The organism is Burkholderia arboris (genome assembly GCF_038723655.1).
GTDB lineage: Bacteria > Pseudomonadota > Gammaproteobacteria > Burkholderiales > Burkholderiaceae > Burkholderia > Burkholderia arboris.
Map to the genome: position 1 here is coordinate 2,725,736 of NZ_CP109821.1, position 54,955 is coordinate 2,780,690.

At 66.6% G+C, this 54,955-nt stretch carries 57 protein-coding genes and 2 tRNA genes (2 of these 59 cut by a window edge); 31 read left to right on the forward strand and 28 right to left on the reverse strand.

The genetic code is table 11. The features are described 5' to 3' along the window. Positions 1-1,271, forward strand: the 3' portion of a protein-coding gene (locus tag OHZ10_RS12770; protein ID WP_256085114.1) for a polyhydroxyalkanoate depolymerase. Its footprint begins 211 nt before the window's first position; the window shows 1,271 of its 1,482 coding nt (coding positions 212-1,482); its start codon lies off the left edge, out of view; the stop codon is at positions 1,269-1,271. Positions 1,272-1,352: 81 nt separating this feature from the next. On the opposite strand, the gene OHZ10_RS12775 is transcribed toward OHZ10_RS12770, so the two are convergent. Next, positions 1,353-1,985, reverse strand: a complete 633-nt coding sequence (locus OHZ10_RS12775; protein WP_059233539.1) for a TetR family transcriptional regulator — start codon at positions 1,983-1,985, stop codon at positions 1,353-1,355. Positions 1,986-2,141: 156 nt separating this feature from the next. Here OHZ10_RS12775 and rsxB point away from each other — a divergent pair, with 156 nt between their 5' ends. Then, complete coding sequence (gene rsxB, locus OHZ10_RS12780; RefSeq protein WP_342704408.1) at positions 2,142-3,146, forward strand: electron transport complex subunit RsxB; 1,005 nt, start codon at positions 2,142-2,144, stop codon at positions 3,144-3,146. Beyond that, complete coding sequence (nth, locus tag OHZ10_RS12785) at positions 3,143-3,787, forward strand: endonuclease III (protein ID WP_342702668.1); 645 nt, start codon at positions 3,143-3,145, stop codon at positions 3,785-3,787. Before rsxB ends, nth begins: the two co-directional genes overlap by 4 nt. 102 nt (positions 3,788-3,889) lie before the next feature. Here nth and OHZ10_RS12790 read toward each other — a convergent pair whose 3' ends face one another. Next, positions 3,890-4,819, reverse strand: coding sequence for a DMT family transporter (locus OHZ10_RS12790; protein ID WP_059233537.1), 930 nt, complete (start codon positions 4,817-4,819; stop codon positions 3,890-3,892). 185 nt (positions 4,820-5,004) lie between these two features. Here OHZ10_RS12790 and OHZ10_RS12795 point away from each other — a divergent pair, with 185 nt between their 5' ends. After that, a complete protein-coding gene (locus tag OHZ10_RS12795) occupies positions 5,005-5,472 on the forward strand; it encodes a DUF1841 family protein (protein WP_404823584.1) in 468 nt (155 codons plus the stop codon). 108 nt (positions 5,473-5,580) lie between these two features. Here OHZ10_RS12795 and OHZ10_RS12800 read toward each other — a convergent pair whose 3' ends face one another. Together OHZ10_RS12800 and OHZ10_RS12805 are read right to left on the reverse strand one after the other, a co-directional pair. Then, entirely contained in the window at positions 5,581-5,940 is a 360-nt protein-coding gene (locus tag OHZ10_RS12800) for a c-type cytochrome (protein WP_059233535.1), read from the reverse strand. 40 nt (positions 5,941-5,980) lie between these two features. After that, complete coding sequence (locus tag OHZ10_RS12805; RefSeq protein WP_059233534.1) at positions 5,981-6,340, reverse strand: c-type cytochrome; 360 nt, start codon at positions 6,338-6,340, stop codon at positions 5,981-5,983. A gap of 245 nt (positions 6,341-6,585) precedes the next feature. Here OHZ10_RS12805 and OHZ10_RS12810 point away from each other — a divergent pair, with 245 nt between their 5' ends. From OHZ10_RS12810 to OHZ10_RS12830, 5 genes are all read left to right on the forward strand, one after another. After that, positions 6,586-7,428 (forward strand): AAA family ATPase, encoded by an 843-nt coding sequence (locus OHZ10_RS12810; protein WP_059236665.1) that lies wholly within the window; start codon positions 6,586-6,588, stop codon positions 7,426-7,428. Positions 7,429-7,455: 27 nt separating this feature from the next. After that, entirely contained in the window at positions 7,456-8,631 is a 1,176-nt protein-coding gene (locus OHZ10_RS12815; protein WP_059233533.1) for a vWA domain-containing protein, read from the forward strand. Positions 8,632-8,685: 54 nt separating this feature from the next. Next, a complete protein-coding gene (locus tag OHZ10_RS12820; RefSeq protein ID WP_059233532.1) occupies positions 8,686-9,897 on the forward strand; it encodes a benzoate/H(+) symporter BenE family transporter in 1,212 nt (403 codons plus the stop codon). A 168-nt stretch (positions 9,898-10,065) separates the two neighbouring features. After that, on the forward strand, positions 10,066-11,019 hold the full coding sequence (tal, locus tag OHZ10_RS12825) for a transaldolase (RefSeq protein ID WP_342702672.1): 954 nt from the start codon (positions 10,066-10,068) through the stop codon (positions 11,017-11,019). Positions 11,020-11,260: 241 nt separating this feature from the next. Continuing rightward, a complete protein-coding gene (locus OHZ10_RS12830) occupies positions 11,261-11,716 on the forward strand; it encodes a VOC family protein (RefSeq protein WP_059233531.1) in 456 nt (151 codons plus the stop codon). 54 nt (positions 11,717-11,770) lie between these two features. Here OHZ10_RS12830 and OHZ10_RS12835 read toward each other — a convergent pair whose 3' ends face one another. The 4 genes from OHZ10_RS12835 to OHZ10_RS12850 form a co-directional block, all read right to left on the reverse strand. After that, positions 11,771-12,292, reverse strand: coding sequence for a hypothetical protein (locus tag OHZ10_RS12835; RefSeq protein WP_342702674.1), 522 nt, complete (start codon positions 12,290-12,292; stop codon positions 11,771-11,773). A 431-nt stretch (positions 12,293-12,723) separates the two neighbouring features. Beyond that, positions 12,724-14,274, reverse strand: coding sequence for a monocarboxylate uptake permease MctP (gene mctP, locus OHZ10_RS12840; protein ID WP_256085118.1), 1,551 nt, complete (start codon positions 14,272-14,274; stop codon positions 12,724-12,726). Beyond that, on the reverse strand, positions 14,271-14,513 hold the full coding sequence (locus tag OHZ10_RS12845) for a DUF3311 domain-containing protein (RefSeq protein ID WP_059233528.1): 243 nt from the start codon (positions 14,511-14,513) through the stop codon (positions 14,271-14,273). The genes mctP and OHZ10_RS12845 overlap by 4 nt, the downstream gene beginning before the upstream one ends. 199 nt (positions 14,514-14,712) lie before the next feature. Continuing rightward, entirely contained in the window at positions 14,713-15,630 is a 918-nt protein-coding gene (locus OHZ10_RS12850; RefSeq protein ID WP_059233527.1) for a hypothetical protein, read from the reverse strand. Positions 15,631-15,772: 142 nt separating this feature from the next. On the opposite strand from OHZ10_RS12850, the gene OHZ10_RS12855 reads away from it, so the two are divergent. Beyond that, on the forward strand, positions 15,773-16,027 hold the full coding sequence (locus OHZ10_RS12855; RefSeq protein WP_059233526.1) for a hypothetical protein: 255 nt from the start codon (positions 15,773-15,775) through the stop codon (positions 16,025-16,027). A gap of 46 nt (positions 16,028-16,073) precedes the next feature. On the opposite strand, the gene OHZ10_RS12860 is transcribed toward OHZ10_RS12855, so the two are convergent. The 4 genes from OHZ10_RS12860 to OHZ10_RS12875 form a co-directional block, all read right to left on the reverse strand. Beyond that, positions 16,074-16,550: a DNA-deoxyinosine glycosylase gene (locus tag OHZ10_RS12860; RefSeq protein WP_174992923.1), complete on the reverse strand. Its 477-nt coding sequence runs from the start codon at positions 16,548-16,550 to the stop codon at positions 16,074-16,076. Then, entirely contained in the window at positions 16,550-17,146 is a 597-nt protein-coding gene (locus OHZ10_RS12865) for a chorismate--pyruvate lyase family protein (RefSeq protein ID WP_174992924.1), read from the reverse strand. Before OHZ10_RS12865 ends, OHZ10_RS12860 begins: the two co-directional genes overlap by 1 nt. An 8-nt stretch (positions 17,147-17,154) precedes the next feature. Further along, positions 17,155-19,053: a molecular chaperone HtpG gene (gene htpG / locus OHZ10_RS12870; protein ID WP_174992925.1), complete on the reverse strand. Its 1,899-nt coding sequence runs from the start codon at positions 19,051-19,053 to the stop codon at positions 17,155-17,157. A gap of 161 nt (positions 19,054-19,214) precedes the next feature. Next, entirely contained in the window at positions 19,215-20,675 is a 1,461-nt protein-coding gene (locus OHZ10_RS12875; protein WP_124452912.1) for a PLP-dependent aminotransferase family protein, read from the reverse strand. 230 nt (positions 20,676-20,905) lie between these two features. Between OHZ10_RS12875 and OHZ10_RS12880 the strand changes: the two genes are divergently transcribed. From OHZ10_RS12880 to OHZ10_RS12910, 7 genes are all read left to right on the forward strand, one after another. Continuing rightward, positions 20,906-21,598 (forward strand): VOC family protein, encoded by a 693-nt coding sequence (locus OHZ10_RS12880; RefSeq protein ID WP_342702680.1) that lies wholly within the window; start codon positions 20,906-20,908, stop codon positions 21,596-21,598. A 55-nt stretch (positions 21,599-21,653) separates the two neighbouring features. Continuing rightward, entirely contained in the window at positions 21,654-22,562 is a 909-nt protein-coding gene (locus OHZ10_RS12885) for a DMT family transporter (RefSeq protein WP_059233522.1), read from the forward strand. Positions 22,563-22,714: 152 nt separating this feature from the next. Further along, positions 22,715-23,896, forward strand: a complete 1,182-nt coding sequence (locus tag OHZ10_RS12890; RefSeq protein WP_059233521.1) for a PLP-dependent aminotransferase family protein — start codon at positions 22,715-22,717, stop codon at positions 23,894-23,896. Between the two features lie 42 nt (positions 23,897-23,938). After that, the gene (locus tag OHZ10_RS12895; protein ID WP_006478174.1) at positions 23,939-24,397 is read left to right on the forward strand and encodes a RidA family protein; all 459 of its coding nucleotides are present in this window, start codon (positions 23,939-23,941) and stop codon (positions 24,395-24,397) included. 13 nt (positions 24,398-24,410) lie between these two features. Then, positions 24,411-25,295 carry a PhzF family phenazine biosynthesis protein gene (locus tag OHZ10_RS12900; RefSeq protein WP_059233520.1) on the forward strand — a complete coding sequence of 295 codons (885 nt, stop codon included), beginning with the start codon at positions 24,411-24,413 and terminating at the stop codon, positions 25,293-25,295. Between the two features lie 217 nt (positions 25,296-25,512). Further along, positions 25,513-27,852 carry a bifunctional diguanylate cyclase/phosphodiesterase gene (locus OHZ10_RS12905; protein ID WP_059233519.1) on the forward strand — a complete coding sequence of 780 codons (2,340 nt, stop codon included), beginning with the start codon at positions 25,513-25,515 and terminating at the stop codon, positions 27,850-27,852. A gap of 204 nt (positions 27,853-28,056) precedes the next feature. After that, positions 28,057-29,265 (forward strand): chromate transporter, encoded by a 1,209-nt coding sequence (locus tag OHZ10_RS12910; RefSeq protein WP_059233518.1) that lies wholly within the window; start codon positions 28,057-28,059, stop codon positions 29,263-29,265. A gap of 49 nt (positions 29,266-29,314) precedes the next feature. Here OHZ10_RS12910 and OHZ10_RS12915 read toward each other — a convergent pair whose 3' ends face one another. After that, on the reverse strand, positions 29,315-29,761 hold the full coding sequence (locus OHZ10_RS12915; RefSeq protein ID WP_059233517.1) for a multidrug/biocide efflux PACE transporter: 447 nt from the start codon (positions 29,759-29,761) through the stop codon (positions 29,315-29,317). A 112-nt stretch (positions 29,762-29,873) separates the two neighbouring features. On the opposite strand from OHZ10_RS12915, the gene OHZ10_RS12920 reads away from it, so the two are divergent. After that, positions 29,874-30,758 carry a LysR family transcriptional regulator gene (locus OHZ10_RS12920; protein WP_059233516.1) on the forward strand — a complete coding sequence of 295 codons (885 nt, stop codon included), beginning with the start codon at positions 29,874-29,876 and terminating at the stop codon, positions 30,756-30,758. Between the two features lie 38 nt (positions 30,759-30,796). On the opposite strand, the gene OHZ10_RS12925 is transcribed toward OHZ10_RS12920, so the two are convergent. The 5 genes from OHZ10_RS12925 to OHZ10_RS12945 form a co-directional block, all read right to left on the reverse strand. Further along, positions 30,797-31,255: a CopD family protein gene (locus OHZ10_RS12925; protein ID WP_059233515.1), complete on the reverse strand. Its 459-nt coding sequence runs from the start codon at positions 31,253-31,255 to the stop codon at positions 30,797-30,799. Positions 31,256-31,511: 256 nt separating this feature from the next. After that, complete coding sequence (gene parC / locus OHZ10_RS12930) at positions 31,512-33,833, reverse strand: DNA topoisomerase IV subunit A (RefSeq protein ID WP_342702689.1); 2,322 nt, start codon at positions 33,831-33,833, stop codon at positions 31,512-31,514. A 69-nt stretch (positions 33,834-33,902) separates the two neighbouring features. Next, positions 33,903-35,885: a DNA topoisomerase IV subunit B gene (locus tag OHZ10_RS12935; protein ID WP_059233513.1), complete on the reverse strand. Its 1,983-nt coding sequence runs from the start codon at positions 35,883-35,885 to the stop codon at positions 33,903-33,905. Between the two features lie 220 nt (positions 35,886-36,105). After that, positions 36,106-38,055, reverse strand: coding sequence for an ATP-binding cassette domain-containing protein (locus OHZ10_RS12940; RefSeq protein WP_059233512.1), 1,950 nt, complete (start codon positions 38,053-38,055; stop codon positions 36,106-36,108). 202 nt (positions 38,056-38,257) lie between these two features. Continuing rightward, positions 38,258-38,662 carry a DUF4399 domain-containing protein gene (locus tag OHZ10_RS12945; RefSeq protein ID WP_059233511.1) on the reverse strand — a complete coding sequence of 135 codons (405 nt, stop codon included), beginning with the start codon at positions 38,660-38,662 and terminating at the stop codon, positions 38,258-38,260. A 199-nt stretch (positions 38,663-38,861) separates the two neighbouring features. Here OHZ10_RS12945 and OHZ10_RS12950 point away from each other — a divergent pair, with 199 nt between their 5' ends. The 7 genes from OHZ10_RS12950 to OHZ10_RS12980 all read left to right on the forward strand — a co-directional run bounded on the left by OHZ10_RS12950 (position 38,862) and on the right by OHZ10_RS12980 (position 42,923). After that, positions 38,862-39,044, forward strand: coding sequence for a rubredoxin (locus tag OHZ10_RS12950; protein ID WP_034190709.1), 183 nt, complete (start codon positions 38,862-38,864; stop codon positions 39,042-39,044). 147 nt (positions 39,045-39,191) lie between these two features. Then, positions 39,192-39,266: transfer RNA gene (locus tag OHZ10_RS12955), tRNA-Arg, on the forward strand. 312 nt (positions 39,267-39,578) lie between these two features. Next, positions 39,579-40,106 carry a PAAR domain-containing protein gene (locus OHZ10_RS12960; RefSeq protein ID WP_059233510.1) on the forward strand — a complete coding sequence of 176 codons (528 nt, stop codon included), beginning with the start codon at positions 39,579-39,581 and terminating at the stop codon, positions 40,104-40,106. Beyond that, on the forward strand, positions 40,103-40,855 hold the full coding sequence (locus tag OHZ10_RS38635; RefSeq protein ID WP_425394773.1) for a VRR-NUC domain-containing protein: 753 nt from the start codon (positions 40,103-40,105) through the stop codon (positions 40,853-40,855). Before OHZ10_RS12960 ends, OHZ10_RS38635 begins: the two co-directional genes overlap by 4 nt. Before the next feature lie 4 nt (positions 40,856-40,859). Next, positions 40,860-41,975: a DUF3396 domain-containing protein gene (locus OHZ10_RS12970; RefSeq protein WP_340624360.1), complete on the forward strand. Its 1,116-nt coding sequence runs from the start codon at positions 40,860-40,862 to the stop codon at positions 41,973-41,975. 320 nt (positions 41,976-42,295) lie between these two features. Continuing rightward, positions 42,296-42,372 (forward strand) — tRNA-Met (locus tag OHZ10_RS12975). Positions 42,373-42,590: 218 nt separating this feature from the next. Then, complete coding sequence (locus OHZ10_RS12980) at positions 42,591-42,923, forward strand: hypothetical protein (protein WP_059233508.1); 333 nt, start codon at positions 42,591-42,593, stop codon at positions 42,921-42,923. Between the two features lie 57 nt (positions 42,924-42,980). Here OHZ10_RS12980 and OHZ10_RS12985 read toward each other — a convergent pair whose 3' ends face one another. Continuing rightward, positions 42,981-43,721, reverse strand: a complete 741-nt coding sequence (locus OHZ10_RS12985) for an SDR family NAD(P)-dependent oxidoreductase (protein WP_342702698.1) — start codon at positions 43,719-43,721, stop codon at positions 42,981-42,983. 115 nt (positions 43,722-43,836) lie between these two features. Between OHZ10_RS12985 and OHZ10_RS12990 the strand changes: the two genes are divergently transcribed. Then, entirely contained in the window at positions 43,837-44,460 is a 624-nt protein-coding gene (locus OHZ10_RS12990; RefSeq protein WP_342702700.1) for a TetR/AcrR family transcriptional regulator, read from the forward strand. Between the two features lie 36 nt (positions 44,461-44,496). On the opposite strand, the gene eco is transcribed toward OHZ10_RS12990, so the two are convergent. Further along, positions 44,497-44,997: a serine protease inhibitor ecotin gene (gene eco / locus OHZ10_RS12995; RefSeq protein ID WP_059233505.1), complete on the reverse strand. Its 501-nt coding sequence runs from the start codon at positions 44,995-44,997 to the stop codon at positions 44,497-44,499. 143 nt (positions 44,998-45,140) lie between these two features. On the opposite strand from eco, the gene OHZ10_RS13000 reads away from it, so the two are divergent. Continuing rightward, positions 45,141-45,455 carry a hypothetical protein gene (locus OHZ10_RS13000; RefSeq protein WP_034190701.1) on the forward strand — a complete coding sequence of 105 codons (315 nt, stop codon included), beginning with the start codon at positions 45,141-45,143 and terminating at the stop codon, positions 45,453-45,455. Between the two features lie 196 nt (positions 45,456-45,651). Here OHZ10_RS13000 and OHZ10_RS13005 read toward each other — a convergent pair whose 3' ends face one another. Then, positions 45,652-46,053, reverse strand: a complete 402-nt coding sequence (locus tag OHZ10_RS13005; RefSeq protein ID WP_342702703.1) for a hypothetical protein — start codon at positions 46,051-46,053, stop codon at positions 45,652-45,654. A 117-nt stretch (positions 46,054-46,170) separates the two neighbouring features. On the opposite strand from OHZ10_RS13005, the gene OHZ10_RS13010 reads away from it, so the two are divergent. Next, complete coding sequence (locus OHZ10_RS13010) at positions 46,171-46,551, forward strand: DUF5594 family protein (protein WP_059233503.1); 381 nt, start codon at positions 46,171-46,173, stop codon at positions 46,549-46,551. A gap of 185 nt (positions 46,552-46,736) precedes the next feature. Continuing rightward, entirely contained in the window at positions 46,737-48,104 is a 1,368-nt protein-coding gene (locus tag OHZ10_RS13015) for an MFS transporter (RefSeq protein ID WP_342702705.1), read from the forward strand. A gap of 21 nt (positions 48,105-48,125) precedes the next feature. Here OHZ10_RS13015 and OHZ10_RS13020 read toward each other — a convergent pair whose 3' ends face one another. From OHZ10_RS13020 to OHZ10_RS13030, 3 genes are all read right to left on the reverse strand, one after another. Then, positions 48,126-48,719, reverse strand: coding sequence for an AAA family ATPase (locus OHZ10_RS13020; RefSeq protein ID WP_342702706.1), 594 nt, complete (start codon positions 48,717-48,719; stop codon positions 48,126-48,128). Further along, the gene (otsA, locus tag OHZ10_RS13025) at positions 48,712-50,133 is read right to left on the reverse strand and encodes an alpha,alpha-trehalose-phosphate synthase (UDP-forming) (protein WP_174992932.1); all 1,422 of its coding nucleotides are present in this window, start codon (positions 50,131-50,133) and stop codon (positions 48,712-48,714) included. The genes OHZ10_RS13020 and otsA overlap by 8 nt, the downstream gene beginning before the upstream one ends. A 138-nt stretch (positions 50,134-50,271) precedes the next feature. Beyond that, positions 50,272-50,469 (reverse strand): hypothetical protein, encoded by a 198-nt coding sequence (locus OHZ10_RS13030; RefSeq protein WP_081051800.1) that lies wholly within the window; start codon positions 50,467-50,469, stop codon positions 50,272-50,274. 288 nt (positions 50,470-50,757) lie between these two features. Between OHZ10_RS13030 and OHZ10_RS13035 the strand changes: the two genes are divergently transcribed. Together OHZ10_RS13035 and OHZ10_RS13040 are read left to right on the forward strand one after the other, a co-directional pair. Further along, positions 50,758-51,309, forward strand: a complete 552-nt coding sequence (locus tag OHZ10_RS13035; RefSeq protein WP_059233499.1) for a hypothetical protein — start codon at positions 50,758-50,760, stop codon at positions 51,307-51,309. Then, positions 51,306-51,800 carry a hypothetical protein gene (locus tag OHZ10_RS13040; RefSeq protein ID WP_059233498.1) on the forward strand — a complete coding sequence of 165 codons (495 nt, stop codon included), beginning with the start codon at positions 51,306-51,308 and terminating at the stop codon, positions 51,798-51,800. The genes OHZ10_RS13035 and OHZ10_RS13040 overlap by 4 nt, the downstream gene beginning before the upstream one ends. A gap of 237 nt (positions 51,801-52,037) precedes the next feature. On the opposite strand, the gene OHZ10_RS13045 is transcribed toward OHZ10_RS13040, so the two are convergent. From OHZ10_RS13045 to OHZ10_RS13060, 4 genes are all read right to left on the reverse strand, one after another. Further along, on the reverse strand, positions 52,038-52,724 hold the full coding sequence (locus tag OHZ10_RS13045; RefSeq protein ID WP_342702709.1) for a hypothetical protein: 687 nt from the start codon (positions 52,722-52,724) through the stop codon (positions 52,038-52,040). 75 nt (positions 52,725-52,799) lie between these two features. Next, the gene (locus OHZ10_RS13050) at positions 52,800-53,282 is read right to left on the reverse strand and encodes a tetratricopeptide repeat protein (RefSeq protein ID WP_059233496.1); all 483 of its coding nucleotides are present in this window, start codon (positions 53,280-53,282) and stop codon (positions 52,800-52,802) included. 64 nt (positions 53,283-53,346) lie between these two features. Then, positions 53,347-53,817 (reverse strand): hypothetical protein, encoded by a 471-nt coding sequence (locus OHZ10_RS13055; protein ID WP_342702710.1) that lies wholly within the window; start codon positions 53,815-53,817, stop codon positions 53,347-53,349. 11 nt (positions 53,818-53,828) lie between these two features. Further along, positions 53,829-54,955: the 3' portion of a PAAR domain-containing protein gene (locus tag OHZ10_RS13060; protein WP_196486591.1), read on the reverse strand. It continues 220 nt past the right edge of the window; only the last 1,127 of its 1,347 coding nucleotides appear in the window; its start codon lies off the right edge, out of view; the stop codon is at positions 53,829-53,831.

Consider the following 54,955-nt stretch of genomic DNA (forward strand, 5'->3'; position numbering starts at 1 on the left):
GCCACAACATCCCGATCGTCGAGCAGACGATCGTCGAAAAGCCGTTCTGCCGGCTGCTGCGTTTCAAGCGCTACTCGGACGACGCCGAGGCGGTCACGCAACTGAAGGACGAGCCGGTCGTGCTGGTCTGCGCGCCGCTGTCGGGCCACCACTCGACGCTGCTGCGCGACACGGTGCGCACGCTGCTGCAGGATCACAAGGTCTACATCACCGACTGGATCGACGCACGGATGGTGCCGGTCGAGACGGGCCCGTTCCACCTGCACGACTACATCGCGTACATCCAGGAATTCATCCGCCACATCGGCGCGCGCAACCTGCACGTGATCTCGGTATGCCAGCCCACGGTGCCGGTGCTCGCGGCGATCTCGCTGATGGCGAGCCGCGGCGAGGATACGCCGCTCACGATGACGATGATGGGCGGCCCGATCGACGCGCGCCGCAGCCCGACGTCGGTGAACTCGCTCGCGACGCAGCACTCGACCGCGTGGTTCGAGAACAACGTGATCCACACGGTGCCCGCGAACTATCCGGGCGAAGGCCGCCAGGTGTATCCGGGCTTCCTGCAGCACACGGGCTTCGTCGCGATGAACCCGGAACGGCACGCGCAATCGCATTGGGATTTCTACCAGAGCCTGCTGCGCGGCGACGAGGAAGACGCCGAAGCGCACCGCCAGTTCTACGACGAGTACAACGCGGTGCTCGACATGGCCGCCGAGTATTACCTCGAGACGATCCGCGTCGTGTTCCAGGAATTCCGGCTCGCGGAGGGCACGTGGGATGTCGAAGGCGAGCGTGTGCGGCCGCAGGACATCAAGCACACCGCGCTGATGACGATCGAGGGCGAACTCGACGACATCTCGGGCAGCGGCCAGACGCACGTCGCGCACGAGCTGTGCACGGGCATCCCGCAAGACGATCGCCGCAGCCTGACCGCCGAGAAGTGCGGCCACTACGGGATCTTCTCGGGCCGCCGCTGGCGCACGATCATCTACCCGCAGCTGCGCGATTTCATCCGCGAGCATGCGCCGGAGCCGAAGCACGGCGCGACGAAGGATCACCCGGACGCGCCGGCGGCCACGACGCTCGCAGCCGTGCCGGCCGCCAACGCACCGACCGAAGCGACGCGCGCCACGGTAGCGAAGCGCACGCGCGCGAAGGCGCCGGCCAAGGCCGCCGCAGCCGTCGCCCCCGCCAAGGCCGCGCCGGCCGCGAAGCGTGCAGCCAGCACCCCGCGCGCAAAAACCGTTCGCGCGCGCAAGGCGGCCTGACGCACCGCGTTCCGACGAAAAAACGCCGCCGTTGCCTGTGCACGGCGGCGTTTCCACATCCGGCGGCCACTCGGCGGCGCGTCAGCGCCGCAGCAGATACGCGAGCAGTACCTCGGTGTTCATCCGGACCATCTCCGCGCGCTCGTCGGTGTCGGTGAAGTCGCGGCCGAGCGTCGCGGCAAGCGTGAAGCGGTTCGACACGATGTAGTAGCCGAGCCCCGACAGCGTCACGTAGAAGCGCAGCGGATCGACGTCGCTGCGGAACAGCCCGGCCTTCTGGCCGCGCGTCAGCACGTTGCCGAGCTTCGCGACGATCGGCGACATCATCTCGCGGATCCGCGTCGACTTGTGCAGGTAGCGCGCTTCGTGCAGGTTCTCGTTGTTGATGAGCCTGAGCAGCTCCGGATGGTCGCGGTAGTAGTCCCAAACGAAATGCGCGAGCCGCGTGACGGCTTCGACCGGCGCGACGCCGTCGAGCTCGAGCACGCGCTCGGCCTCGGTCAGCGCGGAAAACGCATGTTCGAGCACGGCCGTAAAGAGCTGCTCCTTGCTGCCGAAGTAGTAATAGAGCATGCGCTCGTTCGTTTCGGCCCGGCGCGCGATCTGGTCGACGCGTGCGCCGAACAGCCCTCCACTCGCGAACTCTTCGGCTGCCGCCATCAGGATGCGACGGCGCGTACCTTCAGGATCTCTTTTGATTTTTGGCTGATTCATGGTGGCGTTTTGCTATGTGAGCCGCTTGATCCGGACCGGCACCCCCACCGCCTTGGCGCCGGCCGCCCTGGAACGGGCGCGCCGCGTGCGGCCGCCCTCCTGCTGAGCCCCTGCAAAAAAGCGGTTCGATTATGCGCACAGACGGCGTCCAGCGCAATGCGGGAAATCGGTGATAATCGAGCTTTGGCAAACCTTTCCGGCTGCGCCCGACGCGGCCGAGAGCCATTCGGCGCCGCTGCGCCCGTTGTTACCGTGACCGACTCCAAAACACTCGCGGATCGCATCGAAGATCTGCTTCCCCAGACGCAATGCACGAAGTGCGGCTATAACGGCTGCCGTCCGTACGCCGAGGCGATCGCCGCCGGCGACGCGAACTACAACCAGTGCCCGCCCGGCGGCGCCGAAGGCATCGCGCGCCTCGCGGGCCTGCTCGGCAAGCCGGTGATTCCGCTGAATCCCGTCAACGGCAGCGAGCATCCGCGCGCGGTCGCCTTCATCGACGAAAGCCTGTGCATCGGCTGCACGCTGTGCCTGCAGGCATGCCCGGTCGACGCGATCGTCGGCGCGCCGAAGCAGATGCACACGATCATCGAAGCGCAGTGCACGGGCTGCGACCTGTGCGTGCCACCCTGCCCGGTCGACTGTATCGCGATGCTGCCGGTGACCGGCGATCGCACGGGCTGGGATGCGTGGTCGCAGGAACAGGCCGATGCCGCGCGCGAGCACCATGACCTGCGGCTCGCCCGCCAGCGCCGCGAACGCGATGCCGCCGAAGCGCGCGCCGCCGCACGACGCGCGGCCAGCGCCGCAAAGCCGGCCGCGGAACAACCTGCGGCGCAGCCTGACGCCCCCTCCGCCGCACCCGCCGCTGACGACGCCGACGCGAAGAAACGCGCGATCATCGCCGCCGCGCTCGAGCGCGCGCGCAAGAAGAAGGAAGAGTTGTCCGGACAAGGCGCCGGGCCGAAGAACACCGAAGGCGTGAGCGCGGCCGTCCAGGCACAGATCGACGCGGCGGAGGGCCGCCGCAAGCGGCTCGCCGAACAGCAGGCGCAGCGCGACGCCGAAGCCGCCGATGCAGGCGGCAGCGATCAAGCGAACGACGCAGGCAACGACGACCCCGGCGGCCCGTCCGCGCCGCCCGACCAGAACGCTCCATGAACGCCAGCAAACGACGCGCGATCTACGAAACGCTGCAGAGCCTCAATCCGCATCCGACCACCGAGCTCGAGTACTCGACGCCGTTCGAGTTGCTGATCGCCGTGATGCTGTCCGCGCAGGCGACCGACGTGTCGGTCAACAAGGCGATGCGGAAGATGTTCCCGGTCGCGAACACCCCGCGGCAAATCGTCGCGCTTGGCGAGGAAGGCGTCACCGAGTACATCAAGACGATCGGCCTCTACCGCACCAAGGCGAAGAACGTGGTCGCCACCTGCGGGATCCTGCTCGACCGTTACAACGGCGAGGTGCCGGCCGATCGCGAAGCGCTCGAAGGCTTGCCGGGCGTCGGCCGCAAAACCGCGAACGTCGTGCTGAACACCGCGTTCGGCCAGCCGACGATCGCGGTCGACACGCATATCTTCCGCGTCGCGAACCGCACGGGGCTCGCACCGGGCAAGGACGTGCGGGCCGTCGAGGCCGCGCTCGAGAAGTTCACGCCGAAGGAATTCCTGCAGGACGCGCATCACTGGCTGATCCTGCACGGGCGCTACGTGTGCAAGGCCCGCAAGCCCGAATGCTGGCATTGCGCGATCGAGCCGCTGTGCGAATTCCGGCCGAAGACGCCGCCGCCCAACGAGTAAGCGTCAGGCGCGAGCACACGCGCCGTGCCGGCCGATCGAACCGCGTCCGCACGGCCGGATCCGTAGGCGCGGTCGCGGCGCGTGCGGCTTGCCCCTCTCCGACTACGCGTTGGACGTCGCCGTCGCATCGTCGGCCGCCGCGCCACCCGCCCGCACGAGCGCCAGCACGGCCGCCAGAATCGCAACACCGCCCGCCCACTGCAGCGGCGACAGCGCCTCCCCGAACAGCAGCGCCGCGAGCGCAACCGTCACGACCGGTTCGAGTGTCGACAGCATCGACGTGCGCGCGGCCCCGAGCCGCTCTAGCCCTGCGAAGAACGCAAGCATCGCCGCGACCGTCGACACCAGCGCGATCGCGAGCATCGACGCCCAGCCGCCGCCGGTCGCCGGCCAGCGCGGCGGCGCGCCGAACGCCGCGGTCCGCACGACGGCGATCGCCACGAGCGTCGCGGTGGCCGACAGGCAGATGATCGCGGTCGTCGCGAGCGGATCGACGCCGCGCGTCGCCTTCGTGCCGCCGACGATGTACAGCGAGTAGATCACCGCGGCCGCCAGCGCCAGCGCGATCCCGAGCGGTTCGCCGTGGCCGCCGCCGACCATCAGCGCCGACCCCGCGACGCACAGCACCAGCGCGACGGCCTTCGCGTGCGTCAGGCGCTCCCCGAGCCACCACGCGGCCAGCAGCGTGACGAACGCCGGATACAGGTACAGCAGCAACGCGACAAGGCTCGCCTGCGCGTGCTGCAGCGCGCTGAAATAGCAGAACGACTGTCCGACGTAGCCGACCGCGCCCATCGCGACGAGCGGCACCAGCGCGCGGCCGCGCGGCCACGCGACGCGGCGGTGCCGCGCGATCGCCGCGAGCACCGCGCCGCCGATCGCGAAGCGCACGATCAGCAGCCCGAGCACGTCGACGCCGGCCGCATACGCGTAGCGGCCGAAGATCGCCATCGCGCCGAACGCGGCGGCGGACAACGCGACGTAGAGCGTGCCCTGCAGGGCGGCGGACGATGGGCGAACGGTGGCGGTCATGATGAAGCGGGCGGGCAAGGCGCCGTGACGGGAATCGTCGGAGTGTAGCGGCGCGGCGGCGCCGAGCCTAGCCCGCGCTTACCCGTTGCGCCGCCCTGCCCGGGGCAGTCGCGACCGGCCTGCGCGGCGCGCCTGCCCCGCCGCCAGCGGCGTCCGCCGACCCGGCGTACAATGCCCGACGCGGCATGAGGCCGCCCGAATCACGACGTTTCCCCACCATGTTCAATCCAAGCCGCGACGAAGTGCGTCGCTTTTTCACCGAGACCTGGCGCAAGCAGCGCGCGGGCGAGATCCTGACGCCGCTGGAAGCAATGGCCGCCGACTGGATCATCGAGCACCCCGAATACCACGACGAACTCGCCGATGCCGACGGCGCGGCCGCGCGCAGCTACACGCCCGAGGAAGGCCGGACGAATCCGTTCCTGCACCTGTCGATGCATCTCGCGATCAGCGAGCAGCTGTCGATCGACCAGCCGCCCGGCATCCGTGCCGCGCACGACAAGCTGGCCGCGAAGCTCGACTCGACCCACGATGCACAGCACGCGATCATGGAATGCCTCGGCGAGACGATCTGGGAGGCGCAGCGCACGAACACGCCGCCCGATACCGACGCGTACCTGCAGCGCATCCTGCGCCGCGCGTCGCGCGACTGAGCGCACGGCGCCGGCACGTCCGCCCCGGGTTCCGCCCTGGCGCGGGCAAAAAAATACCCCGCCGTGGCGGGGTATTTTTGTTGCGAGCGCCCGTGAGGCCCGTCGCGCTTACTTCTTGAACACGAGGTCGGTTTCCTTCAGCGACTCGATGTAGGACGCGATGTCCTTCATGTCGCTGACCGACAGGTTCTGCACCTGCGCCTGCATGATCGCGTTGTTGCGACCGAGCAGCGGGTTCGTCAGCCCCATCTGGTACTGGCGCATCGCCCACACGAGATAGTCGGCGTGCTGGCCGGCAAGGCGCGGGTATTCGGCGTTGATCGGCTTGTTCAGCTGCGCGCCGTGGCAGGCCGCGCAGTTGTGCGACTCGACCAGTTCCTTGCCCTTCGTGGTGTCCGCTGCGTGCGCGGTACCGATCGCGAGGCCGGCCGCCAGTGCCACCGCCGCCGTCTTGAATGCGTTGTTCATGAATGCTCCTGTCCCGCCGGAGAGATCGGCGGCGCGCGCTTTACTTGTAGGGATTGTCCTTCGAGTCGGCCTTCTGGGCGGCGTAGTAGGCCGCCAGATCCGCGATGTCCTGGTCCGTCAGCGAACCGGCGATCGCATTCATCGACGGGAAGTGACGATCCTTCTTGCGGTAGGCCTTCAGCGCGTTCTCGAGGTATTGCTGGTTCTGGCCGCCAATGACAGGCACCCGGTAGACCTCCGGGTACGCCGCGCGGTAGTCCTGGATGCCGTGGCAACCGATGCACATGGCGGCCTTGCTCGCCCCGTCCTTCGGGTTGCCGACCACACCGGCCGCCTGCGCGCTGCCCGCGAGCGCCACGAGCGCTGCGACAACGACGTGTTTGCCGACGAATTTGTTCATAGCTCTTGTAACCTAGCTTGAGGGGAAACTGGCGCCAAAGCGGCAACGGCCCGCGCCGTTGTGCTTATCGGATCGCCACGCAGGCCAAAAAAAACGGCCAGATTGTACCGCGTCGGCGGGGAACGCGTCCATACGGCGCCCCCGTTCGCCCCGCCACAGCCCCGCAACGATACGCGGGCGCAGCCCAACCGGACAGCCCTTCTGACTTATACTGGGTTTTTTTCCCGATGAAGAAGAGCGCCGCCATGCGTTTCGAAGGGTCCTCGCAGTACGTCGCCACCGACGATCTGAAGCTCGCGGTCAACGCCGCACTGACGCTGCAACGCCCGCTGCTGATCAAGGGCGAGCCCGGCACCGGCAAGACCATGCTCGCCGAGGAAGTGGCCGCCGCGCTCGACATGCCGCTGCTGCAGTGGCACATCAAGTCGACCACCAAGGCGCAGCAGGGCCTGTACGAATACGACGCGGTATCGCGGCTGCGCGACTCGCAGCTCGGCGACGAGCGCGTGAAGGACATCTCGAACTACATCGTCAAGGGCGTGCTGTGGCAGGCGTTCGACGCCGAGCAGCCGAGCGTGCTGCTGATCGACGAGATCGACAAGGCCGACATCGAATTCCCGAACGACCTGCTGCGCGAGCTCGACCGGATGGAATTCCACGTGTACGAGACGCGCGAGACGGTCCGCGCGAAGCACCGCCCGCTCGTGATCATCACGTCGAACAACGAGAAGGAGCTGCCCGACGCGTTCCTGCGCCGCTGCTTCTTCCACTACATCCAGTTTCCCGACCCGTCGACGATGCAGAAGATCGTCGCCGTGCACTTCCCCGACATCCGCGAGGAGCTGCTGCGCGCGGCGCTCGAGAGTTTCTTCGAATTGCGCGGCGTGTCGGGCCTGAAGAAGAAACCGTCGACGTCCGAGCTGCTCGACTGGCTGAAGCTGCTGCTCGCCGAAAACATCCCGGCCGACGCGCTGCGCGGCGCGGACGCGAAGCAGATCGTGCCGCCGCTCGCGGGCGCACTGCTGAAGAACGAGCAGGACCTGAGCCTGCTCGAACGGCTCGTCTACATGAACCGGCACAACCGGTAATCCTCCCTCACCCGCGAAGGCCCGGCCATGCTGCTCAATTTCTTCTACGCGCTGCGCGCAGCCAAGCTGCCCGTCTCGGTGAAGGAATACCTGACGCTGCTCGAATCGCTGAAGGCCGGGCTGATCTCGCCGTCGATCGACGCGTTCTACTTCCTCGCGCGGATGACGCTCGTCAAGGACGAGCAGTACTTCGACAAGTTCGACCAGGCGTTCGGCGCGTATTTCCATGGCGTCTCCACGCTGCCGTCCGAAGCGTTCGACATTCCGCTCGACTGGCTCGAGAAGCGTCTCGAGCGCGAGCTGTCGCCGGAGGAAAAGGCGCAGATCGAGGCGATGGGCGGGCTCGACAAGCTGATGGAGCGCCTGAAGGCGCTGCTCGACGAGCAGAAGGAACGCCACGAAGGCGGCAACAAGTGGATCGGCACGGGCGGCACGTCGCCGTTCGGGCACGGCGGCTACAACCCGGAAGGCGTGCGCATCGGCGGCCCGTCGAACGGCAACCGCACCGCGGTGAAGGTGTGGGAGGCGCGCGCGTACCGCGACTACGACGATTCGGTCGAGATCGGCACGCGCAACATCAAGGTCGCGCTGCGGCGGCTGCGCCGCTTCGCGCGCGAAGGCGCGGCGGAAGAGCTCGACCTGCCCGGCACGATCCGCAGCACGGCCGCGAACGCGGGCTGGCTCGACCTGCGGATGGTGCCCGAGCGCCACAACAACGTGAAAGTGCTGATGCTGCTCGACGTCGGCGGCTCGATGGACGACCACATCAAGCGCACCGAAGAGCTGTTCTCGGCCGCGAAGGCCGAATTCAAGCACCTCGAATTCTTCTACTTCCACAACTGCGTGTACGACCACCTGTGGAAAAACAACCGGCGCCGCCACTCGGAACGCACCGCGACGTGGGACGTGCTGCACAAGTTCACGCCCGACTACAAGCTGATCTTCGTCGGCGACGCGACGATGAGCCCGTACGAAGTGCTGCAGCCCGGCGGCTCGGTCGAATACAACAACCCTGAAGCCGGCGCCGTGTGGCTGCGCCGCCTCGCCGACCAGTTCCCCCATCATGCGTGGCTGAACCCCGAGCCCGAGCGGCTATGGGAATACCGGCAGTCGGTCGCGGTGATCCGCGACCTGCTCGGCCATCGCATGTATCCGCTCACGCTCGCCGGCCTCGAAACCGCGATGCGCGCGCTCAGCAAATAACACCCCCCTCGCAGATACAAAGGCCGCGTCCGAGCGGCCTCCCCCGGAGATAGCATGAACCCCTCGCCCACCGCGAGCGCCAGCCGCGCCGGCGGCCGCCGCTTTTTCGCCGATACGTCCGTGTCGGCGCTCGTCGCCGGCTTCGTCGCGATGATGACCGGCTACACCAGCTCGCTCGTGCTGATGTTCCAGGCCGGCCGCGCCGCCCACCTCACCGATGCGCAGATCTCGTCGTGGATCTGGGCGCTGTCGATCGGCATGGCATTGACGACGATCGGCCTGTCGCTGCGGTTTCGCGCGCCCGTCGTCGTCGCGTGGTCGACGCCCGGCGCCGCGCTGCTGATCGCGTCGCTGCCCGGCGTGCCCTATGCCGAGGCGATCGGCGCGTTCGTCGTGTGCGCGCTGCTGCTGACGGCCGTCGGCGTGAGCGGCCTGTTCGACACGCTGATGCGCCGGATTCCGGCCGGTATCGCCGCCGCCTTGCTCGCGGGCATCCTGTTCGAGATCGGCATCGAGATCTTCCGCGCCGCGCAGTTCCAGACCGCGCTCGTGCTCGCGATGTTCTTCACCTACCTGATCGTCAAGCGGCTCGCGCCGCGCTATGCGATCGTGACGACGCTGATCGTCGGCACGGCGGTGGCCGGCGGCCTCGGCCTGCTCGATTTCAGCCACTTCCACATCGCGCTCGCGCACCCCGTGTTCACGATGCCCGCGTTCTCGATCGCGTCGATCGTCAGCATCGGCATTCCGCTGTTCGTCGTCGCGATGGCATCGCAGAACGTGCCGGGCATCGCGGTACTGCGCGCGGACGGCTATCGGACGCCATCGTCGCCGCTGATCGCGACGACCGGCCTCGCCTCGCTGCTGCTCGCGCCGTTCGGCTCGCACGGCGTGAACCTCGCGGCGATCACGGCCGCGATCTGCACCGGACCCGAAGCGCACGAGGATCACGCGAAGCGCTACACGGCCGCCGTGTGGTGCGGCACGTTCTACCTGGTCGCCGGCATCTTCGGCGCGACGATCGCCGCGCTGTTCGGGGCGCTGCCGAAGGCGCTCGTGGTATCGGTCGCCGCGCTCGCGCTGTTCGGCTCGATCATGAGCGGGCTCGCGAACGCCATGCAGGACGTGAAGCAGCGCGAAGCGGCACTCGTCACGTTCATGGTCACCGCGTCGGGCCTCACGCTGCTGTCGATCGGCTCGGCGTTCTGGGGGCTCGTCGCGGGGATCGTCACGCAGGTGATCCTGAACGCGCGACGCCCCGCGTGACGCGGCTCGCCGCGCGTTGCAGCACGCCTCGGACACGCCAAAACGTGCTCGACACGAATCGGGCCTAGAATGATGGATTGGAAGCGGCGCCCGGCGCCGCTTCGCTTCGCCGCCGCGCTCGCGCGGCCCGTGAGAACCCGGCGCTCCGCGCCCTTCTTCCGAATCGCCATGACTACCGCACTCGACCAGCTGAAGCAGTACACGACCGTCGTCGCCGACACGGGCGACTTCCAGCAGCTTGCGCAATACAAGCCGCAGGACGCGACCACGAACCCGTCGCTGATCCTGAAGGCCGTCCAGAAGGATGCGTACAAGCCGATCCTCGAGAAGACCGTCCGCGATCATCGCAACGAAAGCACCGATTTCATCATCGACCGCCTGCTGATTGCGTTCGGCACCGAGATCCTGAAGCTGATCCCGGGCCGCGTGTCGACCGAAGTCGACGCACGCCTGTCGTTCGACACGCAACGCTCGATCGACAAGGGCCGTGAGCTCATCAAGCTGTACGACGCCGCCGGCATCGGCCGCGACCGCATCCTGATCAAGCTCGCGTCGACGTGGGAAGGCATCCGCGCGGCCGAGGTGCTGCAGAAGGAAGGGATCAAGTGCAACATGACCCTGCTTTTCTCGCTCGTGCAGGCCGCCGCGTGCGCGGAAGCCGGCGCGCAACTGATCTCGCCGTTCGTCGGCCGCATCTACGACTGGTACAAGAAGCAGGCCGGCGCGGAATGGAGCGAAGAGAAGGACGGCGGCGCGAACGATCCGGGCGTCCAGTCGGTGCGCCGCATCTACACGTACTACAAGACGTTCGGCTACAACACGGAAGTGATGGGCGCCAGCTTCCGCACGACCAGCCAGATCACCGAGCTGGCCGGCTGCGACCTGCTGACGATCAGTCCCGACTTGCTGCAAAAGCTGCAGGACAGCAATGAGACGGTCGCGCGCAAGCTGTCGCCGGAAGCGCTGCAGGACAAGCCGTCCGAGCGCGTCGCAATCGACGAGGCCGCGTTCCGCTTCCAGCTGAACGACGACGCGATGGCCACCGAAAAGCTCGCCGAAGGCATTCGCGTATTTGCCGCCGATGCGGTGAAGCTCGAGAAGCTGATCGACGGGCTGCGCTGAAGCGTGCCGCGCGTCAGCGGCTGTCAGCAGCACTGACAACAGCCGTCAGCACGGACGCCGCACACGGCCGCGAACCTCATGTTCGCGGCCGTTTTTATTTTTCACTCCATCGTCAATCTCGCGCACTACAATCCACGTCACGGGTGCGCCGGCCGCCTCTCGACGTGCCCTTTCCCAGTCAATCTTGCACGACCCCGAACCCGCGCCGACGCGTGGGTCCGGCCCATCACAGGAGACAACGATGCAAGTCCAACCGTACCTGACGTTCTACGGTCGCGCCGACGAAGCCCTTCAGTTCTACGAAAAGGCACTCGGTGCGAAGACGATGTTCAAGATGCACTTCAAGGATGCGCCGCCGAACCCCGATTACCCGATGACGCCGGAGATGGCCGAGAAGGTGATGCACGCGAGCTTCACGATCGGCGACTCGATGATCATGTGCTCGGACGGCGACTGCAGCCAGCCCGGCGGCGGCATGCATGCCGGCTATTCGCTGTCGCTGAACCCGGCGACGGTCGAGGAAGGCCAGAAGCTGTTCAATGCGCTCGCCGATGGCGGCGAAGTGACGATGCCGTTCGGCAAGACGTTCTGGGCGCTCGGCTTCGGAATGGCGAAGGATCGTTTCGGCGTGCACTGGATGGTCAACGTCGAAGACCTGTCGCAACGCGAGGATCTCGCGAAGCGCGCAGGGCAGTAACGTACGCGCTCGCCGCCCGGACGCCGCGCTGCTGCGGCGATCCGGGCGGGCCCGCTACTTGCGCAGCACCTCCGTCAGCGTCTGTTCCAGCGTACCGTTCGAGCGGCACGCGACGCGCGCCCCCTTCTGCTTGCCTGCCGCGACCACGCCGGCCATGCCCGCGACGTCGATCGACACGCTCACACCTTGCGTCGCCTCGTCGATGCGCGTGACGACTTTCAGCGTGTGCGTCACGTTCGACGTCTGCTTCAGTTCGGAACAGTCCAGAAAGTTGCCCGCGTTCGGATAATCGGCATACGCGGCGGCAACGACGCCCGCGTCGCGATCGCTGATGCGCACCGCGAGCTTGTGGTCCGCGTAGAACTGCGCGACCGCCGCCCATACTTCGTCATACTTGCGATTACCGATCACGATGCGCGACGCTGCTTCGGTACCGGGCGCATCGGACGCACCGTCGGCCGTATCGTGTTTGTCCGGCGGCGCATCGCGCGCCGCGTATCGCTGCCCGGGGCCATACACCGAAATGCAGCCGGTGAGCGCCACGCACAGCGCGGCGACCGACAAGATCGTTTTCATCGCGGCCCGCCGTCAGCGATAGTACATGTTCGCGCAGCCGGCGAGCAGGACCGGCGCGACCAGCGCCCACATCAACAGGATTCTCATGCTGCGCCTCACCGGTAGTACGCGTTCACGCAACCGGCCAGCGCCATGCAGCACAAACCGAATACCATCAACCCAATCTTTGTCATTGCATCCCTCATATCATCGGATCGTGTGGAGATCGAAACACCCGGTACAGCCGGGCGGGACGCATTATTGACAAGCGGTTCGCGCGTGATCCAATCGGTCTTGCACCGATTTTCGCCACGGCGTAGCGGATTTAGAATCGCTTGGAGATCGGCGCACACGCATGCACCGCCGCACGGGGCGTTCGCGGCGCACCATGCAAAACGCCCGCGACTTGCGTCGCGGGCGTCGTGTCGAAACTGCAACAGAAGGCAGGGGAATCAGCCCTCGACGACGTCGAGATAATCCTCCGGCCGCGTGCGATCTTCCGCATGCGCCATGCCCATCACGCGCACCAGCACGCTCACCACCACCGACACCACCAGGTTCACGATCAGCGACCACACGGCGGCGTAGCCAGGAATCGCGAGGCCGAACAGGTGGATCGTGAAGATCGACCCGGCCAGCTTCAGCGAGATCGCCATCCACGTACCGCACACGATGCCGGCCGCCCAGCCGGCCAGCAAGCCGCGATGGTCGAGCACGCGCGTGTACAGGCCGAGCACGATCGCGGGCAGCGTCTGGATGATCCAGATCCCGCCGAGCAACTGCAGCTGGATCGCGTAGGTCAGCGGCAGCCCGAGGATGAACGCGACCGCGCCGACCTTCACGATCAGCGATACGAGCTTCGCGACGTGCGTCTCCTGCTCGTGCGACATGTTGCGGTTCACGAACTCGCGGTGGATGTTGCGCGTGTACAGGTTTGCGGCCGCGATCGACATGATGGCCGCGGGCACCAGCGCGCCGATGCCGATCGCTGCGAACGCCACGCCGACGAACCACGACGGGAAGTACTCGAGGAACAGCGCGGGCACCGCGAAGTTCGGGCCGAACGCCTTGAAGTACGGCGCGTACTGCGGCATGTCCTTCACGCCCGACGCGAGCGCCATGTAGCCGAGCAGCGCGAGCAGGCCGAGCACGAACGAGTACGCGGGCAGCATCGCCATGTTGCGGCGGATCGAGTTGCCCGACGACGACGACAGGATCGCCGTGACCGAGTGCGGATACAGGAACAGCGCGAGCGCCGAGCCGATCGCAAGCGTCGCGTAGGCGCTGTAGCCGTTCAGGCTCATCGCATCGGGCGCCTTCAGCAACAGCTTCGCGGGCGGCACGCTCGCGAAGATATGCCCGAAGCCGCCGAGCTTCGCGGGGATCACGATGACGGCCGCGGCGATCGTGATGTAGATCAGGATGTCCTTCACGATCGCGATCATGGCCGGTGCGCGCAGCCCCGACGTGTATGTGTACGCGGCGAGGATCGCGAATGCGATGATCAGCGGCAGGTCGCCGACGAAGCCGGTCGTGTCGAAGCCGAGCGCGCCGATCACCACTTCGATGCCGACGAGCTGCAGTGCGATGTACGGCATCGTCGCGACAATGCCCGTCACCGCGACCGCGAGCGCCAGCATCCGGCTGCCGTAGCGTGCGTTGACGAAGTCGGCGGCCGTCACATAGCCATGCCGCTTGGCGATGCTCCACAACTTCGGGAACACGACGAACGCGAACGGATAGATCAGGATCGTATAAGGCAGCGCGAAGAAGCCCATCGCACCGGCGCCGAACACGAGCGCGGGCACCGCGACGAACGTGTAGGCGGTGTAAAGGTCGCCGCCGAGCAGGAACCACGTAACGATCGTGCCGAAGCGGCGTCCGCCGAGGCCCCATTCGTCGAGATGGGCGAGATCGCCGCGCCGCCAGTTCGCGGCCAGGAAACCGATGATCGTGACGCCGATGAACAGCAGGACGAAGACGAAGGTTGCGCCGAGATTCATTGCCCACCTCCCTGCGGGCCGCTCGCCTTCCACGCGTTCTTGGTCTTGAAGTACACGAACGCGGTGATCACAGCGCTGATGAAGACCCACAGCAGCTGGTACCAGTAGAAAAACGGAAAATCGAACAACTGCGGTTCGATCTTGCTGTACGACGGTACCCAGACCATCGCGATCAGCGGCAGTACCAGCAGCCAGAGCCAGCGCTTGGCGGCTCGGTTGGCGTCGGCATCGTGAGCCATGACGTCTCCTCTTCTTTCCCGGTTATCGATCTTGTTGAGCGGGTACGGCGCCGAGAGGAGCGGCGAAACGGGTAGGCTGCGGCTCCCCTGGCTTCGCGCCAGTATAGGAGCCGCGAGCACGCGGTCAAGCAGGGGCGAACCCGAGGTGATCCGCCCCTTGTCGCGTGGTTGCACCGGCCGGCTGCCGGTGCATGAAGCGTCAGATCGCGAACGCGGTGTCGCGTGCGCCGGTCGTTTCTTTCAAAGCTTTCACCCACTTGCGTGCGGGCAACTTCAGCGTGTCCTCGATCAGCTTCGCGCGGGCGTCGAGCTGCGCGAACGGCACGTCGAGCGCCGGGCCCGAGAACGCGATCGCGATCCGGTTGCCGTCGTGCACTTCGGGCAGCGCGATCACGCGATGATCGAATGCCGCGTTCAGGTGCTTCATGTTGCGCACGAAGCTCGGATGATCGCCGAACAGGTTGATCGTCGCGATGCCCGCATCGGCGAGGCAGCCGCGCACCGCGCGGTAGAACGCGACGCTGTCGAGCACGGGGCCGCGCGCGGTCGCGTCGTACAGGTCGATCTGGATCGCGCCCGTCGTGCCGCGGTTGGCCGGGTCGTTGACGAAGTCCCACGCGTCGGCTTCATGCACGGCGAGGCGCGCGTCGTCCGGCGGCAGCGCGAACATCGTGCGCGCCGCGACGATCACGGCCGGGTTCAGCTCGACGGCCTCGACCTTCGCGTTCGGCAGGAACCGATGCGAGAACTTGGTCAGCGCACCGGTGCCGAGCCCGAGCTGGACGATCCGCTCGGGCGTTTCGAGGAACAGCAGCCACGCCATCATCTGCTGCGCGTATTCGAGCTCGATGTGCAGCGGCTTCGAGATCCGCATCGCGCCCTGCACCCATTCGGTGCCGAAGTGCAGGAAGCGCACGCCGCCCTCTTCGGAGAACGTAACGGGCGCGAAGCGCGGCTTGCGCGGCGCTTCGAGCACCGGCACGTCGTCGTGTTCGTCGATGTCCGGGCGGCGCTTGACGCGCGGCGGCTGGAGTTTTTCGGAGCCGTTGTACGGAGACGGCTTGCCTTGCTTGAACGCACGCGCCTCGGCGGACGCGCGCTTGATCAGTCGGGTCATGATTGAATCTCGCTGGGTGATGCTGGTTTTAGCGGACGAGAGGATAGCATTGGTGCAGGGCGGAAGCCGTGCCGCCGCCCGGTCGCGCATGACTTCGACTCCCGTTGGCGCTACGCTGCAATCGTTGATCGGAGGAGGACGCATGACCTCGAACGACAAGAAAATCTGGTTTCCGGCGAAACGCTATGGCTGGGGATGGGGGCTGCCGGTCGCGTGGCAGGGCTGGGTCGTGCTGCTGCTGTTCGTGATCGGGATCATCGCGAGCGCCTGGCTGGCGCCGCCTCGGCGATCGCCGGTCACCTACGGCGCTTGCATCGTGGTGCTGGTCGCGCTGTTGACCCTGGTGTGCTGGATCAAGGGCGAGAAGCCCGGGTGGAGATGGGGCAAGGGCAAGTGAGCGCCGGGGGCGATGGTCCCCCGCTGCCCTGGCATTCGTGCCGACATCAGCCGCGAATCTGCCGCCACTGCACGAGCTTCTGCTCGAACGACAGCATCGCATTCGCCGGGCTCGACGAAGGCAGCACGAGCGTCTCGTACCCGGCCTCGCCGATCACGTCGGCGAACCGCCCCGCCGTCTTGCCGTTGAAGCACACGCGCTTCAGCAACGGCGCATGCGCACGCAGCGAGTCGAAATCATTCGGCTTCGCATGCCGGATCGCAGAATCGAGACTGCCCTGGCGATGGCACGCGGCGAGCACGTCCCAGATGCCGATGCCGTGCGCAAGCACGCGCTCGAGCCGCGCGTCGTACGGCAGTTCGTGAAGCGTCGCCTCGCCGAGCACCGCGCCCAACAACCGCCAGAACTGGTTGCGCGGATGCGCGTAATACTGCGCGGCATCGAGCGACGCCTCGCCCGGAAAGCTGCCGAGGATCATCGTGTGCGTATCCGGCCCGACGACCGGCGGAAAACCCTGCAGCATCACGCGTCTCCGCGCGGGCCGACGGATCGGGGCCCGTCGCCGTGCGCGGCCAGATGGCGCCACAGCGCCGGCAGCATGCACTCGGTGACCATCAAGGGCTTGCCATGACGCTGGAACACCGAACGCCGCGCGGCGAACGCATGCGGCGCACGCTCACCCCGCAGCGCATGGCTCGCGAGCGCATACAACGGATGTCCCGCAATCACGCGCCGGCTGACGAGCGACGAGCGCTCGACCTGCGGATCGCTGTACAGCAGCTCCGCGAGCGGCCGCGTGCGCAGCCGCCGCATCGCCTGCCACACACCCTTGCTGGCGGCGAGCGGCGCGATGCTGTGCGCGGCAACGTACGGCGTGCCGTCGACCGACAGGATCACCTCGCGCACCCACATCGGCGCGCGCGGCGAACTGGCGAGCGCGTCCGGCTCGTCGAACCACGGACAGTCGACGGCCTCGCGCGTCACGCGCACGTTCACGTGGCCGAGCCGCGCGAGATGCGCGGTCAGCGATCCGCCGCGCGTCAGCCAGTCGCGCTGGTCGAGCGAGCAGCCAGGCCGCGGCGTCTCGCGCCAGCCGGCCTGACCGCCGTCGAATCGCATGCGTGCGTTCACGCGGCGCGCGACAGCAGCAGCGCGTTGGTCCGCTTCACGAAGCTCGCCGGATCGTCGAGCATGCCGCCTTCGGCCAGCAGCGCCTGATCGAACAGCAGATGGCACCAGTCGCCGAAATCGGCGCTGTCGGCATTCAGCTGCTTCACGAGCGCGTGATCGGGATTGATCTCGAGGATCGGCTGCATCGCCGGCGCGTTCTGGCCGGCCGCCTTCAGCATCCGCTGCAGGTAGCCGCTCATGTCGTTGTCGTCCGCGACGAGACACGACGGCGAATCGGTCAGGCGGAACGTGACGCGCACTTCCTTCACCTTGTCGCCGAGCGCTTCCTTCATCTTCTCGACGACCGGCTTGATCGCTTCGCCCGCCTGCTCCTGCGCCTTCTTCTCCTCGTCGTTCAGCTCGCCGAGATCGAGATCGCCGCGCGCGACGCTCGCGAGCGGCTTGCCGTCGAATTCCTGCAGGAACGACAGCATCCATTCGTCGACGCGGTCGGTCAGCAGCAGCACCTCGACGCCCTTCTTGCGGAACACCTCGAGATGCGGGCTGTTCTTCGCGGCCTGCCATGCGTCGGCCGTCACGTAGTAGATCTTGCTCTGCTCGGGCTTCATGCGCGACACGTAGTCGGCAAGCGACACGTCCTGCGCGTCGGTATCGCCGTGCGTCGACGCGAAGCGCAACAGCTTCGCGATGCGCTCGCGGTTCGCGTGATCTTCACCGAGGCCTTCCTTCAGCACCTGGCCGAACGCGCTCCAGAACGTCTTGTACTTCTCCTTGCCGGCATCCTCTTCCGCGTTCGCGAGCTCTTCGAGCATCGACAGCGCGCGCTTGGTCACGCCTTCGCGGATCGCCTTCACGTCGCGGCTTTCCTGCAGGATCTCGCGCGACACGTTCAGCGGCAGGTCGGCCGAATCGACGACGCCCTTCACGAAACGCAGGTATTGCGGCAGCAGCTGCTCGGCGTCGTCCATGATGAACACGCGCTTCACGTACAGCTTCAGGCCGCCGCGATAGTCGCGGTTCCACATATCGAACGGCGCATGCGACGGCACGAACAGCAGCTGCGTGTACTCGCTGCGGCCCTCGACGCGGTTATGCGTCCACGTGAGCGGATCCTGGTGATCGTGCGCGATGTGCTGGTAGAACTGCGTGTACTGCTCGTCGGTGACGTCGCTCTTCGAACGCGTCCACAGCGCGCTCGCCTGGTTGACGGTCTCGTCCTCGTCCTTCAGGACCATCTCGCCCTTTTCCTGATCCCATTCTTCCTTCTGCATCAGGATCGGCAGCGCGATGTGGTCGGAATACTTCTGGACGATCGACTGCAGGCGGTGCGACGACAGCAGCTCGTCCTCGCCTTCACGCAGGTGCAGCGTGATCGTCGTGCCGCGCTGCGCGCGCTCGATCGCGTCGATCGTGAAATCGCCCTCGCCCGCGCTTTCCCAGCGCACGGCTTCGTTCGCCGGCAGGCCCGCGCGACGCGTTTCGACGGTGATCTTGTCCGCGACGATGAAGCCCGAGTAGAAGCCGACGCCGAACTGGCCGATCAGCGCTGCATCCTTCTGCTGGTCGCCCGACAGCTTCGTGAAGAATTCCTTGGTGCCCGAACGCGCGATCGTGCCGAGGTTCGCGATCGCTTCGTCGCGGCTCATGCCGATGCCGTTGTCGTCGATCGTGATCGTGCGCGCGGCCTTGTCGTAGCCGATGCGGATGCGCAGGTTCGGATCGTTCTCGTACAGCGCGTTGTCCGCGAGCCCTTCGAAACGCAGCTTGTCGGCCGCGTCGGACGCGTTCGACACCAGTTCGCGCAGGAAGATTTCCTTGTTGCTGTAGAGCGAATGGATCATCAGGTGGAGGAGTTGCTTGACCTCTGCCTGAAAGCTCATCGTTTCATGTGCCATGGATACGGTTTCCTCTTACGTGAACGGGAATGGTGTGGCGCAGGCGCCCGGCACGCGATGCCGGCGGCGGTCCCGTCGGGGACGACCGCCTGACGCCAGCGGTTTGCGCGCGTATCTGGGGACGGCGCGCGGGATTTCAAGACGCGGCGTGCGGCGCCGCGTCACGACGCGCGCCGCACCGCCGAGTCGATATAGCCTGCCAGCAGCCCCGGCAGCGCCGGATCGCCGCAGTTCGCGACATTGAAGCGCATCCACGTCGACGGCGATTGCTGCGGCGAGAACAGGCTGCCCGGCGTCAGCAGGAAGCCGGCCTCGTGCGCGACCGCCGCGAGCGCGTCCGAATCGACGCCCGTGTCGGCCCACAGGAACATCCCGGCCGCCGGCATCGTGAACAGCCCGAGCCCGGTGCGCTCGAGCATCCGCGCGGTCTTGTCGCGCACGCCGTCAAGCCGCGCGCGCAACCGCTCGACGTGACGCCGGTAATGCCCTTCGGTCAGGATCTTGTACAGCACGCGCTCGTTGAGTTCGGGCGTCGTCATCCCGACCAGCATCTTCTGGTCGGTGACGGCCTTCGCGATCTCCGGCGCGCACGCGACATAGCCGACCCGCAGGTTCGCCGCGAGCGTCTTCGAATAGCTGCCGAGATAAATCACGCGCTTCAGCTGGTCGAGGCTCGCGAGGCGCGTCGCCGGATAGCTCGGCGGGCACAGGTCGCCGTACACGTCGTCCTCGACGACGAGGAAGTCGTACGCTTCCGCGAGCTTCAGGATCCGGAACGCCTGCGCGGCCGACAGCGACGTGCCGGTCGGGTTCTGCAGCACCGAGTTGATCACGAGCATCTTCGGCCGCCACATCTGCACCAGCGTTTCGAGCGCGTCGAGATCGGGGCCGTCCGGCGTGTACGGCATCCCGACGAGCTGCGCGCCCTGCGCCGCGAAGCGGCCGAACATCTGGAACCAGGCGGGATCGCCGACGATCACCGCGTCGCCGGGCCGCATGTAGATCCGCGAAATCAGGTCGATCGCCTGCGTAATCCCCGATACGAGCACGATCTGTTCGGGCTTCGCGCCGATCTCGACTTCGGCGAGGCGCGTCTGCAGTTGCTGGCGCAGCGGCAGGAAGCCCTGCGCGGTGCCGAAGCCGAGCATCTGCGCGCCCGACTGGCGCCCGAGCGCGCGCAGCGCGCCGGTGATCAGCTCGCCGTCGAGCCAGCGGCCCGGCAGGTAGCCGAGGCCGGGGCCCTTCTCCGGGCTGACGGTGTGCAGCATGTTGCGCAGCAGCCAGACGACGTCGATCGTGTTGTGCACGGGCGCGGCCTCGGCCACGCGTGCGACGCTGTCGGCCGGCTGCGGGCCGGCGGCCGTGCGCTCGCGCACGTAGAAGCCCGAGCCGCGCCGCGAGTCGAGGTAACCCTGCGCGACGAGGCGCTCGTATGCCTCGACGACGGTGAAGCGCGACACGCTCTTGTCGAGCGCGAGCTTGCGGATCGACGGCATCCGCATGCCGGGACGGAACACGCGTTCGTCGATGCGCCGCCGCGCCCACTGGACCAGCTGGTCGACGAGCGTGAGCGTGGCCGTGTCGTGCGGCACGGGAATCTGGGCAAGTGGGACGGTGGACATGAGCGGCAGCTCCAACTGTACCGAAGGCTATCGCGCCGATTGTACCGTTACTGTGCCGGTAGCGACGATTACAGTTGACCGGAATGGCGATCGTGCGGCCGCCGTTCCGGCCCCGCCGCACCTGGCGCTGCGCCCGCCGGCCCGCTTCGCGGCCGGTGCGCCGGCCGGTCCGGCCCCCGCCCGGCACCTCGTCCGCCTACCATGACACTTTCGCTTCCCGACCGACGCTCATGCCAGCCCGCTCCCTGACACTCGACCATCTCGTGATCGCCGCGCGCACGCTCGACGAAGGCGTGCGCCATGTCGCCGACGCACTCGGCATCGAACCGGCCGGCGGCGGCCGCCACCCGCTGATGCGGACCCACAATGCGCTGTTCGGCGCGTGGGGCGGGCTTTACCTCGAAGTGATCGCGATCGACCCCGACGCACCGGCGCCGGATGACGGCGCAAAGCCGCCGCGCGCGCGGATGTTCGGTCTCGACGATCCGGCGATGCACGCACGGCTTGCGAAGGGGCCGTTTCTCGCGCACTGGGTCGCTCGCGTCGACCGGCCGCGCCAGCTTGCGCTGTGGCAGAGCCAGTACCCGGACCGCATCGCCCCCGTGGTCGCCATGCAACGCGGCGAGCTGAACTGGGGCCTCACGGTGCCGGACGACGGCAGCTTCCCCGCGTGGCAGGGCTCGGGCGACGGCGTTGCGCCGTCGCTGATCCAGTGGGCCAGCGTGCGCCACCCGGCCGAATCGCTGCCGGGCGACGCTATCGCGCTGAAGGCGCTCAAGGGCACCCACCCGCACGCGGACACGATCCGCGAGCAGCTCGACTGGCTCGGCGCCGCCCACCTGCTCGACCTCGAATCCACCGACGGCCCGCCGGCGCTCGTCGCCGAATTCGATACGCCGCAGGGTGCGCGCACGCTGCGCTGACCGCCCTGCCGCTTGCCCGATTACAACGACCCTGCAATATGGAGACACCTGCAACATGAATTCGCGCGAAACCCGGGGCATGCTGCTCGGCCTGATCGGCGTGATGATCTTCAGCCTGACGCTGCCGATGACGCGAATCGTCGTGTCCGAACTCAACCCGCTGCTCAACGGGCTCGGCCGCGCACTCGCCGCCGCCGTGCCGGCCGGCCTGCTGCTGTGGTGGCGCCGCGAGGCGCTGCCGACCCGCGCGCAGCTGAAAAGCCTCGCGATCACGTCGGCCGGCGTGATCATCGCGTATCCGGTGTTCTCCGCGTGGGCGATGAAATCGGTACCGGCGTCGCACGGCGCGGTCGTCAACGGGCTGCAACCCTTGTTCGTCGCGCTGTACGCGGCGTGGCTGTCGCACGAGCGGCCGTCGAAGGCGTTCTGGGCCAGCGCGGTCGCAGGCAGCGCGCTCGTGATCGCGTTCGCGCTGCGCGACGGCGGCGGCACCGTGCAGGCCGGCGACGCGCTGATGCTCGTCGCGGTCGGCATCGGCGCGCTCGGCTATGCGGAAGGCGCGCGCCTCGCACGCCAGATCGGCGGCTGGCAGGTGATCTGCTGGGCGCTCGTCGTGTCGGCGCCGTTCCTCGTGCTGCCGGTCGGCTGGCTCGCGTGGATGCAGCATGCCGCGCATCCGGGCCCGCTCGCGCTGCGCACGTGGCTCGCGTTCGGCTACGTGACCCTGTTTTCGCAATTCATCGGCTTTTTCGCGTGGTACGCGGGGCTCGCAATGGGCGGCATCGCGCGCGTCGGCCAGGTGCAACTGCTGCAGATTTTCTTCACGATCGCCTTTTCCGCGCTGCTGTTCGGCGAAACGGTCACGTCGTCGACGTGGCTGTTCGCGGCTGCCGTGATCGCCACCGTCGTGCTCGGGCGCCGCTCGGCGGTCGCCACGGCCGCGCGCCCCGCTCGCGCCGGTTGATGAGGTGCGCCATAATGATTGTTTTGCCTGATCGGTTTTGCCCACCCGGCCGCGAAGGCTCGATCGCGTTCACGCCTGCCCACCCGGCAGCGTCGAAGCGATGCGCCCGAACGACCTTTCTTGACTGACCACGATATCCGAACGAGGAGACTATGAATCCGAGCGACCTGCACCCGCCGCACTGGCAGCTTTCCGAACGCGCCCGCAAGCTGACGAGCTCTGCGATCCGCGAGATCCTGAAGGTCACGGAACGCCCCGAGGTCATCTCGTTCGCCGGCGGCCTGCCTGCCCCCGCGACGTTCCCGGCCGAGCGCATGCGCGCCGCCGCCGATCGCGTGTTGCGCGACGCGCCGGCCGCCGCGCTCCAGTACAGCGCGACCGAAGGCTACCTGCCGCTGCGCGAGTGGATCGCCGAGCGCTACAGCGTGCGCGTGTCGCAGGTGCTGATCACGACCGGCTCGCAGCAGGCGCTCGACCTGCTCGGCAAGGCGCTCGTCGATCCGGACAGCCCGATCCTCGTCGAAACGCCGACCTACCTCGGCGCGCTGCAATCGTTCTCGCTGTACGAGCCGCGCTACGTGCAGGTGCCGACCGACGAACAGGGCCTGCTGCCGGAAGGCCTGACCCCCGAACTCACGCAAGGCGCGCGGCTGCTGTACGCGCAGCCGAACTTCCAGAACCCGACCGGCCGCCGCCTGCCCGTCGAGCGCCGCCGCGCGCTCGCCGCGTTCGCGCAGTCGAGCCCGTTCCCGGTGCTGGAAGACGATCCGTACGGCGCGCTGAACTACCGTGGCGAACCGCTGCCGACGATGCTGTCGATGGCGCCCGACCACATCGTGCACCTCGGCACGTTCTCGAAGGTGCTCGCGCCGGGCCTGCGGATCGGCTACATCATTGCGCCGGAGGAACTCCACTTCAAGCTCGTGCAGGCCAAGCAGGCCACCGACCTGCACACGCCGACGCTCACGCAGCGCATCGCGCACGAAGTGATCAAGGACGGCTTCCTCGACGAGCACATCCCGACGATCCGCGAGCTGTACAGCGCGCAGTGCGACGCGATGCTCGGCGCGCTCGAGCGCCACATGCCGGAAGGCGTCACGTGGAACCGCCCGGAAGGCGGGATGTTCATCTGGGTGAACCTGCCCGGGCAAATCGACAGCATGAAGCTGCTCGCCGCCGCCGTCGACGATCACGTCGCCTTCGTGCCGGGCGCGCCGTTCTTCGCGGACAACGCGCAGCAGAACACGCTGCGCCTGTCGTTCGTGACGGTGCCGCCCGAGAAGATCGAGGAAGGCGTCGCGCGCCTCGGCAAGCTGCTGCGCGAACGTCTCTGATCCCCTTTTTCCTGTCACGACTCTCTACGAGGAATCGAACGCATGGCTAACGTCTACGACAAACTGAAGTCGCTCGGCATCGAGCTCCCGACCGCCGGCGCCCCGGCTGCCGCCTACGTGATGAGCGCGCAAAGCGGCAACACGGTGTACCTGTCGGGCCACATCGCGAAGAAGGACGGCAAGGTCTGGGCCGGCAAGCTCGGCGCGGATCTGCAGACGGAAGACGGCAAGGCGGCCGCCCGCTCGATCGCGATCGACCTGCTCGCGACGCTGCACGCGCACACCGGCGACCTGAACAAGGTCACGCGCATCGTGAAGCTGATGAGCCTCGTCAATTCGACGCTCGACTTCACCGAACAGCACGTCGTGACGAACGGCGCGTCGGAGCTGATCGCGGAAGTGTTCGGCGATGCAGGCAAGCACGCTCGCTCGGCCTTCGGCGTCGCACAGATCCCGCTCGGCGCGTGCGTCGAGATCGAACTGATCGCCGAAGTTGCCTGACACGCGCAGCGCGATGCCTGGCCGTCTCGTCCGCTTCAAGCAGGTCGACGTGTTCTCGTCGGTGCCGTTCAAGGGTAATCCGCTTGCCGTGGTGTTCGACGCCGATTCGCTCGGCGACGACGCCATGCTCGAGATCGCCCGCTGGACGAACCTGTCGGAAACGACCTTCCTTTGCACGCCGACCGATCCGGAAGCCGACTACCGCGTCCGGATCTTCACGACGGGCGGCGAACTGCCGTTCGCCGGCCACCCGACGCTCGGCACCGCGCATGCGTTCCTCGAAAGCGGCGCGCGGCCGCGCACGCCGGGCCGGCTGATCCAGCAGTGCGGGGTCGGCCGGGTCGCGCTGCGCGAGCAGGCCGACGGCTGGGCATTCGCCGCGCCGCCGGCACGCGTCACGCCGCTCGACCGCTCGGACTACGCGGCGCTGGCCGCCGCGCTGCGCAGCGACGCGCTCGACCTCGAGGCCGAGCCGTGCGCGGTCGACAACGGCGCACCGTGGCTGGTCGTGCGGCTGAAGTCGGCCGAAGCGTGCATCGGCCTGTCGCCCGATCCGGTCGCGCTGGAGGCGCTGACCCGGCGCTACGGCGTGGACGGCCTCGCCGCCTACGCACCGCACGCCGAAGGCGGCCCCGCGACGTTCGAGATCCGCTGCCTGATGACGGGCGGCAAGTTCGGCACCCCGGGCGAGGATCCCGTCACCGGCAGCGCAAACGCCGCGCTGGCCGGGCTGCTGACGCGGCAGGAGCGCCGCCCCGGCCCGTCGTATACGGCCCGCCAGGGCACGGCGATCGGCCGCGACGGCCGCATCTTCGTCAGCTACGACGAAGACGGCACGACCTGGATCGGCGGCCATGTCGTGACGGTCGTCGACGGCACGTTCCGGTCACCTGATTGACATTCCGCGATGTGCGATGGCGCCGGCTCGTCCGGCGCCCCTACGCTTCGCCCAACTATCGCAAAAACGCTCCAACCAGTAATATCGGGCCTAATCCGTTGTTTCGGACGTCTGTCCATGGTTGCGCATCCTGCGAACGAACAGACGCCGGGATAACCCCAACCCAAGCCCGCCATCCAGACGGATGGCGCACGCGAGCAGGACGCCACCCGCTTCGATGAGCTCTGCCCGGTCCAACCACACGCCGCCGACCCGGCCGCTACGCGCGCCGCGCAAATCGCGCCGGCGTGCGCTATTTGCGATCCCGTTGCTCGGGATGCTGGCGCTCGCGCTGCTGTGGGCCGTGATCATCGCGCGGCTGTCGGTGGAAAAGGACAGCGCCTACAAGGAAGCGGCGGCTTCCGCGGCCATCCTCTCTTCGGCGCTCGAGCAGCATACGGTCAAGGCGATCCACCAGGTCGACCAGATCACCCGCTTCGTCAAGTTCGAGTTCGAGAAGTCGCCCGGGCGCTTCAATCTCGCGAGCGCCGTCGAAAAAGGCGTCGTGCCGAGCGACACGCTGATCCAGGTGTCGCTGGTCAACGCGAAGGGCATCCTGTTCGCGAACACGGCCGAGCTTCATCCGCAGCCGATCAACCTGTCCGACCGCGAGCACTTCAAGGTCCACCTCGCGCACAACGACGACCGCCTCTTCATCAGCAAACCCGTGCTCGGCCGCGTGTCGAGCCACTGGACGCTGCAGATGACGCGGCGCCTGAACAACCCGGACGGCAGTTTCGCGGGCATCGTCGTGGTGTCGGAAGACCCGAGCTACTTCACGAACGACTTCTACAACAACGCGGCGATCGGCAAGGAAGGCGTGATCGCGGTGGTATCCGACACGGGCACGGTGCTCGCGCGGCGCACGGGCTCGCTGAACAACGCGCCGGGCGCGTTTTCGGCATCGGGCGTCTACCCGATCGCCGAGCGCGTGACGGGCACGATCATCGACCCGATCGACGGCGTGACGCGCATCGTGTCGTACCGCCACCTCGACGGCTACCCGCTCGCGGTGATGGTCGGGCTGTCGCAGACGGAAGAGTTCGCGGACTACTACCACACCCGCAACGTCTACCTGCTGATGACGAGCTTCATCACGCTCGCGATGCTCGCGTTCTTTGGCGTCGCGACGGGCCTGATCGGCAAGCTGCTCGGCCGCGAGCGCGAGATGACGCAACTCGCCGAATACGACCTGCTCACCGGCCTCGCGAACCGCTATGCGACGCTGCGCGGGCTGCGCAACGACGTGTCGATGCCGACGAGCCTGTCGCGGCTCGGGCTGCTGTTCATCGACCTCGACAACTTCAAGACCGTCAACGACACCCTCGGCCACAATGCCGGCGACATCGTGCTGCAAATGACCGCGTCGCGTCTGGCCGATGCAGTCGGCGACGAAGGCTCGCTTGCGCGCATCGGCGGCGACGAGTTCGTCGTCGTGATGAAGGGCGACGACGTCGAGCGGCGCGCGGTGCGGCTCGCGGAAGCGATCATCCGGATGTTCGCCGAGCCGTTCGACGTGCGCGGCAGTTCGTTCGTGCTGCATGCGAGCATCGGCATCGCACTGCACACCGTCGCGAACGAAAGCGAGATCGACCTGCTGAAGAAGGCCGACCTCGCGATGTACAGCGCGAAGGACGCCGGCAAGAACTGCTACCAGTTCTATGCGCCGCACCTGTCGCACCGTGCCGATCACCTGATGCGCTGGGAACAGCAATTGCGCGTCGCGCTCGCCGAGGGGCAGCTGTTCCTCGCGTACCAGCCGAAGATCGACCTCACCCACCGTTACATCACCGGCTTCGAGGCGCTCGCACGCTGGGATCATCCCGAGCACGGGATCATCTCCGCGAACGAATTCATTTCGATTGCCGAATCGACCGGCCTGATCGTGCCGATCGGCGACTTCGTGATCCGCACCGCGTGCGAGCAGATCGCGCGCTGGCGCGACGAGGGCCACGACACGCTGACGCTCGCGGTCAACATCTCGCCCGTGCAGTTCTGGCGCGGCGACCTGATCGAAACGATCTCGCGCACGCTGCAGGAAACCGGCATCGACGCGAACCGGCTCGAACTCGAGATCACCGAGACCGCGATGATGGAATATCCGGAGCTCGTGTCCGAGAAAATCGTCGCGTTGAAGAAACTCGGCATCCGCATCGCGCTCGACGATTTCGGCACCGGCTACTCGTCGCTGTCGTACCTGCACCGCTTCTCCGTCGACACGCTGAAGGTCGACCGCTCGTTCGTGCAGGCCATCCCGAACGATCGCAGCGTGTGCGTGATGGTGTCGTCGATCGTGCATCTCGCACGCTCGCTCGGCCTGACCGTCGTCGTCGAAGGCACGGAAACCGAGGAGCAGATCACGTGGCTGTCCGCGCTCGGCGAGATCGAGGCGCAGGGCTTCCTGTTCTCGCGCCCGGTGCCGGCCGATGCGATCCCCGCGCTGATCGCGCGCTTCGGCGTGCGCGGCGACCATCCGAACGTCATCGCGCATCGCGCGACCGGCAGCACGGGCGCCTGAGCGGCGCTACCGCTGCAACTGCGGCGCACGTTGCGCACCGCCGCAATTGTTTCGTTTTTCGATCCGATCGTTTAGTTCATTAACTAGCGTTTTCGCGCATGGCAGTGTCATGATGCGCGGCGGACAATCGGGAGGGCCTACGTGTCGGCGGGCCGCCGGCATGGCCCTACGCGAGAGATCCGGCCCTGCGCCAACAACACAATCATGACCACCGTCGAAGTCGAAGCGACCGCCCGTGTCGAAGAGGCACAGGCATCCCTGTGGGCCTTGTTCAAGGTCATTGCCGGCATTTCTGCGGTCTCATGGGGCGGGCTTTCGATGATGGCGCAGCTCGAACGCCACTACGTGGAGCGGCTGCAACGCATCGAGCCGCACGTCTTCGGCGATCTCGTCGCGCTCGCCTGGCTCGTGCCGGGCCCGGTCGGCTGCAATGTTGCCGTGCAGGTCGGCCAGACGCTGCATGGCCGCGCCGGCGCGTGGGTTGCCGGCATCGCGAGCGTGCTGCCGTTCTCGATCCTGATGACGCTGTTCGCGGTCTTCTATCAGACACCGCTCGTGCGCTCGCTTGCCGCGCCGATGCTGATCAATCACTTCGGGATGGTGCTCGCCGCGCTGATCGGCGTCACGTGGGTCAAACAGTTGCGCTCGCTCGCACGGACGCGGCTTGAACAGACGATCGCCGCGCTGTCGACGATTCTGCTCGCTTTCGCACATAGTCCGGCCGCTTTCGTCGGGATTCTGTTCGCTGCGTTTGCAGCGGGCTGGCTGACGGGGCCGTCGCAACGCGATGCAGTCGATTTCACGCTGTCGAAGCGCGACCGCAACCTGCTCGTGTTGCTCGGCGTGCTCGTCGTGCTGTTCGCAGTGCCGCTGCCCGGCGATTACCAGGCGCAGTTGCTGTGGCCGCGCCTCGCGGGCGCCGGGATGACGCTGTTCGGCGGCGGCTTTTCCGCGCTGCCGGTGCTCAAGACGCTGTTCGTCTCGCCGGCGACGGGCATCTCCGATCACGACTTCACGCTGGCGTTCGCGCTGTCGCCCGTGGCACCGGGGCCGCTGCTGAACGTCGTGCCGTTTCTCGGTTACCTGACCGACGGCTGGGTCGGCGCCCTGCTCGCCACGGCCGCGCTGTTCATTCCGTCGGGATGTCTCGTCGTGTTTGCGCAGAACCACCTGTTCCGGCTCAAGCGCCATGCGCGCTTCGAGCACGGGATGCGCCTGCTGCGCGCGGCGACGACGGGCTTTCTCGTCGTCGCCGTCGTGAAGATCCTGCATCGCGAGCCGGCCGACCCCGTTTACTGGCTGACGGGCGCCTTCGCGACGCTGTGCTTCACGCGCTTCAAGGTGCCCGTCTATGCCGTCTACGGTGCGGTCGCCGTCGGGTGCAGCGTGTGGCTGTGGGCCGCCGCGCGCTGACGGGCGACGGCCTCGTCGCCCTGCCCGGCTCAATCCGCCCCGACCGCCCTCAACCGGCCTGCACCGCGACCCGGCGCGCCATCCAGCGGGCACGCAGCGCGTCGTAGGCGAGGTTGAAGCCGAACGTGTAAGGCAGGAAGAACAGCACGATGCCGAGGTCGAGCAGCAGCGCCTCGACGAGGCTCACGTTCAGCCACCACGCGGCAACCGGCACCACCATCGCGACGAGGCCAAGCTCGAACATGACCGCGTGCGCGATCCGCATGCCGAGCGTGCGCTTCAGTCCCGCCCGCCGCTCGAAGCGGTCGAACAGCGTGTTGAACGCCATGTTCCACGCCATCGCGATCAGCGACACCATCACCGTCAGCACGCCGACGTGCGACACCGGCATGTCGAGCAGCCACGCGCCGATCGGTGCGCACAGCGCGATTGCGACCAGCTCGAACGTCAGCGCATGCAGCAGCCGTTCCGTCACCGTTTTGTTCATCTGTTTCATGATGCTCTCCCATCCGTTGCTTGATTCATGTCGGCCATTTTGATCGGCGATACCGTATGAATCCAGTTTGTTATCATCGGTTTTACCGATATAACAGAGTCTGGAGCGCCGCATGCACCACGCCCCCGAAGCCCTGCTCGCTTTCGCCGAAGCCGCGCTGCTCGGCTCGTTCACGGCTGCCGCACGCAAGCTGGGCAAGCGCCAGTCGACCGTGTCGGAGGCGATTGCGAACCTCGAAATCGATCTCGGTGTGCAGTTGTTCGATCGCGCCACGCGCACGCCGACGCTGACCGACGCCGGGCGCGCGCTGCTGCCGCAGGTGCAGCGCGCCCTCGAGGCCAGTGCGGCGATCGACCGCACCGCCGCGCGGCTCGCGCACGGCGAGGAAGCGCGACTGACGCTCGTCGTGTCCGATACGTACCAGTCAAAGCGTTACGAGGAGACGCTGATGGCGCTCGAAAGGCGCTTTCCGGCGCTCGAGCTCGAATGCCAGATCGCCGAGCACGAGGACGTGCTCGACCTGATCCAGCAAGGCCGCGCGCAGCTCGGGCTGATGGCCGCGCGAACGGCCTACCCGGCCGATATCGGCGCGGCGACGGTGGCGGAGGAATCGGAGATCGGGCTGTTCGTCGGCCGCACCCACGCGCTCGCCGAATACGGCGACGCCGAGGTGCCGCACGCGGCGCTGCGCGACGTGCGCGAACTGCGCCTCAATACCTATGTGAAAACGGAAGGTCGCGGCACCGACGACCGGATCGTCGTCGGCACGCAGCACTGGCTGGCGCCGAGCTACCTGATGCTGCTGGAAATGGCCGTGCTGGGGTTCGGCTGGGCGGAACTGCCGCGCTGGATGGTCGAGCACTTCGCACGCGACCGCCTGTGCGAGCTGCGCTCACGCGGCTGGCCCCGCCGCGTGCGGGTGGATGCGGTGTGGTCGCGCAACCGGCCGCTCGGCCCGGCCGGCGCGTGGCTGCTCGATGCAATGCTCGCCGCGTAGCGGCGCAGGCCGCCGGGCCGGCGGCCGATGACGAACGATCAGAAACCGCGCGACAGCACGGCCGCCCCGACCGTGACGACGCCGAGCACCAGGTTCACGACGACGAGCAGGCGCACCGCGTTCACTGCGCGCGCGCCGTCCGGCCAGTTCTGCGCCTGCACCGCCCGACGGATGCGCGGAAACAGCGCGAAGCGGATATGCCCGAAGATCAGCATCATCACGACACCGAGCCCGGCCATCGCATGCAGCGACCACGTCGCGTGCGCGCCGCCGAATTCCATGAGCAGGAAGCCGCCGGACAGCAGGATCACGATGACGGCGCCCGCCACCCAGTTGAAGAAGCGACCGAACACGCCTTCGATCAGCGGCAGCCGGAGCTGCGGCGACAGGTCGGACAGCGCCGGGCGCAGGCAGAAGTTCGCGAAGACCATCCCGCCCACCCACACGGCAACGGCCAGCAGATGAAGAAACAGCGCGACGGCAACAGCGTGGGACATGGCGACAATCCTGTGATGAGTGGGGTGCGGCGAACGGCCGCGTCACACGCGGCATCAAGCGACGTTCGACCGGCCGGTCGCCTCTCGGTTCAGACCCTCGGCGCGATTTCACAATATTTTGCAAGTTTCGCGTGACAGCGCCACGCTTGCTTACCCCAACCCCCGCCCTCGAAGAAAAAGCCGCACACCCGCCGAAGCGGACGTGCGGCCTTCGATCGCGGCCGAACCGGACGATCCGGGCGATCCGCGCGCGGCGTCAGCCGAGCAGCGGACGCAACTCGTTGACGACCTTGAGCTTCGTCTCCGGTGCGCGGCCCTTGCGTGCGCGCTTGCCGATGTGCGGCGCGAGCCCCGCATACGACAGCGTCTCGTCCTGCGCCTTGCCGCCGCGGCCCGTGCCGATCAGCACGACGCCGGCCGAATCGATCGCGAGCGCCTGCACGAGCGTTTCCTTGTCGTCGAGCGCCATCAGGATCACGCCGCGCCCGCCGCCGGACAGCGTCTTCATCTCGTCCATCCCGAACACGAGCAGGCGGCCGCCGCTCGACAGGCACGCGACCTGCGTCGCGTTCGGCAGCATCGGCATCGGCGCGAGCGGCGCCGCGCCCGCGTCGATCGTCATGAATGCCTTGCCGGCCTTCACGCGGCTCACCATGTCGCCGACCTTCGCGAGGAAGCCGAAGCCGTTGCTCGACGCGAGCAGCAGTTGCTGGTCGGCCGGCGCCGCGTAGTAGTGCATCAGGTGCGAGCCCGACTCGAGCTCGATCAGCGACGTGACGGGCACGCCGTCACCGCGCCCGCCCGGCAGCACCGACACGTCGACCGAATACACGCGGCCGCTGCTGCCCCACGCAATCAGCCGGTCCGGCGTGCGGCACTGGAACGCCGCGTACAGGCTGTCGCCGGCCTTGAACGAGAACGCGGCCGGGTCGAGCCCGTGGCCCTTCAGCGCACGCACCCAGCCCTTCTGCGACACGACGACCGTCACCGGCTCGTCGACCACCTTCGCCTCGAACGTCGCGCGCTTTTCCTGCTGGATCAGCGTGCGGCGATCGTCGCCGTACTGCTTCGCGTCGGCCTCGATCTCCTTGATCATCAGCCGCTTCATCGCGCTTTCGTTCGCGAGCAGCTCCTCGAGCTTCGCCTTCTCGTCGCGCAGCGTTTCGAGTTCCTTCTCGATCTTGATCTTCTCGAGCCGCGCGAGCTGGCGCAGGCGGATTTCGAGAATGTCTTCGGCCTGACGGTCGCTGAGGCCGAACGCGCTCATCAGCGCGGCCTTCGGCTCGTCCGACTCGCGGATGATGCGGATCACCTCGTCGATGTTCAGGAAGACGATCATCCGCCCTTCGAGGATGTGGATGCGGTCGTCGACCTTCGCGAGACGATGGCGGCAACGGCGCGTCATCGTCAGCTGGCGGAACTTCACCCACTCGTCGAGGATCGTCAGCAGGCCCTTCTGGCCCGGGCGGCCGTCGGCGCCGATCATCACGAGGTTCAGCGTCGCGTTCGATTCGAGGCTCGTGTACGCGAGCAGCGTATTCACGAATTCCGTCTGGTCGATCGTGCGCGACTTCGGCTCGAACACGAGCCGCACCGCCGCTTCCTTGCCCGACTCGTCGCGCACCGCATCGAGCAGGTCGAGCATCGCCTTCTTCGTGTTGAGCTGCTCGGGCGTCAGCGTCTTCTTGCCGAGCTTGAGCTTCGGGTTGGTCAGTTCCTCGATTTCCTCGAGTACCTTCTGGCCCGACGTGCTCGGCGGCAGTTCGGTCACGACGAGTTGCCACTGGCCGCGCGCGAGATCCTCGATCTTCCAGCGCGCGCGCACCTTCAGGCTGCCGCGGCCGGTTTCATACGCCGCCGCGATCTCGGTGTCGCTCGAGATGATCTGGCCGCCGCCCGGGAAGTCCGGGCCGGGGATCAGGTTCATCAGCTCCGCGTGCGTGAGCTTCGGATTGCGGATCAAGGTGACCGCCGCCGCCGCGACTTCGCGCAGGTTGTGCGACGGGATTTCGGTGGCAAGACCGACCGCGATGCCCGACGCGCCGTTCAGCAGCACGAACGGCATGCGGCTCGGCAGCGTTTTCGGCTCCTCGAACGAGCCGTCGTAGTTCGGCATGAAGTCGACCGTGCCCTGGTCGATCTCGTCGAGCAGCAGCTTCGCGATCGGCGTGAGCCGCGCTTCGGTGTATCGCATCGCCGCCGCGCCGTCGCCGTCGCGCGAACCGAAGTTGCCCTGCCCGTCGATCAGCGGGTAGCGCAGCGAGAAATCCTGCGCGAGACGCACGAGCGCGTCATACGCCGACTGGTCGCCGTGCGGGTGGTATTTACCGAGCACGTCGCCGACCACGCGCGCCGATTTCACCGGCTTCGCGTCCGGGCCGAGGCCCATTTCGTTCATCGCGAACAGGATCCGGCGCTGCACCGGCTTCTGGCCGTCGCACACGTCGGGCAGCGCGCGGCTCTTCACGACGCTGACCGCGTAGCTGAGATACGCCTGCTCCGCGTAGTTGCCGAGCGTCAGCGCGTCACTCTCGGGCGCGTCGGGGCTGGCAAAGAGATCGGAAGTATTGTCGTCCATCTGAATTCCGTATTCGTAAGTAGCGAGAGGCCGGGCCGGGCGTCGTGCCCGGCCGTGCGGATTCCCTGCTTAGATATCCGCTTCGACGTCGTTGCCCTTTTCCTCGAGCCAGCCGCGCCGCGCGGCTGCCTCGCCCTTGCCCATCAGCATCGTCATGCGCGCGACGGTCGCCTCGTAGTCGAGCTCGCCGAGCTTCACGGGCATCAGGCGGCGCGTATCGGGGTTCATCGTCGTGTCCCACAGCTGCTCGGCGCTCATTTCGCCGAGGCCCTTGAAGCGGCTGATGCTCCACTGGGTCTCGCGCACGCCGTCCTTGCGAAGCTTGTCGAGAATCGCTTCGAGTTCGCCGTCGTCGAGCGCATAGAGCTTCTGCGCGGCCTTCTTGCCGCGCGCGGGCGCGTCGACGCGGAACAGCGGCGGCCGCGCGACGCACACGTGGCCGCGCTCGATCAGTTGCGGGAAATGCTTGAAGAACAGCGTGAGCAGCAGCACCTGGATGTGCGAGCCGTCGACGTCCGCATCCGACAGGATGCAGATCTTGCCGTAGCGCAGGTTCGACAGGTCGACGGTGTCGTCGGGGCTGTGCGGATCGACGCCGATCGCGACCGAGATGTCGTGCACCTCGTTGTTCGCGAACAGGCGGTCACGCTCGGTTTCCCACGTGTTCAGCACCTTGCCGCGCAGCGGCAGGATCGCCTGGTATTCCTTGTCGCGGCCCATCTTCGCGGAGCCGCCCGCCGAGTCGCCCTCGACGAGGAACAGTTCGTTGCGCGCAATATCCTCGGTCTCGCAGTCGGTCAGCTTGCCGGGCAGCACCGCGACGCCCGAGCTCTTGCGCTTCTCGACCTTCTGGCCCGCGCGCGTGCGCGCCTGCGCCTGCTTGATCACGAGTTCGGCGAGCTTCTTGCCGTGCTCGACGTGCTGGTTCAGCCACAGCTCGAGCGCCGGGCGCGAGAACGACGACACGAGTTTCACCGCGTCGCGGCTGTTCAGGCGCTCCTTGATCTGCCCCTGGAACTGCGGATCGAGCACCTTCGCGGACAGCACGAACGACACGCGTGCGAACACGTCTTCCGCGAGCAGCTTCACGCCCTTCGGCTGCAGGTTGTGCAGCTCGACGAAGCTCTTCACGGCCTGGTACAGGCCGTCGCGCAGGCCGGATTCATGCGTGCCGCCGGCCGGCGTCGGGATCAGGTTTACGTACGACTCGCGCACGAGCGAACCTTCCTCGCTCCACGCGACGACCCACGACGCGCCCTCGCCTTCGGCGAACGTATCGTCGCCCGAACGCGAATCGGCGAACCGCTCGCCTTCGAACAGCGGGATCAGCAGTTCGCTGCCGTTCATTTCGTCGAGCAGGTAGCCGCGCAGGCCGTCTTCATATTTCCACGTCTGGCGTTCGCCGCTCTTCTCGTTGACGAGCACGACCTCGACGCCCGGCAGCAGCACGGCCTTCGAGCGCAGCAGACGCTGCAGCTCGCCGAGCGGCAGGTTCGGCGAATCGAAGTACTTCGGATTCGGCCACACCTGCACGCGCGTGCCGGATTTCTTCTCGCCGCGGCCCGCGCCCTGCGTCGCGAGCGGCTTGACGACGTCGCCTTCGGCGAAGCCAAGCTCGGCGATCTTGCCGTCGCGCCAGACCGTTACGTCGAGGCGCGTCGCGAGCGCGTTCGTCACCGACACGCCGACGCCGTGCAGGCCGCCCGAGAATGTATAGGCGCCGCCGGCGGCCTTGTCGAACTTGCCGCCTGCGTGCAGGCGCGTGAACACGATTTCGACGACCGGCACGCCTTCTTCGGGGTGCATGCCGAACGGGATCCCGCGACCGTCGTCCTCGACCGAGACCGACTGGTCGGCGTGCAGCGTCACCGTGATCTGCTTGCCGTAGCCGCCGAGCGCCTCGTCGGACGCGTTGTCGATGACTTCCTGGATGATGTGCAGCGGATTCTCGGTACGGGTGTACATGCCGGGCCGCTGCTTGACCGGCTCGAGACCCTTGAGCACCTTGATCGATGCTTCGCTATAGGCCGCGCTGGGTTTCTTCGTTGACATAGGCGCTGAATTTCGTCATTCATCGGGACGTTGTCCACACCTCGTGTGGATAACGTCGTGGACAAAACGTTGAGTTCCGTAAAAAAGCGAATCGAAACAACGGTGTGCTTGGACTGCTCCGAAAGCGGGCGCGCGGCGTGCGCTGCGCGACCCTGAACGCGCGGTATTCTACTGGTTCCGCGTGGCGCGCCAATGGCGGGATTGGCGCGCGCCGCACGCGTCACGCCGGCTTGCGCTTCGCCTCGAGCGTTTCCCACCGCTCGAGCGCGGCGAGCAATTCATCGTCGATCGCCGCGAAGCGCTCGGTCAGGCGCGTGCCTTCCTGCGGATCCTTCGCGAAAATCGAGCCGTCCTCGAGCTGCGCATTGATCGTCTTCTGCTCGTCCTCGAGCGAGGCGATCTTCTCCGGCAGCGAATCGAGCTCGCGCTGCTCGTTGAACGACAGCTTCACCGTGCGCTGCGCGTTGCGGCCCGCGGCGCTCTTCGCCGGGTCTTCCTTCACCGGCGCCGCTTCCTTGACCGCGCGCTTCGCGGCTTCCTGCTGCGCGAGCTGCTCCGAACGCTCGCTCTGGATCTGCCAGTCGCTGAAGCCGCCGACGTATTCGCGCCACTTGCCGTCGCCCTCGGCCGCGATCACCGACGTCACGACGTTGTCGAGGAACGCGCGATCGTGGCTGACGAGCAGCACCGTGCCGTCGTAGTCGGCCAGCAGTTCTTCGAGCAGTTCGAGCGTCGGGATGTCGAGATCGTTGGTCGGTTCGTCGAGCACCAGCACGTTAGCCGGACGCGCGAACAGGCGCGCGAGCAGCAGACGGTTGCGCTCGCCGCCCGACAGCGACTTCACCGGCGACCGCGCGCGTTCCGGCGCGAACAGGAAATCGCCGAGATAGCTCATCACGTGCTTGCGCACGCCGCCGATCTCGACCCATTCGCTGCCGGGGCTGATCGTATCCGCGAGGCTCTTGTCCTGGTCGAGCTGCGCACGCATCTGGTCGAAATACGCGACCTGCAGGTTCGTGCCGGTGCGCACCGTGCCTTCGTCCGGCTTCAGCTCGCCGAGGATCAGCTTGAGCAGCGTGGTCTTGCCCGCACCGTTCGGGCCGACGAAGCCGATCTTGTCGCCGCGCATGACGGTCGTCGTGAAACGGTCGACGACCGTGCGGCCGCCATAGCGCTTCGTCACGTCGGTCAGCTCCGCGACGATCTTGCCGGACTTCTCGCCCTGCGCGACGTCGAGCCTCACGTTGCCCTGCGAATTGCGGCGCTCCGCGCGCTCGTTGCGCATCTGCACGAGCCGCGCGATGCGGCCGACGCTGCGCGTGCGGCGCGCCTCGACCCCCTTGCGGATCCACACTTCTTCCTGCGCGAGCAACTTGTCGAACTTGTCGTTTTCCACGCGCTCGACTTCGAGCTGCTGCGCCTTGCGCGTCTGGTACGCGGAGAAATTGCCCGGATACGACAGCAGCCGGCCGCGATCGAGCTCGACGATCCGCGTCGCGACGCGGTCGAGGAACGCGCGATCGTGGGTGATGAACAGCAGGCCCGCGCGCTGCGAGACGAGCAGCTCTTCCAGCCAGCGGATGCCGTCGAAGTCGAGATGGTTGGTCGGTTCGTCGAGCAGCAGCACGTCGGGCTGCAGCACCAGCGCACGCGCCAGCGCGACGCGCTTCTGCATCCCGCCCGACAGTGCATCGACGCTGGCGTCGCCGTCGAGCAGGCCGATCTGCGCGAGCGTCATCGACACACGCGTGCGCCAGCTCCACGCGTCGTGCGCATCGAGCGACGACTGCAGCGCGTTCATCCGCGCGAGCAGCGCATCGTGCTCGGCACCTTCCGGTATATCCGCAAGGCGGTGCGCAATCGCATCGTATTCTTCGAGCAGTTCGCGCGTATGCGCGAGCCCCGACGCAACCGCGTCGAACACCGTCGCGCCCGGTTCGAACTCGGGCTCCTGCGGCACGTAGACGGTCACGAGTTCCTGCTGGCGCGTGATCAGCCCGTCGTCAGGCTTGGCAAGATCGGCGACGATCTTCAGCAACGACGACTTGCCCGCACCGTTGCGGCCGATCAGGCCGACGCGCTCGCCGGCTTCCAGCGAGAAATCCGCGTGATCGAGCAACGCGACGTGACCGAACGCGAGCTGCGCGCCGGTAATGGAATAGAGCGACATGGGGAGACGGCGGAGAGAGGAATCGGAAGCGCCCATTGTACCGGGCGCGGACGCCGCCACCGGCATGGCCGGACGGATAATGCCGCAAGATCGACCGCGACGGCCGGTGGGCGGCCGCCGCGCGCGGGTCACAGGCACCCGGCAGCGGGCGGGCGCATCCCTGTTGAAGGGATGGCCGGGATGTCCGCGCGGGTGTGACCGCTTACTTGACGTTGACGCTGATGGTCTGGCTCAGTTCGGGGCCGTACGACCGATGTGCGCCGTCGCCGAACTGCAGCGTCAGCGTGTGCTGGCCCGGCGGCAACTTGATGTCGGTTTCGGTCTGTGCCTTGCCGAAGTGCAGCGAACGTTCGCTCGCGGGAATCACGTCGCCCTTCGGGATCGGCCGGCCGTCGATCAGCAAGTGGTGATGACCGGTGTTCGGCGTCATGTCGCCGGCCGGCCGAAGCTCCATGCCTTCCAGACCGAACTTCACGTGCACCGGGTTCGACACCGTCGCGCCGTCCGCCGGTTCAACGAAAAACACGCGCGCCTCGGCCCGCGCGACCGTCGATACGGCCATCGCCGCCACGCACATCGCACCCGCGATCCACTTTCTGTTCAGCATCGCATTCTCCTTATGATTGGACAGCCCGGGAAGGATACACCGCACACACGGCATGCGTGTTTCGATCGACTTGTTCGCGATGCGTACGTTTAAAACGACGTTGCGGAGGCGTTCGGCGAAATTCCGGTACCATTGCGCCTTTCGTCCGCCGGCCAGGCCGCGGACGGCATCATCGAATTTCCATTTTCCCGAGCGTCACATGAGCGAAGTAACCGAATACCAGAGCTGGGTCTGCCTGATTTGCGGGTGGGTCTACAACGAAGCGGAAGGGCTGCCCGACGAAGGCATCGCCGCCGGCACGCGTTTCGCCGACATTCCCGCCGACTGGCGCTGCCCGCTGTGCGACGTGGGCAAGGAAGATTTCGTCGTCGTCGATTTCTGATTTCCCGTTCCGATCGCGGCTGATCACGCGATACGCGCGTCGGTGCGCATTCCGCCCCGCCGACGCGCCGCGCCTTTGCTATACTCTGCGCGCTGTCCACACCGCCGTCCGGTTCGCGTTTTTTCGCGCGATTGCCCGGACATGGCTCTCCCCGTAGTTCAATGGATAGAACAAGCGCCTCCTAAGCGCTAGATACAGGTTCGATTCCTGTCGGGGGGACCAGCCAAGCCCCAAACCTCCCCAAGATTCACAAGAAATCCCGCTTGCCCCCACTGATTTTTGAGAGTTGGCACCACATTGCCGGCCGCGTGAATTTCGGTATGAAAATGCCCCCTGGGGGTGCCTCGGCTAGAGAGAAAGCGCGGGTGTGATGCGCACTACGCTGCACGCCGCAAAAAACACGAAGTTGTATGAGCTGACCACGCACCGCCGTCTCCCTACGCGTCACGAGTCCAGCCCCCGTCAAACTTGGCAGGACAAGGGCCGATTCAGCCCGTGCTACATTCCGCTCGGGTTTACCTGAGAGGACCAAGCATGGGCTCATCATTCATTCGAGAGGGCGATACAACGTCCCACGGCGGTCGCGTGCTCGTCTGCACGTCGACCAACACCGCCTACGGCAAGCCACTGGCACTGGAGGGTGACATGGTGTCGTGTCCGAAATGCGGCGGCGTCTATCCAATCGTTGCTGTCCGGGTTCGCAGCATGACGTTCGGCGGCCGAGCGGTCGCAACGGAAGGCGACATGACCGCCTGCGGCGCGACGCTCATCGCATCGCAGGAAACGGCCACGGTTGAGCCGACGTCCAGCGCAGGCGGATCGGTCGGCGGCGGCAAGAGCGTGTTCGCGACAACCGCCACGCAAGACGACGGTGCATATCGTGGTCGCTTCCAGCTCCTCGACGACAAGACGCGCGTGCCGATCGGCAATCACCCGTACATGGTGACATCAGCAGACGGCCGAACGATTCAAGGCGTGACTGACGCGAGCGGCCACACAGGCTGGCTCAACAGCCACCAAGCGGCATCGCTGTCGTTCCATCAGCCCGGAAGCGAGGCGTGAGCGGCGGCTATTCCCCGGGGTCATCAACCGGGGGCTCAAGCACGAATGGCCAGACAACACAGGTAGGTTTTAGCGCGTCCAAGCTCTCCGCGAAGGATCGAAAGGTTCTGTGCCACACATTTTGCGAATGCAGACGGATCGGCGTCGCGACGAAAGCCGGAACCATTCAGCGACAGCGATGTGTAGAGATGCGCCTTGGGCTACCGAATGAAGTGTCGAAGATGCAGACAGGCGTTCCAACGGCATACCGTCCGGAGCAGCCTTACGACATGACGACGGATCCGCCCGAGCCGATCATGGACCATGACGAACCGCTGGAGCCCAACACGGGCATTCGCCGGTGGATAAAAGACGTGTGGCCAAGCAAGGGGAAAAAGTACGAGAAGGGAGACATCCGCCGCCCTGACGTTGTTATCGTGAACGACCCGTCGATACCTCCAGTGCAATCGAACATCAAGACCGTTGTGGAAATGAAGTTCCCCGGCGACAGCTACGGTCCCGATCAGGAGGACGACTATATCGAAATTGCAGGCAGCCCCTCGAAGTTTGTCCACCTCGGCGCAGCAGACTGCGGATGTGGGGACGACGACGGTCAGAAGAAAACTTCGCGCTCAACACGATCCGCGCGACAATCCGAGCTCGATGACTTGTTCGACGGCAGTAGCAGCGCCCCCGGAGGCCCGGCACTCCCACCCGTGATCGGGCCGGGACCCGGTCCGTCATCTCCTATACCTGCCGGTCCGTTTTAACGCCATGACGAACGACGAAATTGCAGCTTGGGCAAAGGATCCGCGCCGCGTGGACACCATGCCCTTCGGGCTTTACGAACCCGCTTACCAAAAAGCGATCACCGGCGCCGCTCTCGTAGTGCGGGGTGTGCTCTACTTCCGCAACGGCTTCACCCCGGAGGTTCGGCAAACGCTAGTGCGCTGCTTCAAGCAGTACAGCGCGGCGATCGAGGAGTATCAGCACGCACTCGAAGTGGCGAACGGCCAAACTCAGTCACAGTCCGGACCGCTATGCTGGTTCTACGCCGAGGGCGAAGAGCCGATCCCGTACGACAAGGCTCCGGGATTCGAACACCTTGCTGCAAGCGTTCCGGCTGACGAAACCCTTGCGGTTGCGATGACCAACGCCGAGCACAAACTCGCCACCGGGTTCTATGACTTCACCGTGTTCGCGCTCAGCGAAAAGAAGGCAGCGCGAAGACGCGGGCTCGATGGCCTGGCCTTCACGGTACCGCGTGCATTTGTCACACACCGCCCCGGCGTATTCGAAACGCTGTTTCGAGCGTTTGCCGAAGCATTACCGACGATCAGCGGCCACGGTGGGCTTGCCGTCAACGTACCGCCGATGGGCCGCCGGCCGAATGAAGCCAGCGAATACTTCTACGCACGCCGCTTCGGTCCGGGCATCGACGTCGGCGATCCGATGCGCTCGAATGTCCGCAAGCTCTATACGAAAATCAAGACGGTCGACTGGCTGAACGCGCTCGACGCCGAGTTGGTCGAGGCGGCCGGCGGCGCGTCGTCGCTTGCACTCCCGCCAGACTGGTTCGGCCGTCATCCACTGGGTGACGGAGGCTTGATCATTCAGGCTGGCGTTGCACCGGAATCCGGCGTGTCCAATGGGCCCGGGGTCCCCGTCTCTCCTCCCGCAGCATATGTGCTGTTGAATCACGCGCTGCGGCGGATCGTTGTCGACACCCTCGATACCCTGCAGGACGGGACGCTCGACAGCACTGCTCCGATGCTCAACACCGCTGTAGCGACCGAGGCGTGGCTCGGGCGATTCAACGTCCCGGACGATGAAATAAGCCACTACTGGTTCGAGCTGCGCAAGACGCCGACGTTGCCCGCATCTCCGTAGTGCCCCAACCGGGCCGGTCAATCCGCCTGTCGTCTTCGCGACGGCCGTCGCCCAAAGATCGTCGCATGGCCGGCGAGAAACGCGTCGGCCATCACCGATCGTCCCCATCGGACCGCGCAGGCACACAAATGACGGGCGGCATAGCCATGTGTGCCTGCTCGCGCGAGGAACGTGAAGCGCTTCCAGAACCAGCATCGTGTGCCGGCAGCCCAAGGTCCAGGCGATACTCGTTGTGCGCTTCGTCTTCGACATCGAGCGGATCGGCCGGCCATCTTCCGGAATCGTTTGACTCCTCGCATCAGCCCTAGTACACTTCGCGCCGCGGGGTGGAGCAGTCTGGCAGCTCGTCGGGCTCATAACCCGAAGGTCGTAGGTTCAAATCCTACCCCCGCAACCAAATGCCGAAGCCCGCTCTGCGAAAGCAAGCGGGCTTTTTGCTGTTCGGCGTTTCGCGAACGTTGTGCGCGCGTGCAGCCACGCACACGGCCGGCGATGCAATCAAGTCTTCACCCTGACCTGCGACACGCGACCGCACCGCCCCCATTCGCCGCAGACCTACACCGCACATTGCGTAGAATTCCGAACCTTCTTCAGTTCAGCAAACGGACTTCTCCAATGATTCGAACGATCGCGGCGCTCGCCGCGCTTTCAGTGATGGCCGGCACGGCAAACGCCGCCGATACCGGCACGGCCCCCGCCAAACAGCGCTACGTCAGCCCAGGCATCGCCAACGTCACAGCCGCGGCAGCACCGCATCAGGCGCCCTCATCCTCCAACGCCCGCTGCCGTGAACTGGCCGCGGGCATCGACGCGGTAACGCACTCACCCGACCGTGGCCAGAAGATCGTGCGCGGAATGGGCCCGGACGGCAAACCGCGCAACGAACTGCGCGCCTACGACAAACGGGCCGACCTGGAAGCCGAGCATCAGCGCCTCGGCTGCCAGTAACGAATCACGAACAACGAACGCATCGCCACCCGGCCAGCTCACGCCGGCCATCGGCCTTTACGCGTTCGCACCGCCGTCGATCGTCAACCCGGTCCCGTTGATCGACCGCCCTTCCGGCCCGACGACGAACGCCACGAGCGCAGCCACGTCATCGGCCTTGCCGTACTGCGGAATCGCCATCCGCGAACGCTGCGCGCTCGCATGTTCGCCGTCCGCCGGATTCATGTCGGTATCCGTCGACCCCGGATGCACGATGTTGACCGTGATGCCGCGCGAGCCGAGGTCGCGCGCGAGCCCTTGCGTCCAGCCGATCAACGCGGCCTTGCTCGCCGCATAGAGGCTGATCCCCGCATCGGGCACGCGCGTCGCGAGGCAACTGCCGGTCGACACGATGCGCCCGCCCTCCCCGAGATGCCGCGCCGCCGCCTGCGACGCGACGATCACAGCGCGCACGTTCACGTTCAGCGTCGCGTCGATATCGTCGAGCGTGAGGTCATCCAGCGCACTCCCCCGGAAAATCCCCGCGTTGTTGACGAGAATGTCGAGCCCGTCGAACGTCTCCGCCGCGCGGTCGACCGCATTGCGCACGGCAACCGGATCTGCGCTGTCGGCCTGGATCGCGACGGCACGACGCCCCAGCGCCTCGATGCTCGCGACAACGGCCTGCGCCCGCTCGGCCGATTTTTCGTAAGTGATCGCAACGTCCGCACCATCGGCCGCCAGCCGTTTCGCGATCGCTGCGCCGATGCCGCGGCTGCCGCCCGTGATGAGTGCACGTTTGCCCTGAAGTCGGTTCATGTCGGTTCCTTTCCTCATTTATGTAACGACCAACACAGAATGTGGCAAGTTGCGCCGCACAGTCAATTGATTTATTTTATCGATCGATACAGATATCGACGATGGGACGGATGCAATGGCTGAACGAGGCCGACCGAGGAGCTTCGACAAGGAAGCGGCGCTGGATCGCGCGATGGAGGTGTTCTGGCGCCTCGGCTACGAGGGTGCGTCGATGACGGACCTAACGGCCGCGATGGGCATCGCGTCGCCAAGCCTGTATGCGGCATTCGGAAGCAAGGAGACATTGTTCCGGCAGGCGCTCGATCGCTACGGCGCCACGGAAGGACGGGAAATCTGGGAGGGTGTCGAACGCGCGGGCAACGCGCACGACGCGATGCAAAACTACCTGATGAATACCGCACGCGTATTCACGCGGCGCTCGAAACCGGCCGGCTGCCTGGTCGTGCTGTCGGCGCTGCATCCGGCCGAACGCTCCGATACGGTCCGGCAAACGCTGATCGCGATGCGCGAGGGTACGGTGGAGGCGCTGCGGGAGCGCCTCCGGCAAGGCGTCGCAATCGGCGAGATCTCGGTACACGCGAACCTCGACGCGATTGCCCGCTACTACGTGACGGTTCAGCAGGGCATGTCGATCCAGGCGCGCGACGGCGCGAGCCGCCGCGATCTGGAGGCCGTCGCACAGGCCGCGCTGGCCGCATGGCCGGCGCTCGTCGGTGCGAGCAGCACGGGCGGCGCGTAGCGGCAGGACCCCGCCGCGCGCGACCGCACCGGCGGGTTACTGCTTCGCCGCGTGCTGCACGTCCTTCGACGCATGCCACACGCGATAGCGCACCTCGAAGCCGTCCGGTACATAGACGACGAGCGGCAGGCGGCTGTTGTAGCGCAGCAGCTGGCCGTCACCGCGCACCTGCACGAAGCGTTGCTGCGGCGCCTGGCCCGGGCACGCCATCAGCGTCGAGGCCGGGCCCTTCACGTCGGTGAGCTGGTAGTACGTATAACCCCAGCCCTTCACGTCCTCTGCGCTCAGCTCGCCGCCGAACCACTGCTGGTTGCAGTCGGTCTGCAGCGTCTTGCCGATCATCAGCTCGACGCGGGCATCGCCCTCGTTCTCGAGCGCGGGCAGCCCGATCACGACGCGCTGCTGGCCGGCCGCTGCCTGCGGAAACATCTTGATCGACTCGGCCGGCACGGCGGGCGCCGATGCGGGGCCCGCCACGCACGCGGCGGCAGTCGTTACGCAGAAAGCGGCCAGTGCGGCCCGGATCGCGAATTTCATCGATGTGCTCCTGAAAAACAAATGAGCCCCGGATGCTAACACTTTCGCATCAGGACCTTACGGAGCTGTAATTTGCAGACACAATTGCAAACAGTCGCCGGTTCCCGTGCGCGGTACTTATACGGCAACCAACGGAGAACATCATGCTGAAGCTCATTGCTGCCGCCGGCGTCGCCACCCTGCTGGCCGGCTGCGTCGTCGCCCCGGACGCCGGATACGGCTACGGGCAGCCCTACTATTCCGATCCCGGCTACGCGTACGCGCCGTCCCCCGTGTACGGCACGGTCAACATCTGGGGCGGTGGCGGCGGACGCGACTGGGATCGCGGCCGGCGCGACTACCACCGCTGGGACGGCGATCGCGGCAACCGCGGCAATGGCTGGGGGCGCGGCGGACGCCGCGGCGACTGGAACGATGGCGGTGGGCGCGGTGACGGCGGTGGCGGCCATCGCCACTGACGCGCAATTGCAACCGTTTGTATCCGCGTGCGGCCCGCCGATGGCCGGTCGCGCGTCACGCAGCCGAACCGGTGGCCGCGCAAAAGCAAAGGCCCTCGCATGAAGCGAGGGCCTTTTGTCGTCCGGTCCGGCGAATGACCGTCGGCGGGTGCCGGCCTGCCGGCGCCCTGCCCGTCCAGGCGTCGTGTGCGCCGGCTTACCAGCCGGCCGGCTGCGCGTAGCCGCCCTGCACCGGCGCGCCGCACACGTATGCACGCTGGTAGCGGTCGTAGCAATAGTTCGGGCCGTCGTCCTGGTACTGCGCCTGCTGATACGTCGGATACGCAGGCTGCTGGTACGCAGGCGCCTGGTAATACGTCGGCGGCTGATAGGCCGGTGCCTGGTACACGGGCGCCTGATACGCGACGGGCGGATTCATCGCGGACGTCACGATCGCGCCCAGCAGCGCGCCGCCGATCAATGCGCCGATGACGGCGCCGCCGTCGCGGCCATGCGCGGACGCCGGGCCCGCCACGGCGAGCGAACCGGCGAGGACACACACTGCGGCAATCTTTTTCATGATGGACTCCCACGCGAAGTGGTACTGGATGCGATGCATTGTGGCGGTGCGCGGCCGTAATAGATGCAGCAAGTGGTAACGCGCGATTACCGTTATCGCGCACACCGAAACGCGTCATCCCCGTGCTACGATTTTCGGCATACAGGAGACGCCTTCATGCAGCCCGAAACCGCCCGCCGTTTCGATACCGAATTCGCCCCGCGCATCGCGCAGGCGATCGCCGCCTACTTCGCCGAGCACGTGCTGACCGACGTCGTCCCGTACGGCGGTCACGGGCATCCGACGCGCGTGCAGATCCGCAGCGCGCCGCACGAGCATGTGAGCGGCTTCGAGCATCCGCTGAACCTCGAGCTGACCTGGGACACCGACGAGATCGAGCGGCTGATGGAACCGGACGGCCCGCAGCGCTTCGAGCACTACCTGGCCGCGCTGCCGAGAAAGCTCGGCGCATGGCAGGGCGCACGCGAGATCGATCTCGCGTCGCGCACGCAGGCCGACCCGCTCGTGCGGCTCGGCGGTCTCGACTTCGAAGGCTGATTGCGCACGCCGGCCTGCAGCCGCACGTGCCGGCGTCGCGTCACGCAGCCCGGTGATACACTCGACCGGCCCCGTCCCGGTGCCGCTGCGCCGGCCGGGCCGTTCATCGCCGCCTCCACCCTTCCGCATGGTTGCGCACGCAACCGGCAACCGGGCGCGCGGACAACCACGCTCTCGCTCCCGTCATGAACGCCGATACCGGCCTGCCGCTTCCGCAACGCTACTGGGCGATCGTCTGCGTCGCCCTGGGCATCACGCTCGCCGTCCTCGACGGCGCCATCGCGAACGTCGCGCTGCCGACCATCGCGCGCGACCTGCATGCCTCCGACGCCTCATCGATCTGGATCGTCAACGCGTACCAGCTCGCGGTCACGATCACGCTGCTGCCGCTCGCGTCGCTCGGCGAGCGCATCGGCTATCGCCGCATCTACATCGCCGGGCTCGCGCTCTTCACCGCGGCCTCGCTCGGCTGCGCGCTCGCCGGCTCGCTGCCGATGCTGGCCGTGATGCGCGTGATCCAGGGGTTCGGCGCGGCCGGCATCATGAGCGTCAACGCGGCGCTCGTGCGGATGATCTACCCGTCGTCGATGCTCGGGCGCGGGCTGTCGATCAATGCGATGGTCGTTGCGTTGTCGTCGGCGATCGGGCCGACGGTCGCGTCCGCGATCCTGTCGTTCGCGTCGTGGCCGTGGCTGTTCGCGGTCAATGTCCCCATCGGCATCGCCGCGGTACTCGGCAGCCTGCGCGCGCTGCCGGCCAACCCGCTGCACGACGCGCCGTACGACTTCCTGAGCGCGCTGATGAACGCATGCGTGTTCGGCCTGCTGATCACGGCCGTCGACGGGCTCGGGCACGGCGAAGGTCACGCGTACGTCGCGGCCGAGCTGGCCGTTGCGTTCGTCGTCGGCTACTTCTTCGTGAAGCGCCAGCTGTCGCAACCGGCGCCGCTCCTGCCGGTCGACCTGATGCGCATCCCGATGTTCGCGCTGTCGATCTACACGTCGATGGCGTCGTTCACGTCGCAGATGCTCGCGTTCGTCGCCCTGCCGTTCTGGCTGCAGAACTCGCTCGGCTTCTCGCAGGTCGACACGGGTCTCTACATGACGCCGTGGCCGCTCGTGATCGTGTTCGCGGCACCGCTCGCGGGTGTGCTGTCGGATCGCTATTCGGCCGGTGTCCTCGGCGGCATCGGGCTCGCGCTGTTCGCGGCCGGATTGCTGTCGCTCGCGACGATCGGTGCGCATCCGGGCACCGTCGACATCGTGTGGCGGATGGCGCTGTGCGGCGCGGGCTTCGGGCTGTTCCAGTCGCCGAACAACCGCGCAATGCTGTCGTCGGCGCCGCGCGAGCGAAGCGGCGGAGCGGGCGGCATGCTGAGCACCGCGCGCCTGTCGGGCCAGACGCTCGGCGCCGCGCTGGTCGCGCTGATTTTCGGGCTCTCGCCCGATCGCGGTCCGACGATCGCGCTCTATGTCGCCACGGCGTTCGCGGCAGTGGCGGCCGTCGTCAGCATGCTGCGCATCACGTCGCCACGGCCGGACACGGCGACCTGACACCGCCTCGCGCCGCTCGCGTCATGCGGCGTCGAGCGCGTCCATCACGAAGCGCACGCGCGCCTTCACGCTCGCGCGCGGCAATTCGATCAGCCGGTAGCCGTACGACGTGTAGCAATCGACCATCGCGTCATAGGTACGCTCGGCTTCCGCGAAATCCTGCCGGCGCTCGGTGTCCTGCGCATAGATCTCGGGCCACGGCGGCGCGATGAACACGCGCCGGTGATAGCGGAAGCGGCGGGCCGCGGCCTCCGCATGCGCGGGTACCGCCAAACCTGTCAGCCGCAGGTAGCCAACCACGTCCGGCACGCCACGATCGAAGAACACGGGCCCGCGCGCCTGCCGCGCGAGATGGTACGAGCGCATTTCCCAGCTCAGCATCAGCTCGGCGAACGCGGCCGGGTCGCGCCACGGCAGCGCAAGGCCGTCGACGGCCATCTGGTCGCGGATCACACCGCGCCCGGCCTCCTGCGAGCGCGCGAATCCGGCGCGCTCGAGCGCATCGAGCAACGTGCTCTTGCCCGAACCCGGGCCGCCCGTCACGACGAAGAAGCGGCCGGTTGCGTCGTCGTCCGCTTCTTCGTCGGCACCCGCGCCCGGCGTGACGTCACGCATGTGCAACCCGCCGGCCCGCGCGTTGCGTGACCGACGCAGCCGCCGCGACACTGCGCAAGTCGGCAACGAACGTGTCGCGCCACACCGAGAGGTCGTTCTCGCGCAGCCGCGCGAGGTTCTCCTCGTGACGTGCCTGCCGCTCCGCGAGCGGCATCGACAGTGCGCGTTCGAGCGCCTCGGCCATCTGCGACAGGTCGTACGGATTGACGAGCAGCGCACCCGTCAGCTCGGCCGCCGCGCCCGCGAACTCCGACAGCACGAGCACGCCCGGATCGGCCGGATCCTGCGACGCGACGTACTCCTTTGCGACGAGATTCATCCCGTCGCGCAGCGGCGTCACGTAGCCGACCTGCGACATCCGGAAGAACGCCATCAGCAGGTTGCGCTCGTACTTGCGGTTCAGGTACTGGATCGGCGTCCAGTCGAGCTGCGAGAAACGGCCGTTGATGCGGCCGGCTTCGCCTTCGAGCGTTTCGCGGATGTCCTGGTAAGTCTGCACGTCGGAACGCGTCGGCGGCGCGATCTGCAACAGCGACACGCGCCCCTGCCAGCCCGGCGCGTTCGCGAGCATCCGCTCGAACGACTGGAAGCGCTCGACGAGCCCCTTCGAGTAATCGAGGCGATCGACGCTCATCACCAGCTTGCGGCCGTCGAGCGCCTCGCGCAGCATCTTCACCGGCTTGCGCGTGCCGTACTGGACGGCCGCCTGCGCGATCGCGTCGGGATGCACGCCGATCGGATAGGCCGCGACCTTCACGACGCGGCCGTGCGCATGCAACATCCCGTCATCGCTCGCCGCCCCGATTCCGCGCCGCTCGATGTAGTCGGTGAATGCCCGCTTGTCGCTCTCGGTCTGGAAGCCCGCGACGTCGTACGCGCACATGAACTTCACGAGCTCCTCGTGCGGTGGCACGAGGCGCAGCATGTCGGGCGACGGAAACGGGATGTGCAGGAAGAAGCCGATCGGGTTCTTCACGCCGAGCTCGCGCAGGTAATGCGCGAACGGCAGCAGGTGGTAGTCGTGTACCCAGATCAGGTCGTCGGGCCGCAGCAGCGCGGCGAGCTGCTTCGCGAGCATCGCGTTCACGCGCAGATAACCCGCGTACTCCTGACGATCGAAGCGCGCGAGATCGCCGCGGTAGTGAAACACCGGCCACAACGTTGCGTTCGAGAAACCGCGGTAGTACTGGTCGTAGTCGCGCCGGGTCAGCCCGACCGTCGCATAGGTCACGTTGCCGTCCCGCTGGATCGCGGGTTCGGCATCCGGCGCACCGACGATCTCGCCGTTCCAGCCAAACCAGACGCCGCCCGTTTCCTTCAGCGCGTCCATCACGCCGACGGCCAGGCCGCCCGCGCTCGGGCGCGTGTCCTCGCCGGCGGCGACACGGTTCGATACCACGATCAATCTGCTCATGCGGCTTCCCCTCCTCGATTCGATTGGCTGGCGCGCGACGCGCACCCGAGCGGACACGGCGGCCCGAAGGCGGCCGCGCGGCGATTCAGTTCCGAGAAATGCGATGAAATACGGCGGTGGAATGCAGCGACGACGAAATCAAGCGTCCTGCTCCTGGCCGAGGTCGCGTTGATAGTCGAGCCCTTCCGGGCGAGCGCCACCCTGGTTGTGATCGCCGTCGGACGGCGTGTCGTCGGGCTTGCCGGCAGCCGGCGCCGGTGGTGCGTCGGGCTGCGGACGCGAGCGGTCTGCCCCGGCGTCGGGCGGCCGGTGGGACAACCGTTTCGAACGGCGCATGGCTGGGTGTCTCATATGTGGCGCGGCTCGAGGCCGTCGTAGAAACATTCCATAACAAAACAGTCTAGGTCGGTTCCTTGCATCCCGAGGTAACAATTACCTTCAATTTGTAACGTTTCGACCCCTCACCAATCAACTATCCGACAATAGCGCCGCGCGTTCGCGCGCGGTACGCCGGCCGGCGATTTGTCAAAGCTTTGCAGTTCTCCTATGACAATTGCGAAACAATGACGCGGCATCGGGGCGTGCACGCGTCGCCGCTCACCCAGACAGGACTTGCACTCAGGGATGAACAATCGTTTCGAATCGCCGCGCCGGGCCATGCCGGCGCGCGTCGTGCTGGCCGCGATCGCCACGGCCGCACTGCTGTCCGGCTGCAATTCGCTGTACAGCGAAGGCGCGACAGCCGGCGCCGGTATCGCGGGCGCCGCAATCGCTTCCAAGGTCACCAACAACGCGGCCGTCGCGACAGGCATCGGTCTCGGCGCCGTCGCCGGCGCGCGGGCTGGCGTCCAGTACTCGCAGCGCGTCGCACACCGTTACACACAGGAACAGATCGCGAAGGCGGCCGGCCCGCTCGACGTCGGCGGCGTCGCACCGTGGTCGACCCACCACTCGTTCCCGATCGAGGACGACGAGCAGGGTCGCGTGACGGTCAGCCGGATGATCAGCGTCGGTCCGCTCGACTGCAAGGAAATCGTGTTCGCGGTCGACACGCCGGCGAAGGCCGACAAGGCCGCGCAATCGGCGTTCTACGTCGCCACGATCTGTCGCGACGGCCCCGCGTGGAAATGGGCGTCGGCCGAACCGGCGACCGAACGCTGGGGCGCGCTGCAATGAGCGTCGCGATCCGTATCGCGGCGATCGGCGCGCTGTGCGCGGCCACCGCCGCGCTGTCGGGCTGCGGGTCGGTCGGCGCGGCGAGCGGCGCACTCGCCGGCGCGGCGACGGGCCTCGTCACCGCGAACCCGGCGGTGGGCGTCGGCGTCGGGATTGCCGTGCAGGCCGCGACCGACGAGGCCGTCAACCGCACGATGAAGCAGCTCCATCAGAACCAGCAGGACGCGATCGCGAAGGTGGCCGGCAGCCTGGCCGTCGGCGAAGTGAAGCCGTGGAAGGTGAAGAACACGCTGCCGCTGGAAAACGGCGAAGGCGAAGTGCGCGTCGCGCGCGCTTACTCGACGCCGCTGGCGCTGTGCAAGGAATTCACGTTCTCGGTGAAGGACGGCGACAAGGCCGACTGGTATTTCGCGAATGCGTGCCAGCAAGGCACGCACTGGAAGTGGGCGTCGGCGGAACCGGCGGTCGACCGGTGGGGGAATCTGCAGTAGCGGTGCGATGCGCCGCGCGCCATGCGCGGTGCCCTGCCGTTCTGGTCAGCCGCAACCGGCAGTCGTTACATAGACGCGCGCAGCTGCGTCACGCTGCCGTTGATCCGTGCGGAACACGCATCCATCGTCCGGGTTGCAGGCCAGGCACCGCTCTGCTGCCAGCCAATCGGGAACCGCCGAGAATGCGACTTGCCAATCCGGGCACTTCGATCATCGGCACGCTCGTCAGCCGGGCAATCAGATCGATGCGCCTGTCCGTTGATTGAACGCAGCCCGCATCACTTCCGGGCCGATCATTTCCATTCGACCCAGCTCGGCGAGGACCGCCGCAAGTATGCCGTCGACCTCGGGATCCACCGCTCTCATCTGCGTCAGCAACGCAGGCCGGAAAGCTTCATCTTCACTGATTCCCGATTCGCCCGTCTGGCGTCGCGCGCGATACAGCACGCCAACCCAATAGCGAGTGCGCTCGATTGCACTCCATCCCGCATAGGTGTCCGGGAACCTCGCTTGTTCGATTGCTTGCCGAACGACTGTCTCTGGATCGGCCAGAAACTGCATGAAGAACATCTGCTCTCCAACTGCAAGCCTCGACGAGGTCACCGGATCGTATGCGGTATAGGTTTCATAGCGAACGTCGGTAGCGGCCTCGAGCCGATTACCTACTTGCACCCGGATTCCATCTCGCAGAACTATCCGCCGCTCCAGCGGAAATCGTGCTTCGCGCTCGTTGCGTGACAGCAGACGCCCCAATTGCGGCGAAAACTCGACTTCATGTTGACGACCGATTTTCGCGTCGACGTACCAGACGATGATCGTTTGGGACTCGGCACTCTCGAGCGCCTTCAAGAAAACTGCCTCGGGAATCAACGCCGTCAACGATGCCGGCAGCGCGGAGTACGGCAACTTGTCACGCTTCAACATCCCGACGGCCCCGGAAGCAATTTGCCCGGACAGTTCCGGGCCAGATACCGCAAACTTCGCACCCGGCGGCGGCCGTTACGTACGCGCGCGAAGCTGCGCCACCCTTTCCTTGATCTTCGCGGACAACGCATCGTCCGGGTTGTAGGTCAGGCACCGCTCCAGATCGGCAATCGCAGCCTTGATATCGCCCAGCGTCTCGTAAACGCGGGCGCGGTTGAAATAGACGAAGGGCTGATCGGGATTGAGCTTCAGCGCCTTGTCGAAATACTCCAGCGACTTCTGGTAGCCACCGCCTTCGAGGAAAATCGTCGCGAGCGTGCAGTACGCCGACGGATCCGTGTACCCCAGCTCGATGGCGCGGTTCAGATCGTTCAACGCGAGATCCGTCTTCTTGATCATCGCGAAGGTCGTGCCGCGGTCGGCATACGTCGCCGCGTCTTCCGGCGCAACTTTCAGGATGTCGCCGTATAGCCCGAGCGCATCCTCGATGCGCCCCTGCGACACGAAACCGCGCGCGCGCATGCGAATCGGTGAAAAATCGGGATTCTTGTCGGTCATTCCATTCAGCTCCAAAAACTTCGTTTTCCCAATATCCGCTTCACCGTCTGAAAACCGATCCGGCTCAGCGTGCGGACCTCGCGATCAAGCCTTTCAGGTAGCTCTCCAGCACACTGAACTTGACGATCGACGCATTCCGCCACGTCGGATGCTGACTCGCCGCAGCCTTCACGGCCTCCGGGAAATCATCACGCAGCCACAACTCCGCAACATGTAACCTGGCACCCAATTCACCGTCCATGTCTTCCAGAACCATGTGCCCGCACCACGGATACTCGTTCAACCCGCTGGCCTGCACTCTCACGAACATGAGCGCACGCTCCCCGACTTGAAGCGCCACGTTACCCCAAGTCGGCGGACCACCGGTGAACGTGATCTCCGCTCCGAGAAGATCCGGCGTGATGCCTTTTCCGCTGGAATAGATGCGCTCGACCTTCGCCCGAAAAACTTGCGGCCCCGGGGCGTCGACAACGGACGCGAGCACCAGATCGAACGACTCTGCGGCTACGGTATAGAAATCCTTTTTCTCACTCATCGATCCCGATCTCACGGCTTCCAGGGCTTCCAGGGCGTCCCGACCTTCTCGAGTTCGGGCATGTAGTTCTGCAATTTTCCGGTCGCCTCTGGAATGGGGATACCGAGACGGCCGGGGAATGTTGCGCAGTTATAGTTGTTTTCCGGCCATTCGCCGGACTTGGGCGGCCATTGATATCGAATGTCGTCCATGGGCCCACGCGCGACCAGCTCCTCATGCGCCGCCAGAATCGATTCATACTGCTCTTGCGTGACCGGTATCTTCTGCTCATATACCGTCTGCAGCGCGCCGCCCCCTCCACGGGCCGGCAGCGGATTCTCTGCAATCAGGGAGAATGGCGTCTGGTCCTGAGTCAGTTGCCCGGGGTAGCTGCCGGATGACTTCAGATTAGCAAATACATCCGCCGCGGTCGCATCCCCCACTGCCGGGCCAAAGCCCCAAATCGTCTTGCCTCCGTCGAACGAATACCCGACGTGACCAGTGTACTGATACGGGTGCTGCACGCCTTCGGCGTTGGGCGTCCGCCCGCCACCGCGTACCCCGAACAACGAAATCGTCGGCTGCTCCGTCGCGCCTGCGGCACCTTCGGTGGCCTCCAGCGCCGACAGTTCGCCCGCCACGGAGCCCGCCCCCCTCGCCCCGCTGACGAGCCCGGCGCCCTTCGCCGCCCCGAACCCGCCCAGCAAGCTTCCTCCAAGCATCGACCACTTTTGCCCGTCGGAACCTTCGCCGAAAATCTTTCCGCCCAGCCATCCGCCGACTTCACCGCCGAAAAAACCGCCGGCCGCGCCGAGAATCGCCAGCGCCGGCCCGGCAAGGACGGCCGCGGCGGCAATGCCCACCGCGGCCATCGTCCAGTTGACCCACGCCGGGATCTCGGGATTGAACTCCCCGACCGCCGGGCCGCCGATGAACACGTTCGGCGATCCGTCGTTGATCAACGCGCCGCACATCATCCGGTCTTCCTTGCGGCTCGCCGGCTGGCTGTTGATGTAGACCGTCGACGAACCTTGCGCGACCACCTGCGGCGGACCCGCGTGGTCGCTGCACAGACCCAGGCTCAGGATGGCCCGCATCGCCGCGCGACTGTTGATGAAGACGTTGGGTGAGCCCTTTATCAGACTTCCCGTGACATGCC

Bases quoted from the DNA above. Each gene is read 5' to 3' on its own strand.
- OHZ10_RS12775 (WP_059233539.1), bottom strand. From the start codon at position 1,985: ATGAATCAGCCAAAAATCAAAAGAGATCCTGAAGGTACGCGCCGTCGC.
- rsxB (WP_342704408.1), top strand. From the start codon at position 2,142: ATGCGGGAAATCGGTGATAATCGAGCTTTGGCAAACCTTTCCGGCTGC.
- nth (WP_342702668.1), top strand. From the start codon at position 3,143: ATGAACGCCAGCAAACGACGCGCGATCTACGAAACGCTGCAGAGCCTC.
- OHZ10_RS12790 (WP_059233537.1), bottom strand. From the start codon at position 4,819: ATGACCGCCACCGTTCGCCCATCGTCCGCCGCCCTGCAGGGCACGCTC.
- OHZ10_RS12795 (WP_404823584.1), top strand. From the start codon at position 5,005: ATGAGGCCGCCCGAATCACGACGTTTCCCCACCATGTTCAATCCAAGC.
- OHZ10_RS12800 (WP_059233535.1), bottom strand. From the start codon at position 5,940: ATGAACAACGCATTCAAGACGGCGGCGGTGGCACTGGCGGCCGGCCTC.
- OHZ10_RS12805 (WP_059233534.1), bottom strand. From the start codon at position 6,340: ATGAACAAATTCGTCGGCAAACACGTCGTTGTCGCAGCGCTCGTGGCG.
- OHZ10_RS12810 (WP_059236665.1), top strand. From the start codon at position 6,586: ATGCGTTTCGAAGGGTCCTCGCAGTACGTCGCCACCGACGATCTGAAG.
- OHZ10_RS12815 (WP_059233533.1), top strand. From the start codon at position 7,456: ATGCTGCTCAATTTCTTCTACGCGCTGCGCGCAGCCAAGCTGCCCGTC.
- OHZ10_RS12820 (WP_059233532.1), top strand. From the start codon at position 8,686: ATGAACCCCTCGCCCACCGCGAGCGCCAGCCGCGCCGGCGGCCGCCGC.
- tal (WP_342702672.1), top strand. From the start codon at position 10,066: ATGACTACCGCACTCGACCAGCTGAAGCAGTACACGACCGTCGTCGCC.
- OHZ10_RS12830 (WP_059233531.1), top strand. From the start codon at position 11,261: ATGCAAGTCCAACCGTACCTGACGTTCTACGGTCGCGCCGACGAAGCC.
- OHZ10_RS12835 (WP_342702674.1), bottom strand. From the start codon at position 12,292: ATGAAAACGATCTTGTCGGTCGCCGCGCTGTGCGTGGCGCTCACCGGC.
- mctP (WP_256085118.1), bottom strand. From the start codon at position 14,274: ATGAATCTCGGCGCAACCTTCGTCTTCGTCCTGCTGTTCATCGGCGTC.
- OHZ10_RS12845 (WP_059233528.1), bottom strand. From the start codon at position 14,513: ATGGCTCACGATGCCGACGCCAACCGAGCCGCCAAGCGCTGGCTCTGG.
- OHZ10_RS12850 (WP_059233527.1), bottom strand. From the start codon at position 15,630: ATGACCCGACTGATCAAGCGCGCGTCCGCCGAGGCGCGTGCGTTCAAG.
- OHZ10_RS12855 (WP_059233526.1), top strand. From the start codon at position 15,773: ATGACCTCGAACGACAAGAAAATCTGGTTTCCGGCGAAACGCTATGGC.
- OHZ10_RS12860 (WP_174992923.1), bottom strand. From the start codon at position 16,550: ATGCTGCAGGGTTTTCCGCCGGTCGTCGGGCCGGATACGCACACGATG.
- OHZ10_RS12865 (WP_174992924.1), bottom strand. From the start codon at position 17,146: ATGCGATTCGACGGCGGTCAGGCCGGCTGGCGCGAGACGCCGCGGCCT.
- htpG (WP_174992925.1), bottom strand. From the start codon at position 19,053: ATGGCACATGAAACGATGAGCTTTCAGGCAGAGGTCAAGCAACTCCTC.
- OHZ10_RS12875 (WP_124452912.1), bottom strand. From the start codon at position 20,675: ATGTCCACCGTCCCACTTGCCCAGATTCCCGTGCCGCACGACACGGCC.
- OHZ10_RS12880 (WP_342702680.1), top strand. From the start codon at position 20,906: ATGCCAGCCCGCTCCCTGACACTCGACCATCTCGTGATCGCCGCGCGC.
- OHZ10_RS12885 (WP_059233522.1), top strand. From the start codon at position 21,654: ATGAATTCGCGCGAAACCCGGGGCATGCTGCTCGGCCTGATCGGCGTG.
- OHZ10_RS12890 (WP_059233521.1), top strand. From the start codon at position 22,715: ATGAATCCGAGCGACCTGCACCCGCCGCACTGGCAGCTTTCCGAACGC.
- OHZ10_RS12895 (WP_006478174.1), top strand. From the start codon at position 23,939: ATGGCTAACGTCTACGACAAACTGAAGTCGCTCGGCATCGAGCTCCCG.
- OHZ10_RS12900 (WP_059233520.1), top strand. From the start codon at position 24,411: ATGCCTGGCCGTCTCGTCCGCTTCAAGCAGGTCGACGTGTTCTCGTCG.
- OHZ10_RS12905 (WP_059233519.1), top strand. From the start codon at position 25,513: ATGAGCTCTGCCCGGTCCAACCACACGCCGCCGACCCGGCCGCTACGC.
- OHZ10_RS12910 (WP_059233518.1), top strand. From the start codon at position 28,057: ATGACCACCGTCGAAGTCGAAGCGACCGCCCGTGTCGAAGAGGCACAG.
- OHZ10_RS12915 (WP_059233517.1), bottom strand. From the start codon at position 29,761: ATGAAACAGATGAACAAAACGGTGACGGAACGGCTGCTGCATGCGCTG.
- OHZ10_RS12920 (WP_059233516.1), top strand. From the start codon at position 29,874: ATGCACCACGCCCCCGAAGCCCTGCTCGCTTTCGCCGAAGCCGCGCTG.
- OHZ10_RS12925 (WP_059233515.1), bottom strand. From the start codon at position 31,255: ATGTCCCACGCTGTTGCCGTCGCGCTGTTTCTTCATCTGCTGGCCGTT.
- parC (WP_342702689.1), bottom strand. From the start codon at position 33,833: ATGGACGACAATACTTCCGATCTCTTTGCCAGCCCCGACGCGCCCGAG.
- OHZ10_RS12935 (WP_059233513.1), bottom strand. From the start codon at position 35,885: ATGTCAACGAAGAAACCCAGCGCGGCCTATAGCGAAGCATCGATCAAG.
- OHZ10_RS12940 (WP_059233512.1), bottom strand. From the start codon at position 38,055: ATGTCGCTCTATTCCATTACCGGCGCGCAGCTCGCGTTCGGTCACGTC.
- OHZ10_RS12945 (WP_059233511.1), bottom strand. From the start codon at position 38,662: ATGCTGAACAGAAAGTGGATCGCGGGTGCGATGTGCGTGGCGGCGATG.
- OHZ10_RS12950 (WP_034190709.1), top strand. From the start codon at position 38,862: ATGAGCGAAGTAACCGAATACCAGAGCTGGGTCTGCCTGATTTGCGGG.
- OHZ10_RS12960 (WP_059233510.1), top strand. From the start codon at position 39,579: ATGGGCTCATCATTCATTCGAGAGGGCGATACAACGTCCCACGGCGGT.
- OHZ10_RS12970 (WP_340624360.1), top strand. From the start codon at position 40,860: ATGACGAACGACGAAATTGCAGCTTGGGCAAAGGATCCGCGCCGCGTG.
- OHZ10_RS12980 (WP_059233508.1), top strand. From the start codon at position 42,591: ATGATTCGAACGATCGCGGCGCTCGCCGCGCTTTCAGTGATGGCCGGC.
- OHZ10_RS12985 (WP_342702698.1), bottom strand. From the start codon at position 43,721: ATGAACCGACTTCAGGGCAAACGTGCACTCATCACGGGCGGCAGCCGC.
- OHZ10_RS12990 (WP_342702700.1), top strand. From the start codon at position 43,837: ATGGCTGAACGAGGCCGACCGAGGAGCTTCGACAAGGAAGCGGCGCTG.
- eco (WP_059233505.1), bottom strand. From the start codon at position 44,997: ATGAAATTCGCGATCCGGGCCGCACTGGCCGCTTTCTGCGTAACGACT.
- OHZ10_RS13000 (WP_034190701.1), top strand. From the start codon at position 45,141: ATGCTGAAGCTCATTGCTGCCGCCGGCGTCGCCACCCTGCTGGCCGGC.
- OHZ10_RS13005 (WP_342702703.1), bottom strand. From the start codon at position 46,053: ATGCATCGCATCCAGTACCACTTCGCGTGGGAGTCCATCATGAAAAAG.
- OHZ10_RS13010 (WP_059233503.1), top strand. From the start codon at position 46,171: ATGCAGCCCGAAACCGCCCGCCGTTTCGATACCGAATTCGCCCCGCGC.
- OHZ10_RS13015 (WP_342702705.1), top strand. From the start codon at position 46,737: ATGAACGCCGATACCGGCCTGCCGCTTCCGCAACGCTACTGGGCGATC.
- OHZ10_RS13020 (WP_342702706.1), bottom strand. From the start codon at position 48,719: ATGCGTGACGTCACGCCGGGCGCGGGTGCCGACGAAGAAGCGGACGAC.
- otsA (WP_174992932.1), bottom strand. From the start codon at position 50,133: ATGAGCAGATTGATCGTGGTATCGAACCGTGTCGCCGCCGGCGAGGAC.
- OHZ10_RS13030 (WP_081051800.1), bottom strand. From the start codon at position 50,469: ATGCGCCGTTCGAAACGGTTGTCCCACCGGCCGCCCGACGCCGGGGCA.
- OHZ10_RS13035 (WP_059233499.1), top strand. From the start codon at position 50,758: ATGAACAATCGTTTCGAATCGCCGCGCCGGGCCATGCCGGCGCGCGTC.
- OHZ10_RS13040 (WP_059233498.1), top strand. From the start codon at position 51,306: ATGAGCGTCGCGATCCGTATCGCGGCGATCGGCGCGCTGTGCGCGGCC.
- OHZ10_RS13045 (WP_342702709.1), bottom strand. From the start codon at position 52,724: ATGTTGAAGCGTGACAAGTTGCCGTACTCCGCGCTGCCGGCATCGTTG.
- OHZ10_RS13050 (WP_059233496.1), bottom strand. From the start codon at position 53,282: ATGACCGACAAGAATCCCGATTTTTCACCGATTCGCATGCGCGCGCGC.
- OHZ10_RS13055 (WP_342702710.1), bottom strand. From the start codon at position 53,817: ATGAGTGAGAAAAAGGATTTCTATACCGTAGCCGCAGAGTCGTTCGAT.